We start from the raw sequence: 55,434 nt of genomic DNA, 5'->3' as shown, positions 1-55,434 counted from the left end.
GAAGAAGGCGATGAACTCATCCGCTCATCGTTCGGGCCGAACTATGCGCGTCTGGCGCGGATCAAAACCGAATGGGATCCGCACAACGTCTTCCGGCTCAACCAGAACGTGCCGCCGAGCCCGCGGCACAGATGATCCTCCTCAACCGACGCAGAAAACGGGGAGAGCGTCGGTCGAGGAGAGCTGGGTCAGCGCGCGACAGACGCCGCGAACCAGGTCGTGATCGTCGTCGGGTGCGTGATCGCGGTGCCAACGACCACAGCGAACGCTCCGGCGTCGATGCATGCGGATGCCTGGGCCGGCGTGTGCACGCGGCCCTCGGCGATCACCGGGATCGGCAGGGCGGCGGCGAGTTCCCGCAACACCTCGAGGTCTGGCCCATCGGTCTTCGGGCGCTCGCCCGTATAGCCGCAGAGGGTCGTACCGACACAGTCGGCTCCGGCCTCATAGGCGGCGATTCCGTCTGCCACTGAGCCGACATCCGCCATGACAAGTGCGGTCGTCTCCGCGTGCAGGCGGGCGATGGTCTCGGCCAGGGTCAGCCCGTCAGGTCGCGGACGGCGGGTGCCGTCGATCGCGACGATCTCCGCACCGGCGGCGACGACGGCCAGCGCATGCTCAAGCGTCGGGGTGATGAACACGGGGTCGTCCCCGTCTTTCCACAGGCCGATCTGTGGCAGCGAGACACGCTCGTGAATCAAGCGGATGTCGTCAATCCCCTGCGCGCGGATTCCCACGGCACCGCCGCGCACGGCAGCCTCCGCGATCTGCGTCATGGTCTCCGGGTGGCGCATGGGCTCATCCGGGTAGGCCTGGCACGAGACGATGAGGCCGCCTTCGAGGGCGGCGAGGTTCTGCAGAGTCATTCGGAAAGTCCATTCACGATGGTGAGGGGTGCGGCAACGACGGGGTAGGCATCCGCTGCCGTGATAAGTGAAGCGGCACCGACGATCGCCGAGTCAGCGCCCAGCGCTGTCGGCACGATGCGGCAGTCGGACAGGAGCCCCATGGCTTCGGCGCGTGCGTTGTCCACGACCACATCCCACCAGCGCGGCCCTGCGGCGGCAAGACCGCCGCCGACGATGACGACGTCGGGGTCGAGGCTGTTGATGAGGCCGCCGATCACGCGGCCCAGTGCCGTTGCCGCGATGGTGATGACATCCGCGGCCACCGCGTTGCCGGCGTCAGCCCTGGCGAAGACGTCGCGAGTGTCAGTGACAGGACCGGCAACGGTTCCGCCGCCCCGACGAATGTACGCCTCAAGGATGGCAGGGCCGGATGCGATGGCTTCGAGGTGGCCGACCCCTCCACACGAGCAGGCGATGCCGATGGCCTCTTCGGCCGGAACATGGCCGTAGTGGCCTGCCGCACCATGGCGGCCGGACTGCAACACGCCATCCACGATGAGCGCGCCGCCGATCCCGGTGCCCGCGGCGATGACGAGCACGGTGGGCTCACCGCGCCCTGCACCCAGGATCGCCTCGCCGATCGCGTGCGCATGCACGTCGTTGACGGTGGCAACCGGCATGCCAAGTCGGCGTTCGATCTCGTCTCCGAGCAGCGTGCCTGCCCAGCCGGGCAGCGAGTTCGTCGCTGCCCGCACAGAGCGGCTGACCGGGTCGATCACGCCGGCCGCACCAATTCCGCAGCCGGCGATTGCGGCGCCGGGTGCGGAATCGATGAGACTCGATGCGAGATCGACGATCGTCTGCAGCACGGCCTCAGCACCGGATGCCGCAGGCGTTGGAGCCGACACCCGACGGATGACGGTGCCGGCCATATCGACGAGTCCTGCCGCCGTCTTGGTCCCGCCGAGATCGACGCCGATTGTGAAGGTCATCGCACCAAGAGGCCCGCGCGGTCGACGATCGACTGGATGCGCTCGACGGTCTCGCCGGTGAGGGCGGGAACGGGAGGCGACATGCGGTTCGTCGAGATGATGCCCTGGTGAGCAAGGGCGGTCTTGAACGCGCCGAGGCCCGCTGCTTCGCCGCTGACGCCGGACGCCTGGAAGACGATCTCGAACAGCTCTGCCAGCTCATCCTGGATGCGACGCACGGCATCCCAGTCGCCGGCCTTCGACGCGGCGAAGAGGTCGACGTAGCGCTTCGGGTCGACGTTGCCGAGGCCGGGGACAACGCCGTCTGCGCCGAGGAGCAGAGCACCGTCAACGACGAGTTCGTGGCCGGTGAACACGACCAGCGGGCTGCCGGCTGCGCGGTTCGCCATGACGAGGCGGCGGAATCCGACGTCGTCGCCGCTGGAATCCTTGACACCCGCGATGACGCCCTCGGTGCCGAGGCGCACGAGCATCTCGTGACCGAGCTTGTTGTGCACGCGCACCGGAACGTCGTACGCGAAGATCGGCAGCACGGTCGAGGCCGCGATCAGGCGGAAGTGCGCCTCGATCTCCGCCTGGTTCGGCAGCGTGTAGAACGGAGCCGTCGCAACGATAGCGTCGACGCCGGCTTCTTCGGCCAGGCGGATCTGGCCGATGACGCGGGCGGGGGTCATGTCGTTGACGCCGGCCATGATCTTGACGCGGCCGGCGGCGATGCGCACGCTCTCGCGCATGATGACAACGCGGTCGGCGTCGGACAGGAATGCGACCTCGCCTGAGGAGCCCAGCACGAAGAGACCGTCAACGCCGCCGTCAATGAGGTGGTTGACGAGACGCTCGAAGGATACGAGATCGATGGCGCCGTCAGCCGTGAGTGGCGTGACTACGGGTGGGACGACTCCGCCGAAAGTGGGTGCAGACATGGAATTTAGCTCCTGAATTCTGTTAGTTATGGACGAGAAGGCTGGGGGCCGCACCGAGAAGCGTGCGGGTGTATGGATCGGTCGGATTCGAGAAGACCTGCTCAGCAGGGCCTTCTTCAACCACGCGACCTGACTTCATGACGACAATGCGATCAGACACGTAACGCACCGTCTGGATGTCGTGGGAGATAAAGGCCATCCCGAGGTTGAGGCTCGTCTTCAGGTCGCTCAACAGGTTGAGGATCTGGGCACGAACCGACACATCAAGCGCACTTGTCGGTTCGTCGGCGACGATGATGTCGGGGGCGAGGGTGAGCGCCCTGGCGATGGCAACGCGCTGGCGCTGTCCGCCGGACACCTGGCCGGGAAAGACCTCGCTCGTCGACGCCGGCAGCCCGACGAGGTGGAGCAGCTCCCGCACGCGGGACTCACGCTGCGCCGGCGTACCGATGCCGTGCACCTTGAGCGGGTCCATCAGCACGTCGTGCACGGTCATGCGGGCGTTCAGGGCTGTGGACGGGTCCTGGAAGATGATCGACACCGACTTGCCATACGCCGTGGCGGTTGCGTGGTCGCGCTTGACAATGTTGTTGCCCTTGAACGACACGGTTCCGCTTGTCGGCGCCTGGAGGCCAACCATCACGCGGGCGAGGGTCGACTTTCCGCAGCCGGACTCCCCCACAATGCCGATGGTCTCGCCGCGGTTCAGCGTGAGGCTCACGCTGTTGACCGCGTGCACCTTGTCGCGCTTGAACAGGGTTCCGGTGCGTGCGGTGTGGATGACGTGGATGTCGTCGAGCCGCAGGATTTCGCTGCTGGTGGTCATCGTGCGGTCTCCAGTTCTTCATCCGGTGCCAGGAGGGCATCGTCGTGGGTGGACACAAAGTGCACCGTTCCGGGGATCGCCCGAAGTTCTGGACGTTCGGCTCGCACGGCATCGCCGGACAGCGATCGAGGGGCAAACCGGTCGCCGGTGGCAAAGTCACGCGGCGACGGGACGGTGCCCGGAATCTGGTGCAGGCGGGTCGCGCCGTCTTCGATCGACAACACCGAGCCGAGCAGGCCACGCGTGTACTCGTGGCGCGGGCTCGTCAGCAGCTGTGTCGTCGGCGCGGATTCCACCACCTGGCCGGCGTACATCACCGTGATGCGGTGAGCGAGCTCAGCGACCAGCGCGAGGTCGTGGCTGACGAACACCATGGCGAAGCCGAGCTTCTCGCGAAGGTCGTTGAGCAGGTCGATGACCTGCGCCTGCACCGTCACGTCGAGGGCCGTTGTCGGCTCGTCGGCGACGATGAGCTTCGGGTCGCGGGTGAGTGCCATGGCGATCAACACGCGCTGGCGCTGTCCGCCAGACAACTCGTGCGGGTAGCTCTTCAGGGTGCGCTCCGGATCGAGGCCCACGAGTTCGAGCAGTTCGACAGCGCTGCGGGTACCGCCGCGCTTGATGAGCTGGCCGAGCTGGGTACGCACCAGCATCGACGGGTTGAGCGAGCTCAGGGCATCCTGGTAGACCATGGCCATCTCATGTCCGAGGAGTGCCTGGCGTTCCTTCTTCGGCATGGTCAGCAGGTCGCGACCCTCGAAGAGGATCTGGCCCGTGATCTCAGCCGTGTCAGGCAGCAGGCCCATGATGGCCAGGCTGGTGATGCTCTTGCCGCAGCCGGACTCGCCGACCAGCGCCATCGTTTCTTCTGGGCGAACAGAGAAGCTCACGTTGTCGACGACGGCGATGTCACCGTGTCGCTTCGGGAAGCGGATGCTGAGGTTCTTCACCTCGAGCAGCGGAGCAGCATCGCCGGTGTACACGAGGCGGTCGGTGCGGCTGAGCTCGATGGCCCGCAGCTGGGCCAGGTGCACCTCGAGCGGAACGGATGCCGCGGCGAGCTGCACCGGCGACACGATCTCGTCGGTGGCGCTGTCGGCCAGAGACACGGCGGCGACGGCCTTGGAGTTCTTCGCGGCCGGCTTCACCAGCGCGTCGGTGAGGCCCTCGGCGAGGATGTTCAGCGACAGCACCGTGAACAGGATGAGCATGCCGGGGAAGAACGTTGCCCACCAGCCACCGCTCAGCAGTAGGTTGCGGCCGGAGGAGATGATGTTGCCCCATGAGGGTGCTGGATCCTGCACGCCGGCGCCAATGAAGGAGAGGCTGGCCTCGAAGACGATCGCGTCGGCCACGAGCACCGTGACGAACACCATGATGGGGGCCGCACAGTTGCGGGCGACGTGCCAGATGAGGATGTGCGGGAGCCTGGCACCCATCACGCGCTCTGCCGAGACATAGTCTTCGCCGAACTGCGCCATGACGTTGGCCCGCACGATGCGTGCGATCTGCGGAACGTAGAGGAACGCGATCGTGCAGATGAGGATCGGCAGGTCTTTACCGAAGACGGCAACGAAGACGATCGCCAGTGCGATACCGGGGAACGACATGATGATGTCGAGGATCCGCATGATGGTTTCGCTCACCCACCGTGAGGCGGTTGCCGCGATCGAGCCGATGATCGCTCCGGCGATCAGTGCAAGCGACGTCGCGCCGAGGCCGATGGCGAGCGAGTACCTGGCTCCATACAACAAGCGGGAGAAGATGTCGCGGCCATTGCGGTCGGTTCCGAACAGGTGCTCCCACGAGGGCGGCTGGGCCGGAATCCCCGATTTGAGCGGATCGAACGGGGCGATGAGTGAGGCGAAGATCGCCACGAGGACGATGAGGCAGAAGAAGGCAAGGGCAATCTTCGAGCCGATGGGCATGGCGCCGAAGCGCTGGGCAGGGACGCTCAAGCGGTCGCTGAGTGATCGACGCATCGTTACACCGTCCGAATTCGTGGGTTGATGAGCAGGTACAGCATGTCGACGATGATGTTGACGATCACAAATGCGAGGGCAACGGTCAGGGTCACGCCCTGCACCAGGTTGATGTCGTTGTTCGTCACGCCGTTGAGGATGAGCTTGCCCATTCCAGGCAGGTCGAAGATGACCTCGATGACGACGGCGCCACCGATGAGGTAGCCGACGCGCAGGCCGAGCACCGTCACGGGGGTGATGAGCGCGTTGCGCAACACGTTGCGGCTCACGACGACGCTGCGCGGCAAGCCGCTGCCGATGGCGGTTCGCACGTAGTCGCGGTCAAGCTCTTCGACCATCGAGGTGCGCACAACACGGGTGAGGGATGCTGCGACGGGGATACCGAGAGAGATGGCCGGCAGGATCATGGTGCCGAACCATCCGCTGAACGAATCCGTGATGTTCACGTAGCCGCCGGTCGGGAACCAGCCGAGGCCCAGTGCGAAGTTCTGGATGAGCAGGATCGCGAGCCAGAAGGACGGCACGGCGATTCCGGCGATGGAGACCACGCGAATGATCTGGTCTGGCCAGCGGTCGCGGTACAGCGCTGCGGTCACACCAAGCGTGAGCGAGAGGATAACGGCGATCAGCAGACCGAGCATGGTCAGCTGCACGGTCAGCGGGAAAGCTGAGCCGATGAGGGTGGTCACCTGGCTCGCCGGCGGAACGGTGACGCCCAGGTTTCCCTGGACGAGGTTGGCCAGGAAGGTGACGTAACGAACGATGAGCGGATCGTTGAGACCCGCGTCGTCGCGATACGCCTCACGGGCGGCCTCTGATGAGCTCTCACCAAGAGCGTTGATAGCCGGATCTCCCGGCGCGAGTTGCATAACGAAAAAGACGAGGGCTGTGATGCCCAGGATCATAATCGGGAGCACGGCGATTCGTCGGGCCATGAGCCTGAGAAGGGCGGTCACAATTGTCTCCTCAAAGAAGAAAAGAGGGGGCCGGCCACACAGCCGGCCCCGTTTGGATTACTACGCCGTGCGTGCGACGTCGAGGAAGGACAGACCGGTGAACGACACCGGCGAGAAGCCGGAGACGGCGTCCTCGTTCCAGGCGGTCGGCAGCTTCCTGTGCACGAGCGGGTAGACAGGGCACTCCTCAGCGATGAGGTTGAATGCCTTGCCCCACAGCTTCTTCTGCTCGTCGGCGTCAGAGGTGGCCATCGCGTCATCGAGGTAACCGGTCAGCGTCTTGAACTCAGCTGATTCGGCCCAGCGGTAACGCTTGGACGGCCAGACCGTCGCAGCGCCGTACCACCAGCGCAGCAGCAGGTCAGCGTCGTTGCCGAACACCGACGGGTCGCCGGGAGCGACCATGACGGTGTAGTTGCCCTCGTCAACGATCTTGTACTGCGCGCCAGACTGGTTGCTGTCGATCGTGGTCGCAATGCCGGCGGCGTCAAGGTCTTCCTTGATCAGCGGCAGAACGTCCTTCACCCAGCTGGTGTCGGTCGCCAGCAGGGTGATCGACAGGCCGTCGACGCCGGCAGCGGCCAGCAGCTTCTTGGCCTTGGCCAGGTCGTACGTGTAGGTCGTCTTGGCCTTCTGGTACGACGGGTGCTCCTTCTGCAGGTAGCTGGTGGCCGCGGTGGCCTGGCCAAGCATGCCCGTGTTGATGAGCTTGTCGTAGTCGATCGCGTAGCGGAACGCCTGGCGAACGCGCTTGTCGTCGAACGGGGCCACAGAGGTGTTGAACATCATGAACAGCTGACCGAACGACTGCACTGACTCAACCTTGACGTCCTTCGACAGCGAGGCGACGTCGATGTACGGCACGTCTTCGATGGCCTGCACACGACCGGACTGCACGGCGGTGACGCGAGCAGCGGCATCCGAGAGCAGGTTCCAGGTCATTGCCGCGGCCAGTGCCGGGCGTGAGCCGGTGTAGTCGTCGAAGCGCTCGAACGTGATCTTGTCGTCCTTGACGGCCGACAGCATCTTGTACGGGCCTGTACCGGTCGGCAGGGAGTCGAAGGCGACCTTGTCGGCTTCGACCAGTGCCTTGGGTACGACCTTGACGACGGAGATGCGCTCGAGGGCCAGGGCGGTCTCCTGCTTGAGCGTGATCTCGACCGTGGTCTCGTCGACCTTGGAGATCGACTCGATGAACGGCAGGAAGGTCAGGTACAGCGATGCGTTTGCCGGGTCGAGCACGCGCTGGAAGGAGAAGACGACGTCGTCTGCCGTTACCGGAGTGCCATCGTGGAAGACCGCGCCGTCGCGCAACGTTGCGGTGACGGTCTTTCCCTTGACGGTCGGAAGCTCGCCGGCCAGTGCCGCGTAAACCTCACGCGTGACGGGGTCGAGTTCGACGAGGCCTTCGAGTACGTGCCAGTTGGCGGCCACGGCAACAGCGCCGGTGGTCGTCATCGGGTCAAAGCCGGTGGAAAGCGCGTAGGAGATACCCGCCTCAATGGTGCCGTTCTTGTCAATGCTGGTGCCGGCGTCGCTGGGCGCTGCAACGCTGTTCGTCGACGCTGGGCCACTGCAGGCGGCAAGAGTTGCCACCAAACCCATGGCGCCTGCGGCCTGAAGGAAGACGCGACGGCTAGTCTTCCCCTGAAGTGCTTCTTGGAGCATCGGATTGCCTCTCGTTAAGATTCGGAAAGCTAAATCGGACGTCAGACGTCCTACGTGCTAAATTGAAAGCTATACATACTCGAGTGAAAGGTCAAGCGGGGGTTGCCACTATGAACATCTCGAAAACAGGAGTTTTCACCTCCGAAACATCCCGGAAACGCAGCTCCGTGACCGACCAGATAAAAGACTTCATTCTGACCAAGGGTCTGAAGTCCGGCGACCTGATGCCGACAGAGGCAGAAATCTGCGCTGAACTGGGCGTAAGCCGATCGAGCGTCCGCGAGGCCATCCGGACTCTTGCCGCACTCGACATCGTGGAAGTGAAGCACGGCTACGGAACCTATGTCGGGCAGCTCTCACTCGCTCCCCTCGTCGAAGGACTCGTCTTTCGCGGCGTACTCCGTCCACAGGACGACTTCGCTGCCCTCCGTGAGGTCATCGAGGTGCGAGAGGCTCTCGACCTCGTCATGGCACCCCAGATCATCGCGGCACTGCACGGCAACTCCGACGAGGTCCTGAAGGACCTCGTGTCGACGATGGTGACCAAATCTGAGACTGGCACCAGCTTCGCCGAAGAAGACCTGGCCTTCCACACCCGCCTGCTCGATTACCTCGACAACACCCTGGTCGGACAGCTTGTGACGGCATTCTGGGAGATCAACACCGTGCTCTACCCAAAGCTCGGCATCGCGCCGGCGGCGGACATCGATGACACGGCACGCGCTCATGGCGCCATGCTCGACGCTGCGATTGCCGGCGACCTCGACGCCTACAAAGAGGCTGTCGTCGCTCACTACCAGCCGCTCCGCCGATCCCTGGAAAAAGTGGCGCGGCAAAGCGCCGGCAGCTAGCCCGCTGCGATTTCCCGACGCGCGACGTCGAGCACCAGCTGCAGGTCGTCGACCCCGCCGCCTTCATGGCCGTTGAAGGCCCAGACCGCAATCTCCTTCTGGCCCGCGTAGGCGTTGTAGGCGCCGAACACGGTTGAGGGTGGGCAGATCGGGTCCATCAGCGCCGCCGAGAGCGTCACGGGCGCCGTGGCGCGGGTGATGAAATTGACCCCGTCGAAGTACGACAGGGTGTCAAGCACGGCATCCGTCCTGTCCCTGTACCAGGACAGGTAGTTGGCGATCTCCTTGTACGGGTCCCTGTCGGTGATCATGATCGCGCGCGGGAAGTCGCAGAGAAATGGCACCAGCGCCGCGACCGCGCGGAGGCCTGGCACGAGCCCGCCGACAGCAAGCGCGAGTCCACCGCCCTGGCTGATACCGGTGACCATGGTGCGTGCCGCGTCGGTGAACGCCAGCTCTGCGACGGCGTCGACCAGACGCACTGCATCCACGATCAGGCGCCGGTAATAGTAGGTCTCCCGCGACTCGATTCCGCGGGTGAGGAACCCGGGAACCTGCGGCCCTGAGCCCGCCAGGTCTGGGGTGCTCCCCCGCGATCCGCTCCACGCCTGGCCGCGGGTGTCGAGCTCAACGTGGGCGTATCCAGCGGATGCCCAGAGCAGGTTCTCAATCGCGTCACCTCTGCCGCGGCCGTAGCCGTGGAATTGCACGATGGTGGGGATGGCATCCGTTGTGCCGGCCGGCACCCGGAGCCATGCCTTGATCCGCTCACCCTCGTAGCCAGAGAACGTGAGGTCGTAGACGTCGAGTGTCGCAAGGCCTGCGTCAACGCGGGTCAGCTCGATGTCGAGCGGGAAGCGCCTCGACGAGGCAAGAGTCTCCGCCCAGAACGCGTCGAAGTCAGACGGATCAACCTGCGCGCTGCGGTAGTCGCGCAGCTCGGATTCCGGCAGATCTAACAGCATGGCAGTGCCCTTTCGTACGTCGGTGAGTGCGGAGCGAGCGCCTAGCGAACCGTGTTGCGCAACGTGCCGATCTCGGGGATCGTGATGGCGACCGTGTCGCCAGACGTAACGACGGCTGCCGTGTTCGGCGAGCCGGTCATGACAACGTCGCCGGGCTCCAGCGTCATCCAGCGGGTGACGTACACGAGGGTCTCGACGACCCTCGACGGCAGGTTGAAGGTGCCGGAGCTGGCGACGATCTCCCCGTTGACCTCGACGATGATCTCGACGTTCTCAGGGTCGGCGATCTCTGTCTCGATCCAGGAGCCGAGCGGGGTGTAGTTGATGCCCGACTTGCTCTCGAAGTTCTTGTTGTCGATCGCGTTGCGGTCGCCGCTCGTGACGTCGTTCACGATCGTGTAGCCGAGCACGTGCTCCAGCGCGTTGTCGACGGTGAGGCGCGACGCCGTTGTCCCGATGACGACGGCCAGTTCGCCCTCGACCACCACGGTGCCGGCATCGGGCTGCAGCACGATCTCATCACCGTCGGCCCCGACGGTGCGCACCGACTTGAGCCAGGCCTGGATGGGAAGAGTGGCATCCGGGTCAGCGTTGTGGCCGATTCCGACGACGAGGCCAGGGGTGGTGGTGCGTGCGATCTTCACGAGAATGGGCCTTTCGGAACAGGGCGGTGCCCGTCGATGACGAGGTCGACAGCGAGGTCGAGAGCGAGGTCGACACGAGGACGTATGACGTCATACTACTGCACGTCTGTGACCCGAGAGGCGACGGATGCCTGAGACCTGGTCACCCGCGGTGTCGGCTGCTCGTCATCCAGCAAGGCGTCGCGAATGATGCGCCGCGGGTCGTACTGGGCCGGGTTCAGCTTCTTCCAGTCGACCTCGTCGAACTCAGGGCCCATCTCATCCCGCAGGCGCTCCTTGGCGCCACTGGCCATCTCCTTCGCCTTGCGGACGAAGCGTCCGAGCATGGCCGCGTAGTGCGGGATCCGCTCTGGACCGATCAGGAAGGCCGCGATGATCACGATGAGGATGACCTTCTCGAACGTCAATCCGAACATGGCAGTACCGCACCTTTCTTTGGCAGGCCGGTCTCTGTTGCAGTCACAGGATGCCGGCCAGTTCTGCGTCGATCCGCTCGGAGATCTTCCGCACGCGCCTGTCGTGGATCCATGCAATGAAGGCGGCGACGAAGTACAGGCAGATCATCGGGACAGCGAGCATGAACATCGACATCACGTCAGCGGCGGGAGTGGCGATGGCCGTGAAGATGATCACGACGAGGATCGCGATGCGCCAGGAACTGAGGATCGATTTCGCACTCAGTACCCCGGCGAAGTTCAGCAGCACCAGGAACACCGGCAACACAAAGGCGATACCAATGGCGACCACGAGCTTCAGCACGAAGTCGTAGTACCCCTTCGCGCTGATGATCGCGGCGGAGTCCGACGGTGCGAATGAGGTCAGCAGTGCGACCATATTGGGCAGTACGAACCAGCCGGCGGCACACCCAGCCAGGAACAGCGGTACCGCGGAGGCCACGAAGGCGATCGCGAACTGCTTCTCCCTGCGCTTCAGACCCGGCACGAAGAATGCCCAGATTTGGTAGAGCCAGATCGGTGACGAGATGACGATGCCGACGGTGATCGCGATCTGCATGCGCAGGTCGAATGCTTCAGAGATCGTGGTGAAGTTCAGCTCAGAGGTGCGGCCCTGGGCCTCAGCGATCCGCCCAATCGGCACGCGGAGCGCCTCAAGCACGAACTCGGAGGCCATCCACCCCACGACGGCGCCCAGCACGATTCCAATGGCGGCCCGTACGAGCCGCTTCCGAAACTCGATGAGATGGCTTCCGAGCGACATCTTCTTGTCGCGGTCAGCCTTCTCACGCGTCAGGGTGGCCACAGTGGGTTAGGACTGCGTGGTGGTTACGTGTGACGACACGACGGATGCCGGCGCGACGGGTGCCGGCACGACGGGCTCAGCGGCATCCGCTGCGTCGTCGTCCTTCAGCGTCTTCACTTCGCTCTTGAAGATGCGCATCGACTGGCCGACGCTGCGGGCGAGGCCGGGGAGCTTGGGTGCGCCGAACAAAAGCAGGACAATCGCCAGGATGATGACCATGTGCCATCCGGTGAGGTTTCCAAGCATGATGCGCCTCTCGTACATAGTGACTAGGGAATCGCTGTGTTCAGCTTCTGACGTTATGCGGGTGATGGTATAACGTCTGACGTCATACGCTACTGGAAATCGGCACGTTTGCAAGAGGCAGACCGGGAATGGCCTCCCCACTCCCCATTCCGCGCGTCATCTGCAATCCTCGATCAAGCGAGAATGCTGAACGGCGCCGGACGTTGACCGGTCAGATGGCAAGCGAGGGAGACATACACGTGAGTACGCCGGCTGTGACCGAAGGGCGCCAACCGCCGCGCTTTCCGCGCCTCAGGCGCATCCTTCCGTCGCGCACCGGCATCGCCAACAGCGAGAAGACCGCCGCGGCCCTGCTCCTGCTCTTCACCGTCATCGCCGTCGTGTGGGCGAATTCGGCCTGGGCTGAGACCTACCAGCAGTTCTGGAGCGCGCCGATCGACCTGCGCGTGGGAGACGTCAGCGTCGCACTCACCTTTCGCGGGCTCGTCAATGACGCGTTGATGGCGTTCTTCTTCTTCACCGTCGGACTCGAGGTGAAGCATGAGTTTGTCGTCGGCGAGCTGACCGACCGGTCGCGCGCGCTTGTCCCCGTGGTTGCAGCCATCGCAGGACTGCTCGTGCCTGCCGGCATCTTTCTGCTCATCAATCCACAGGGGGCGAATGCTCACGCCTGGGGCGTCGTCATCTCCACCGACACCGCGTTCCTCGTTGGCGCGCTGGCGATTGTCGGCCCGAAGTTCCCGGCCAGACTGCGCGTGTTCCTGCTCACGCTCGCTGTCGTCGACGACATCGGTGCCCTCAGCGCCATCGCGATCTTCTACACGGATGACCTTCGGCTCGTGCCGCTGATCGTGGCGCTCGGCCTGCTGGTGCTCATCGCGCTGGTGCGGTATCTGCCCGCTGGCGGCAGCGGACCGGCGTACACGATCCTCGCTGTCGCGCTGTGGTTCGCCCTCTACGCGGCGCACGTCCATCCAACGCTGGCCGGTGTGGCCGTCGCCCTGCTCATCCCGGTCTTCCCTCCCAGGCGCGGGGCCGTCGAACGTTCGCTGGAGCTTGCGACGGCCTTCCGGCAGTCACCGAACCCGGCTTACGCGCAGGCGGCGACGCGCAGCCTCCGCGATTCGCTTTCGATCAATGACAGGCTGCAGGCGGACTACGCGCCGTACGTCACGTTCCTGGTGCTCCCGATCTTCGCCCTCGCCAACGCCGGGGTGCGGCTCGACGGCCCAACCCTCGCCGCCGCGCTCACCTCTCCGCTGAGTTGGGGCATCGTTGCCGGGCTCGTGGTCGGCAAGTTCATCGGCATCGCCGGCGCCACAGCCGGCCTCCGCGCACTCGGGCTCGGGCAGCTGGCGCCCGGCCTGAACCTCGGTCGCATCGCTGGTGGCGCTGCCCTCTCCGGCATCGGATTCACCATCGCCCTCTTCATCGTCGACATTGCGATCGACGATCCGGAGCTGCAGGATGAGGCCCGCGTTGGTGTGCTCGCGGCATCCGTCATCGCGTTCTTCCTCGGGTGGGCGCTGTTTCGCATCGTCGATCATGTCCGCCCGCCCATGGCGATCGGCGGCACCCTGGCTCGCCCCGTCGACCCGGCCAGGGATCACATTCGTGGTCCAGCGGATGCCCCGCTCACCCTCGTGGAATACGGCGACTTCGAGTGCCCGTTCTGCAGCAGGGCAACCGGAACCATCGATGAGGTGCGTGCGCACTTCGGCGCGGAGCTGCGCTACGTGTGGCGCCACCTGCCGCTTGAACGGGTGCACCCGCACGCGACGGAATCGGCCAGGGCCAGCGAGGCTGCGGCCCTGCACGGCAAGTTCTTCGAACTGGCTCCCGTGTTGTTTGCGAACCAGGACGACCTCGAGTTCGATGACCTCGTGCGCCATGCCGCCGACGTCGGACTCGACGTCGACACGTTCATCGATGACATGCGGTCGGCACGGGTGATCAATCGCGTGCAGGACGACGTGCTGGATGCCGAGGTCATGGACCTGCACTCGACGCCAACCTTCTTCATCGGCGAGACACGTCACCACGGGCCATACGACGCTCCGGCGCTGATCAAGGCGCTCACCGAGTTGCGTGAGAATGACGGCAGCGGCGCTGGCGCCAGCACCGGCACGAGCGTCTAAGCGAACGCATTCACTCCGGTGAGTTGTGCCGCGTACTCCCAGAGCCTGGCCGCGTCATCCGTGTCAATGGCGTGGGCGTTGACGCCGGCGACCCTGGCGTCCGGACTTCCGGTCACCGTCAGCTCTGCAATGTCGCAGTCTTCGCAATAGACGCCGCCCATCCCGGCGAGCATCGGTGCGGTGGCGGCCCAGACAGAGGTCGCCGCTCCCTGCTCCGGTGATTTGAACCGTTCATTCACCGTGCCGTCTTCTGTCATCCAGCCGGCCGCGACCATCTCTTCGCGCGGCAGGTGACGCTGGAGCTCTGTCATGATCCCGCCAGGGTGCACGGCGAAGGCACGCACCCCGAACTCGGCGCCGAGCGCGTCAAGCTGCACGGCGAGCAGGCTGTCTGCGGTCTTCGCCTGGCCATAAGCGAGCCATTTGTCATAGCCCGTGGTGAACTGCGGGTCATCGAAGCGGATGCCGGACAGCTTGTGACCCGTCGACGACAGCGACACCACCCGGGCACCGGTCCCCGCGGCGAGCGCCGGCCACAGCAGGTTTGTGAGCACGTAGTGCCCAAGGAAGTTGATGGCGAACTGCGATTCCCAGCCATCCCCTACCCGCGCCTGGGGAGACGCCATAATCGCTGCATTGTTGATCAGGATGTCGAGGCTTGTGCCAGTGGCGAGGAACCGCTCCGCGAAGGCGCGCACCCCATCAAGGTCAGCGAGGTCGAGCTCATCGACGGCGACCTCAGTCAATCCGCGGGCGTCGAGGGCAGCCCTGGCCACCTCGGGGCGGCGGGCAGGCACGATGACGGTGGCGCGGGCATCCGTCAGCGCAGCGACGGTCTCGAGTCCCAAACCGGAGTAGCCGCCGGTGACGATTGCCACTTTGCCAGCGAGATCGATGCCGTCGAGCACCTCACTCGCCGTGCTGTGCGCGTCAAACCCGGACCGGATACGGTGCTGCGGAGTGTTCATTGAGCGAGTGTAATCCCAGGGGATCACACATCGCCCTAATCCGGACAGCACCGTATCCGGACAGCAGTGTGCCCCGTGTGCAATAATCTGCGTATGAATGCAGATACGCAGGCTGCGGATGTTCTCATCGACAATGAATACGTCGATCTGGCCGTCGACGTGTTCGCCATGCTTGCCGATGCCACCCGGGTTCGGCTCATCCTGGCCCTCCGCGACGACGAGATGTCGGTCAACAACCTGGCAGACATCATCGGCAAGTCACCGGCTGCCGTCTCCCAGCACCTGGCGAAGATGCGGCTGGCCCGCATCGTGACCACGCGCCAGGAGGGCACCCGCGTCTTCTACCGGCTGGCCAACGAGCACGTCAGCCAGCTCGTGGCCGATGCCATCTTCCAGGCAGAGCACTCACTGGGCGGCATCCCCCGCCACCATCACCCCGCATAGTCCTCTCAAGAGACGGATGCCGACCATGAGCACTGCACCGCACACGCATGGACACGACGGCGAACACGAGCACTCGACACATCAGCACGAGCACGAGCACGAGCACGAGCACGAGCACGAGCACGAGACACACCAGCACACTCACCCCGCCGGCATCCGCGGCTTCTTCCACGGCCTGTTCGTACCGCACAGCCACGACGCGGCAGACTCGATCGACGACGCCATGGAGTCAAGCAGTCGCGGCATCCGCGCCGTCAAGGTCAGCCTGCTCGCGCTTGGCGTCACCGCGATCCTGCAGCTGCTCATCTTCGCGGCCAGTGGCTCCGTCGCCCTCCTGGCCGACACCATCCACAATTTCTCCGACGCCCTCACCGCTATCCCCCTGTGGATCGCCTTTGTGCTCGGCAGGCGCGCGGCCTCGCGCCGCTACACCTACGGCTTCGGCCGCGCAGAAGATCTCGCCGGCCTGTTCATCGTGGCGATGATCGCCTTCTCCGCCGTGCTGGCCGGCTACGAATCCATCGTGCGCCTGTTCAACCCGCAGCCGCTCACGAATCTCGGCTGGGTGCTGGCCGCCGGAGTGATCGGGTTCGCAGGCAACGAGCTCGTCGCGATCTACCGCATCCGGGTTGGCCGCCAGATCAAGTCGGCGGCGCTGGTCGCCGATGGCATGCACGCCAGAGCGGATGGCTTCACCTCGCTGGCCGTCGTCATCGGCGTCATCGGCGTGTGGCTCGGTTTCCCGCTCGCAGACCCGATCATCGGCCTGGTGATCACCGCGGCGATCGTCGTCCTGCTGTGGGGCACAGCCCGTGACATCGGGCGACGCCTGCTCGATGGCGTCGATCCAGCCCTCGTGGATCGCGCAGAGGCGACCCTGCTCACGGTGCCGGGTGTCGCGGGAGTCAACGCTGTTCGCCTGCGCTGGAGCGGCCATCGCCTCCATCTCGCTGCCACCGTCACGACCGATAGCGCTCTCTCCGTCACCGATTTCCACGCCATCGAACATGCAGCGGCCGACGCGCTGCGTCCGACCCTGTCTGGCCTCGACTCTGTCGTGCTGAACCCCGTGCCTGTCGGGCATCCGGCCAGCGCGACGAGTTAGCAGGCCGAACTAGCCCTGCAGCCCGAGCCGAATACTCCGCGGCAGGGCGGCAACGATGATGGCGTGCGACTCTGCGATCAGCTCACGCACGTGATCGTCTGGCACAGAGCCGTCGAGCCGCACGGTCACCCAGTGCTTCTTGTTCATGTGGTAGCCAGGTTCGATCCCGTCGACGCTCAGAATGAGCCGCGGCACGTTCTCCGGCAGCGCCTTGAGGGTGATGGTTCGGTGCTCTGCCCCCGGGCTGTCGATCGAGAAGACCTTGCCGGCCACCTTGAACACGCGCGCGTCTGGGCCGAACGGATACGTCTCTTCTGCACCGTTGAGGTCGAGCAGAAAGGCGGTGAGCTGGTCGGCCGTCAACATGGCGCTCCTTTCGCTACACTCGTCGCTCCACTCAGCGGGGAGCCAGTACCAATACCCCTCATGCTATTCCGAGGCGCCGACACCGCCGCACGGCTGGTCGCGCGCGAGCCGTGGCCTGTTCGGGATAGGGTGCTTGAGGCCACCCGTGCAGCATCCGCTCTGCCGTTTGCCTGGCCGCGATCAACGGAAGCGAGTTTCATGTCGGGCATCCCCACCACCCGCGAAGCCGTTCGCGCTGTCTGGGACAACGACCGCCTCCGCTTTGACGGCGTCACCGAGAGCGCAACCGCCGGTATCGTGCTCACCCACCTCACCCTCGCGGCACTCAACGTGCTCAACTATCGCAAGCTCGCCTGGCGAGCGGATGCCATCCATCTCGTCTCCAACGACCACGCCGATTTCCTGCGCTACCAGACCTCAAACGACCACGCCGCCGACGTCGCGCTGCTGCTCTCCCAGACGCTGTCCGCCCATGCGGTGAACGGAATCGAACTCGAGTCGATCACGGGCGACTGCCCGCCGTGGAATTCGCTGCGCATCCTGATTCTCGCCACCGACGTCGATGCCACCATCAATCGCCTCGACCTCGACCCGGAGGGCGAGTGCAAGGTGTCGTGGCATGGCCCGTTCGACAGTGCCAGATTCAGTGAGATCGCGACAGGGTTCGCCGTACTCGTCACCCATCTCGTCGCGAACGTCTTCGACGACGATGATGGCAAGGAGACGTTCGAGGAGTCGTTCGACTGGGTCGTTTAGACACTGGGCCGTCTAGACCTCGGCCCCTACGGCGCGGTGTGGTCGATGTCGTACTGGTTGATGAGGCCTCGCACGATGGCATCCCAACTGGAGCCGAAGAGCAGCGGGTCGTCATCGTCTGGGGTATGACCGTTGTACACCGGAAGGTGGCTTTCGCCCATCGCGCTCTCCAGCCTGACGGTGCCATAGATGAGCCCGGATTCGTCGGTAATCTGCCACTCACCTCTGGCACTCTGCTCTACCGTGAACACGCGCCCTTTGTGTTCGATTCGTGTGCGATCCGGTAACCGCATTTCAGGGATGTCCGCGGTGTCATGGCGCTCCGTTGCTCCGTCATCCATCGCCATTACATTCGTCCCGTCGGACAGCACAGACGAGATGATCCCAAAAATGTTCCCGTCAGGGTCGAGCAGGTAGCCGACGCGGCCGACTCCCTGCATGTCTTCCGGCGGGAGCGCTTCACGCGCGCCGAGGCTGAGTCCGCGCGCGAACGTCGCGTCAACGTCGTCGACTCCCACGACGACGTTGCAGCCATTCACCGGAGCACCGATCTCTGGCCTTGGGCCGCTGCGCTGCGTGAGGCCGCCGTTGATGCCGGTGCCTGGCGCGTTCATTGCGATTGAGCCTTCACCGGTGTCGATCGACCAGTACGACATATCGCCGAACTGGCTGAACGTCCACGCCAGGAGTTCCGAATAGAAGTCAATGAGCACAGTCGGCTCAGATGCATGAATCTCAAAATGCACGACGAGGTTCGACATGATTCCTCCTTGCAGACGATGCGCTCAGGGTACGCCTCGACCCTTCGCTCGACCACCCGTTCCCCGCCCGCGACCACATCGGCGCGCAGTTACCTCGCGTCGACATCAATTTTACAATCGTCAAACAAGGTCGTATTGTTGACGTTTGCAAACTAAACCCATCGTGGAAGGCATCCGTGTCACGACTCACCGACCCGCGGTCACTGAGGTCGCGCGCTGCGCTCCTGGCCGTTGGCGCGCTGCTGCTCGACGAACCGCAGGCCGACCAATTGTCCGTGACTGAGGTGGCATCGCGAGCAGGGGTGAGTCGCCCGACGTTCTACCAGCATTTCAGCGACGTCCCCGCGCTCATTGCCGCGGCCGTGGTCGCCGAACTCGAATCATTCTTTGCTCGCAGCGACATCGAATTGCACGACCTGAACGGCATCGATTTCCTGGCCGGCACGAATCAGATGCTGCTCGAACGGCTGTACATACGGCGCGACGTGATCAAGCGTGCCATCCAAGGCTCTGGTAGCTATGCCGTCATCTCCGCCGCTGTGGGCTACATCTCGACGCGCATGAGAGACCACATTCTCGGCTCGCATGTTTCTGCCACGACGGATGGCAACCCAGACGATCGGATCACGGCGATCGCCGCAGGAGCGACCTGGCTCGTACTGCAATGGCTTGAATCCGACTTCACAGCCCAGAACTCCCCAGACGCATTCGCGAAGCGGTTGACCACGCTCACGCTCGCCCTGTCCGGCACTCCGCCGGCACCGGCGCCCCGCTCATCGCGCAACTGACACGGCGGCCGACGGCCGCCTCACATACTCATTCGAAAGTGACACCATGACCACATCTCGTCCGGCTGCCAGAGCGCGCCGCAGACTGCCGCTGCCGAAACCGTTCGCGGTCGTCGTCGTGATCGCGCTCTGCATCATCCCGCTGATTTACGCCGCCATCCTCATCTGGTCGAACGACGACCCCGTCGGCAACATCGACAACATCCCTGCGGCAATCGTGAACGTCGACACCGGCGCCACCGTCGAAGACAGCGCCGGCGTATCCAGCGAGATCCGCCTCGGCGACGACGTCGTCTCAGCCCTCGTCGATGAGAACGGCGAGAGCAAGAAGGGCTTCGACTGGACCGGCACAGATGCCGAAGACGCCAGCGCAGGCCTGGCGGATGGAACGTACCTGGCCGTCCTCACCATCCCCGCAGATTTCTCCGCGAATGCGACCTCGTCCGCGACCCTCGAGCCGGCAGAGGCCGATGCGGCCGCACAGGGGATGCTCTCCATCGCCACCAACGATGCGACGAACTTCATCACCGGCAACCTCGCCCAGTCCCTGGGCACAACGCTTGCCGAGACCCTCAGGGACTCGGTCGCCTCGACCTATCTCGAAAACGTCTACCTCGGCTTCACGACAGTGCACGACAGCATCGCCGACGCCGCAGACGGCGCAGCCACCCTCGCCGATGGCACGAGTGAGCTGTCATCGGGCACAGCGGACCTCGCTGATGGAGCAGGCACCCTTGCAGCGGGCGCGGGAGAGCTCAGCGCAGGTTTGGGCCAGATCGCCACAGCGACAACCGCGCTCCCCGCCGGTTTGTCGCAGCTCGGCAACGGCCTCGGCCAGGCGCGGGCAGGGGCGAACGACCTGAGCGCAGGGCTGCAGACGTTGCAGAGCGGAAGCTCAGCGCTCAGCGACGGTGCCGACAGCGCCCTGAGCGGCGCAACACAGCTCTCCAGCGGACTCGACTCCCTGGCGGCGCAGACTCCAGCGCTCGCCTCTGGAAGCACCACGGTCGCCAGCTCACTCGACCAGCTCGTAGCCGGGTATGGCGCCATGACCGACGCACAGCGTCGTGCCGCGCTTCAGCAGCTCGCAACCGCGGCCCACCAGGTTTCGGCCGGGTCCGTCGCACTCGACAGCGGCGCATCCGCTCTGGCAGACGGCGCACAGTCACTCGTCGGATCTGCGGATGCCGGAACCGGACTGGCTGCACTCGCGGCCGGAGCCGAGAGCCTGAGCGACGGAACCGCCTCGGCGAGCGCTGGGGCGACATCCCTCGCGTCCGGTCTTGGCACCCTCAACAGTGGGTTCAGCGACCTGACGGTGAAGCTGACCACCCTGATCGACTCCCTCGACACCGCCGCGACGGGCAGCGCCACCCTCGCCGACGGAGCCGACACCCTCGAGGCCGGGACTCTCTCAGCCGCGGACGGTGCCCGCCAGCTCGACGACGGCGCCCACACCCTCTCAGACGGTCTCGCCGACGGGGTGGAGAAGATCCCGACCTACACCGACACTCAGGCCGCACAGCTCGGCAGCGCTGCTTCCGCACCCGTCGCGATTGATGACGTGCGGGAGAATGCCGTGCAGAATTACGGTGCAGGGCTCACTCCGTACTTCCTCTCCCTCGGACTCTGGATCGGCAGCCTCGCGGTGTTCTTCATGCGCGCTCCGCTCAACCTGCGCCTGGTCGGCTCGCGGATGCCGATCTGGCTGGTCGCACTGCGGTCCTACCTGCCCAACGCGATCATCGCCGTCGTCCAGGCGACGCTTGCCGTGCTCGCCGTGCACGTCGCTGTGGGTATCGACATGGCGAACCTCGGCGGCGTCTTCGGGCTGGCCATCCTGGCATCCGTCACGTTCATGGCCATCAACCAGGCGCTCATCGCCCTTCTCGGCCCTCCTGGGCGATTCGTCGGCCTGCTGTTCATCGTGCTCCAGCTCAGCGCAGCGGGTGGTACCTATCCCATCGAAACGTCGGCGCCGTTCTTCCAGGCGCTCCACAGTCTCCTGCCTCTCACGGATGCCGTCCAGTCGTTCCGCACGCTGATTGCCGGCGGCGACCTCGGCGTCGGACCCTGGGCGTGGAGCCTTGTGATCTGGGCTGCCGGCGCGCTCGTCACAATCGGCATTGCCGCGTTCGTGACGCGACGGCGCACTGCTCGGAATGAGCTCGCTGCGGATGCCGCCGACGGGCTGATGCAGACTACCTAGAGGTCGCGCGCCGCTGCCGCTGCGCGGCGGCCGCGGATGACAGGGCCTCGGATGACACAACCGCAGACGCAAGCATCGCCAGCTTGTCCGCGTCGCTGGATCCAGCGTCCGGGTGGAACACGACGAGCATTAGTCCGTTGGCGCCGGCGATGCTCATCCGCTCTCTGTTGAGGGTCAGTTCTCCGACCTGCGGGTGATCGAAGTGCATGGTGCCTCCGGTCTGTCCTCGCACTTCGTGCCGGGCCCAGAGCTGACGGAATCGGGGGCTGGCCAGCGTGAGTTCTCCCGTGAGTTCGATGAAACGAGGGTCGTCGACGTCGTTGCCGACGGCCTGCCGGAGGTTGGCGATGAGGCATTCCGTGACGTTTGCCCAGTCTGGGTAGAGTGCCTGTTCGGCCGGGTCGAGGAACAGGTCCCGTAGCTGGTTGCTCCCGACAGTGAGGCGTGGGTCGATCGCTTGGGCCAGGGTATTGGAGGCTACGACATCGAAGTATTGGTTCTCGATGAACGCAGGCTGCGCAAGGGAGTCGAGCAACTTGAGCGCACCTGTCGGAGGCGTCTGTTTGCGCGGGCGACGTCTGCGCTGCCGGGGAACATCCGCGACCAGGGTGAGCAAGTGGGCAAGGTGATCGTCATCGAGGTTAAGGACGCGGGCGATTGATTGAAGTACCTGCGGGGACGGATTGCGGTCGCGGCCGCGTTCCAGCCGCAGGTAGTAGTCCGCGCTGATGCCGGCGAGCATTGCAACTTCCTCTCGGCGGAGCCCCGGCACACGCCGCGCCCCGCCGCCCGGGATGCCGGCCTGCTCCGGTGTCACCAGATCGCGCCTGGCTCGCAAGAAGGCCGCAAGAGCGTTGGTCGATTCGTCCATGCAGTAACTCTAAGCCGGGCACGTGATATCAACGGGGGCCCTGTCAGACCCCGGTCTCACGGGGGCTCTGGGCGAGAGAAACGGATGTTCGTAGAGTCTCAAACGGCCAGTTCGGCCAGACCGTTTGAGAGGAAAGACATGACCGTCGCATTGATCACCGGTGCCAACAAAGGCATCGGTTTCGAGACCGCGAAGCAGCTGCTGGCGCTGGGGCACACCGTCTACATCGGCGCACGTGACGTCGAACGTGGCGAGCTCGCCGCAGCAACCCTCGGAGCGCGAGCGCGATTCGTGCAGCTCGACGTCACCGACGACGCATCCGTGTCGAGCGCACTGGCCGCGATAAACGCGGCAGAGGGGCACCTCGACGTCCTCGTGCACAACGCCGGAGTCCTGGACACCGCGCTCGACGGTCCAGCGGCCCTGCGCTCGTTCGACACGAACGCCGTGGGCATCGTGCGCGTCACGGAGGCGGCCCTGCCGTTGCTCCGCCGCTCATCGAACCCCAACGTCGTCACCGTGTCGAGCAGTGCCGGCTCGTTCTGGGCGGTGAACAACCCCGAAAGGCCTGAATTCCAGCTGCCACTCGCGCTGTACTCATCGTCCAAGGCCGCAGCCACCATGCTGACCGTGCACTACGCGAAGGCGCAGCCGGGCATCACGTTCAACGCCATCGAGCCCGGTGCCACCGCCACCGACATGACCGCTGCCTTCGGCATCGGTCGATCGGTCGAGGAGAGCGCCAGAGTCGTTGTGCGGTGGGCGACCCTGAGCGTTGACGGTCCAACGGGAACCTTCCAGGACGAAGCAGGCGAGCTGCAGTGGTGACCACTGCAACTTCGTCGACCTCCAGGTAGACGCGCCATCCGCTGGCCGGAAATCCAGCGGATGGCGCCAACAGGCATGATCGGCACTACGGTAATGGGATGACGGACGCTGCCGAGTCGCGCGAGCGGGCGAGCTTGTTGGAGCAGCTCGAATCAGTCACGACAGCGCTCGAGACCACTGCACTTCCCGTGCTGCTCGAACCCCTCTTCTCCACTGAACTCACACTCCGGCAGATGAAGGTCCTGGCTATCCTCGTCAGCACCGAAGACGGTGCGACCGGGCGTGGGCTGTCAGCAACATTCGGCGTCTCAGAGGCCGCAGTCTCTGGAGTGCTCGATCGATTGGTCGCCCAGGGAGTCGCCGAGCGCACGACGGACCCGCATGACTCGCGCGTGCGGCGGGTCCGTGCGACTGCGCTCGGACGCATGGTCGCGCGGCGCCTCGTGACCGCTCGCCCAGAGTTCAACGCTGAGGTGCTCGCGCGCCTGCAGCTGGCAGACTTGCAGGCGCTCGTCCAGGGAATGCGCGCCGTGAGCGCCGAGATGGGCTGGCTGGGTCGGCAAGACCAGACGTAGCCGCGTCACGGGGTGGGGATTCCGAACGCGCCGCCCTCGATCAGGATGTACAGTCCGAGCCCGATCAACACCAGGGGGAAGACGACGTGTCCCCAGCGGTCGATGGTTTGTGCCACGGCCTCCCATCGGGTCAGGAACCGGCCGAGAGCGATGAGCAGCGCGAGCATCACCAGGAAAACCAGGCAGTAGACGAACATTCCGCTCACACCCGCTCGCTCAAAAATCGGAATGTAGAGACCGATGTTGTCCCCGCCAGTTGCGAGCGTCACCCCTGCGACCGCCCAGATCGTCGGACCGCCCTCGCGGTCGTCCGATGCAACCGTCTCTGACTCGTCCTTCTCCAGATCCTTTCGATGCCACCATGACGTGATTGCGGTTCGAATCCCCAGCACGAGGGGCACCAGCCCGAGGTAGGGCAAAAAGCCCTCCGGGAGCAGGCCGGCAGCGAGCGCGCCGACAATTGAGGCGACGAGGATGATGCCGAAGCCCAGGTATTGCCCGCTGACGACCCGCCATTCTGCGGCGCGGCGACCGGCCGTCTGGCCGAAGAAGAGCGAGAGCACGAGCAGATTGTCGATGTTGGTACCGACAAACATCGCGGCGGCCTGCCAGATGATAGCTAGATCCATTGCACGACCAGCGTCCTTCAAAGCGGGCGTTTACCGCCGCCACCGCGACGGCGGCCCGACTCCCCCAGTGTGCGAGGCCTCCGGCGCGCTGGCAAGAGCCTGTCAGTCGCTGGGCGTCATGGCGTTGTTGCGGAGGTGCTCGTAGATGACGGATGTTCGCACGTCTGCGACCTCGGCCCTCGTCGTGAGCTTGTCAACGACGAATGAGTACAGGGCCTGATTGTCGGAGACCGCGATCTGCACGAGGAAGTCTTCCGTGCCGGAGGTCACGAAGACCCCGAGGGTATCTGGTTGCGTGAAGACCCAGTCGCGGAATGCCTCAATGTTGTCCCGCGACGGCGGACGGATCTTCACTGCGATCAGCGCCTGGACCGGACGCCCCACTGCGGCCAGGTCGATGTCGAGCAGCGCTCCGCGAATGATGCCTCGCCGCCGAAGTCCGCGCGTCCGCTCAAATGCGGTCGTCGGCGATACCCCCACGGCACGAGCGACGTCTCGGTTGCTTGTGCGTGCATCTGACTGCAATTCCGCCAGAATCGCCTTGTCAAGTTCATCCATATTCACCAATCCCCCAGATTTGCCGTACAACGTACGCCCGTAGAAATTGGGCGCCTATTTTCATTCTACGATTGCCCAACCAACTGGTCACAAAGACAAATGGATCAGCCCTGAGACGAAGGAGACACGTGTGACAATCGGATTTGCTCTTGACGAGGTGGACATCGCTGCGCCGACTCGCTCCGCACGACTCAAGTGGGTCATCGTGCTCGACACGGCCCTGCCAGCGGGTCGCGCGGCCAACGCCGCCATCTGTGTGGCGGCGGCAACATCGTCAGAAGTGATCGGGCTCCTTGGACCAGATGCAGTGGATGCCGCCGGTTCTTCTCACACCGGCCTGCCCTGGGCCGGCTGCTCTGTGTTGGGCGGCACGAGCGAACAGTTGCAGACCCTTCGCTCTAACGCGCACGCCTCAGACGGTGTCTTCGTCGCCGATATGCCTGCGTCGGCGCAGCACACCCGCATCTACAGCGAGTATTTGGACTCTGTGGCATCCGCTGGTGTCCTTGACTACTACGCCGTCAGCATCGTCGGCCCGAAGAACCGTGTGGACAAGCTGACCAAGGGACTCACCCTGCTGCCCTAGTGCGAGCGTGGCACGGTGTCTGCGCCTGCGACGAGGCTGGGACGGGAGGACTGCCACATTTTTGCTCAGGTGGCAACCACTTGTTGACGAGCGCGGCGCGGCTTAACGTGGCTCACAAACCGGCTGGCCCGCGCGGACAAGTGAATTCATCATGGACGTACCCGATGGGCTGTGCCGCGTAGACAGGGCAGCACACAGAGAAAGGGTACGAAATGTCGAACGTTTACCCCCCGGTACCGCCCAGCGACGATGACCCACAGGTAGTCCCACCGCGCAACGAGGGCACTTCTGGCGGCACCAATACGGCCGACACTCTCAAGCAGCAGGGCTCTCAGCTGGGAGAGCATGCGGCTGAAGAAGGCCAGAAAATAGCCGGAGTCGCCAAAGACGAGGCCGGAAAAGTCGCGTCTGAGGTGAAGACCCAGGCCAAGGACCTGTTCGCGGAGGCGAAGGAACAGCTGAACGAGCAGGCCACTTCGCAGCAGGAACGTGCCGCCTCTGGGTTGCAGTCGATGAGCGACGAGTTGCAGCACATGGCAGACAACTCTGAAGAGCGCGGCATGGCGACCGACCTCGTGCAGCGGGCGGCGTCCAGAAGCGGCAAAGTCGCGTCCTGGCTCAATGAAAGGAACCCGGAGTCCGTCCTCGACGAGGTTCGCCGCTATGCGCGGCGGAACCCTCTCGCATTCATCGGGATTTCCGCGGCCGCTGGCCTGCTGGCGGGTCGACTCACGCGCTCCCTTGCCAGCGACCATGGCGAGCACGCGCATCCCACGAGTCACGGGACCAGGCCTCAGGCCGCCGCTCCGACCACCGTCACACCACCGCGATCCACCCCTGCTGACGCCACCACGGGGATCAATCCGGCCACGCCTATCTACGACCAGACGCGCGGTGCAGAAGGCACAACCGGCCACATTCCAGAAGGCGGCGGACTCCGATGACTGACCGACCAACGCCGTCGGAAGAACAGGCCGCGAACACGTCGCTGGGTGACCTCCTTAATGAAGTGACCCGCGATATCTCCACCCTGATGCGGCAGGAACTTGAGCTTGCCAAGTCCGAACTGCGGGAGTCAGCCACTCGCACCGGTAAGGCCGCAGGGTTCTACGGCAGCGCAGCGTATGGCGCCATCATGGCCGTGTTGTTCCTGTCGATTGCAGCGTGGTGGGGTCTCGGATATCTCATTGGAAATGCCTGGTCGGCTGTTGTCATCGCAGTGATTTGGGCGATCATCGCCCTCATCATGTTCTTGTCGGCACAGCGCAAGATGAAGACCATCCAGGGAGCGCCCCAGACGGTGGAAACCCTCAAGGAAATTCCGGAAACACTGAAAAGAAATGAGGAGAACCGATGACGAACAGCGACCCGGACCAGATTCGAGCCGACATCGAGCGCACCCGGTCCGAACTCGGAAGTGACGTGGACGCTTTGGCCGACAAGGTGACCCCATCGAAGATCGCCCATCGTCAGACGGAAAAGGTAAAGGGTGTCTTCAGCTCCTGGACCGACCGCATCATGGGAACTGCCCGAGACACAACGTCCGATGTGGGCGATGCCGTCACAGGCGCACCCCACAAAGCCGTCGAGGGTGCCAAAGGCAACCCTCTGGCCGTTGGCCTCATCGCCTTCGGCGCCGGCTGGCTCCTCGCATCACTGATCCCAGCCAGTACCAGGGAAAAGGAGATGGCTGAGTCGATCAAGGAGGCGGCCGAACCCATGCTGAAGGATGCCGCAACAGAAATGGCAGACAACCTGCGCGAACCGGCCCAGGACGCTGTCAATGCGGTGAAGGATTCTGCCACCGATGGATTCGAGGCCGTCAAGGAGGAAACGACATCCGCTTCTTCTGACCTCAAAGACCAGGTCAAGGGTGCTGCGCAGACCGCGCAGGAGAGCGCCAAGAAGGACGGTTCAACCCCATGACCCATGTGGCGCGGCCGAGGCGCCAGCGCACGCGCTAGTCGGGCGCTTCTGATTCGCTCTCGGCCGTGTCACCGCTCTCACTGTGAGCAGCGTCTGCGGGGATGTCCTCATCGCGATCCGTCGACGGAACGGTGAGAATCTCCTCCTCGGCCTTCGTGTCCGCGTTGACCGGATCGTCGTCAAAGCGTTCCGGCTTTTCTTCGTCCGGCACACCCTCCGGATACCCTCCAGTGGATGCCCCGCTGCTGTTTTCGCCCATCGAGTGGCCTTCCCGTATAGCGTTTGCCCAAGTTGTACGGCCAACGTACGGCGACTCCTCGGTTACCGCAAGGGCGCCGACGTCGAGCGGTTCGGGCTCCCTGCGTGTCGGCCTGCCTGTTGCCGGGACGGTTTCGTGAGCGGCCCCTCAGCCCTCACGAACCCTCATTATTCTCTGTCGAGGCCTTGAGTGCTTCCTCACGCAGCTGCCGCCCCCTGGCGATGTCTGCGCGTTCCTTCTCGGCGTTCTTGTCGATTTTCCGGGTGTCCCGCGGCGGAAGCTGAATCGCTTCCTCCGCGGCAATCCCGGCCTGGAGCTGCCGTGCCCGCTCCAGCTCGGCATCGAACTCGGCCCCGAACAACAGGGCGAGGTTGGCGATCCACAGCCACAGCAGGAACACCACGATGCTGGCCAATGACCCATAGGTGCGGTTGTAGTTCGAGAAGTTCGTCACATACAGGCCGAACAAGAACGAGGCGACGAGCAACGTGATCAGCGCGACCAGGGCCCCCATGCTGATCCACCGGAATTTGGGTTGCTTGGCGTTGGGTGTTGCGTAATACAGGATGGCGATAATCAGCACGGCGACTAAGGCCAGGATCGGCCACTTGACGATCGACCACACGACCTGAACTGTCTCGCCGAGCCCCAGTGCGTTGCCGACAGCGCTCGTGACAGGGCCGGACACGATCACGATCACCAGCGCAATCATGACGAGGATGATGCAGACAATCGTTACGCCCAGCTGAACGGGGCGAAGCTTCCAGAACGGACGCCCCTCTTCGATCTCGTAGATCCGGTTCATCGCCCTGGCGAACGCACCCACATAACCGGATGCCGACCAGATGGCGAGCACGATGCCGAATACGAGGGCGAACCCCGCCCCCGGCGACGAACTGAACTGTTCGAGCGGACCGCGCAGTACGTCGGAAGTGTCTCCCGGCGCGATCTCGTCGACGAGGGAGAGAATCGTATCGATCGACTTCTCACTCTGACCGAATACGCCCAGCAACGAAATCAACGCGATCAAGGCCGGGAAGAGAGACAGCACCGCGTAGTAGGTCAGTGCAGCGGCGACATCGGTGCACTGGTCGGCCGTGAACTCGCGGAATGTCTTCCGCAGTACGTACTTCCACGAGGGTTTGGTGACCTCGGTCGGCGAGTCCGGCTTGCGGGCGTCATCCGGTGCTGGCGCGTTTTCCTGCTTTTTACGATTGTCATTGCGGACCACGGGTGCCTCCTCAATAGCGCTCTATAAACCCGACGATACACGGATCGTGAACCGCGGGATGCTGCACTCCGCGCAGCTACGCTCGCTCACCAGCATCAAAAAGAATTTCGACCATGTGTCGATTTAGACTGGCGCCATTCGACCTTGGGGTGAGAAAGTCAGCAAGCGACTTTCCCCAACACAAGGAGAACGAAATGCCAAAGTACATGCTGATCATGCGGGCGACCGACGAGTCGTTTGCGAACTTCATCAACGTCGATTTTGCGGAGATCCTCGACGCAATGGGCAAATTCAATGACGAGTTGATTCGTGCCGGCGTGCTGCTGGCAGCCGAGGGCCTTGAGGACGCGAACGAGAGTGTCGTCGTCGACTTCTCCGGTGAGACACCGGTCGTCACCGACGGCCCCTACGGGGAGACGAAGGAGCTGTTCAATGGCTACTACATTCTCGATGTCGCGTCGAAAGAGGAAGCTGTCGAATGGGCCAAGCGTGCACCGCTCACCGCGGGGAGCAAGACCGAGATTCGCCGTGTGACGTCGATCGACGAGTTTCCGCAGGACAACGAGTGGATTCAGAAGGAACGCGCCTGGCGCGAGCAGACCGCCCAGCTCTGAACCGACGGCGAGGAGGCCGACGAGTAGCCAATGGTGAGCAGGTCTGAGGCGCGGGGCGCCGTCGAAGCGGTGTGGCGAATGGAATCCGCCCGCATCGTCGGCGCCCTCGCCCGCTACACCGGGGATTTCTCGCTGGCCGAGGATCTCGCTCAGGAGGCGCTGGCCGAAGCTCTCGTGTCGTGGTCGATCGACGGCGTTCCCGCCCAACCGACCGGATGGCTGCTCACCACAGGTCGTCGCCGAGCGATCGACGCCTTTCGGCGTCGATCCGCCCGCGACGAACGCTATGCCATACTCGCCCGCGATCTTGACGATCTGGAACCCGGCGTTGACGCCCTGTTCGACCCTCACGCTATCGACGACGACGTGTTGGCGCTCATGTTCATCTCCTGCCACCCGGTGCTGTCGCGGGAAGCACGGATCGCGTTGACGCTGCGGGTCGTCGGCGGCCTGACGAGCGATGAGATCGCCACGGCGTTTCTGGTTACGGTGCCGACAATCCAGGCGCGCATAACTCGGGCCAAGAAGACTCTGGCCGCCGCGCGCGTGCCGTTTGCCGTGCCAGAATCGCATGAACTGGCCGACCGTCTCGGCTCGGTGCTGCACGTCGTCTATCTCATCTTTACCGAGGGCTCCTCTGCCTCGAGCGGAGAGGAGTGGATGCGCACAGATCTGGCCGCCGAGGCACGCCGCCTGGCTCGCACACTAGTGCGACTCAGGCCCGATCCCGAGGTGTTCGGCCTGCTCGCACTGTTGGAACTCACCGCGGCCCGTTTCCCCGCACGGCTCGACGCTTCTGGGCATCCGGTGCTATTGGAAGACCAGGATCGACGGCTGTGGGACCACACGGCGATTCGACGCGGGCGCGCAGCCTTGGCACGCGCGAGCGGCGCCGGCCGCGGGCTGGGCGCCTATGGGCTCCAGGCATCCATCGCCGAGTGCCACGCAGTCGCCCGGTCCGTGGCTGACACCGATTGGCCACGGATCGTCATCCTCTACGAAGCACTCGGGCGCTTGGCCCCTTCGCCGATCATCGACCTCAACCGTGCAGTAGCCGTGGCGATGGCCTCTGGCCCGGCCGACGGCCTCGCCCTGGTCGACGTCATTGCCGCCCAAGGCGAACTTGCCAGCTCGCACCTGTTGCCGGCGGTGCGTGGCGAGATGCTCATTCGTCTCGGGCGGCGGGGCGAAGCTCGGGCCGCGCTCATCGATGCCGTTGCCCTGTGCAAAAACACAGCCGAACGCGCGGAGCTCGAGCGGAAGATTGAAACGCTCAGCGTCGGGGTTTGAGACGGCGTCGGAGTTTGAGACGGCGTCGGGGTTGGCGACGACGTCAGCCCTGGAAGTCCTCGGGATCGACGTGCTCGATGAACTCCTTGAACTCGTCGAGCGTCTGCTCGCCGTCCTCCGTCTCCTCCTCGCTACGGTCAGGTTCCACCATCGCGGCGGGAAAACCAGCCTCATCCAACACGTCGTCCGCGACGAAGAGCGGTGCCTCTGTGCGCAGCGCGAGTGCGACGGAATCCGAGGGTCTGGCATCGAGCACGACTGAACCGGATGCCGTGGTCAGAGTGATCTCGGCGAAGAAGGTCCCCTCCTCGATGCGGGTCACGTCAACCCGATCAACGTGGGCACCGACGGTGTCGAGCAGTGTCTTCATCAGATCGTGCGACAGCGGCCTCGGTGCCGTATCCCCGCCGAGGGCGATGAGCGTCGAGGTCGCTTCCTGCTCGCCGACCCAGATCGGCAGCACGTTTCCCACGGCTGGCGGCTCGCCTATCGGTTTCAGCAGGACGATGTGCTGGCCCTCTGTATCGAGGGCAACCCCGAGAACGCGTACCTGAACCATGGCGACTCCCGTCGAACTATCGGGCATGACATGACACGGCAATCGTACGTCCGTCCGTGGGGTTACGGCCTGTGAGCGGCCAACTGTCTAGCTGTCACACAAAAAATGGGCGGATGCCGAAGCATCCGCCCACCGTATTTTTCAGCCTTTAGACCAGGGCTGGGATACCCAGCGCACTCACGAGAGACTCAATCGAGGAGATGACCACACTTGCCGACTGGGTTGCCGCGTCATCGACCTGGCCTCGGAAATCGTCCTCGGCAGCTGGACCACACAGGTCTGAAATGCCACGGATGGACACGAACGGAACCCCGTGGACGTGGCAGGTTTGAGCGATCGCGGATGACTCCATGTCGGTGGCCAGCGCCCCGGAGAAATCACGCGTGATGAGCTCTGCTCGAGCAGGCGTCACGAAGCTGTAGCTGGACACGATCAGACCCTGGTGCACAACACCGACGCGGAGCGCGTGAGAGGCAAGGATCGCTTCTGCCACGTGTTCTGACGCGAGGTAGTTTGTCGGCATGCCGGGAACCTGGCCGAGTTTGTAGCCGAATGCGCGAGCGTCGGCATCCACGTTGATGTAGTCGGTTCCGACGACCACGTCGCCGACGCGAACGTCGGCGCCCAATCCGCCTGCGCTGCCGGCGCTGATGATGAGCGGCAGGACGCCTCCGTCACGCTGCGCTTCGAGGATCACCGTGGTGGCCGCTCCGGCTGCGTTGACGAGGCCGATGCCGGTGCGGACGAGTACGGCGGGGTGGCCGCCGAGGAGCGCGTCGCGAAGAACCGCGTTTCCGATCTGCCGTGCGGGGCCGACGTCTTCGGCGCGGGCGAGGAAGGGCTCAAGCTCGTCGTCCATGGCGACGAGGATGGCAAGTGCGGGTGCATGTGCAGGTGTGCTCACGCGTAGACCACGTTCCAGGAGTCGCGGCCCGCGAGGAAGCGCGCGGCTGCAGCCTGAGCGTCGGCGAGCGAGTGGTTGGCGCCCCAGCCGCACTGGACCTCGTTGGCAGCAGGTACAGAGTCAGCACTCAGAATGTCGTTCAGCGTCACCTCGATGAGCGCGGCAACCTCGTCGAAGTCTGGGGCGCCCTGCATGATCAGGTAGAAACCCGTCTGGCAACCCATCGGCGAGAAGTCGATGACCTTCTCGGAGTGGTTGCGCGAGTGCTCGGCGAACAGGTGCTCCAGCGAGTGCACGGCCTTCATCTCGAGGTGATCGACGTTGGGCTGGGTGAACCGCACGTCGAACTTCGTGATCACGTCACCGGCAGGGAGGTGCTTCGTGTCGGCGACCCGCACGTAGGGTGCCGCAACGAGACGGTGATCGAGATTGAAGGACTCGACATTCATGCGCTCTTGGTTCATTTTCATCATTCTGTTCGAGATCGATTGTCTACGGGGCAACAGAGCCGCACATAACACAGCGACCGAGAGAACAGACTATCTGGGGAGTTTGTTCAAGTACTGAATGTAGCTTCTGAAGACAGTCCCAACTGCTACGCCGTGTCGTCGTGCCTCGCGAGCCACGCCGCCAGATACGTCGCTGTGGCCCCCTCACCGCGCGTGATGCTTCTCGGCGTGCCTGACGCGACAACCTGGCCGCCTGCGTTGCCACCACCAGGACCCAAGTCGATAACCCAGTCGCAAGCGGTGATCGCAGCGAGGTCATGCTCCACGAGAACCACGGTGTTGCCGGCATCCACCAGTTGTTGCAGCTGGTCAAGCAGCAATTGGGTGTCTGCCGGGTGCAAGCCGGCGGTCGGCTCGTCGAGCAGGTAGAGCGCATGACCGCGGCGGGCTCGTTGCAGTTCGGTGGCCAGCTTGATTCGCTGTGCCTCTCCACCGCTGAGCTCGGTCGCCGGCTGGCCGAGACGGAGATAGCCGAGACCGACATCACGGAGCGTCGCGAGGCTTCGCGACGCAGTGACAACCCCAGCGAAAAAGGCTGCAGCAGCGTCGACAGTCATCGCGAGGACATCCGCGATCGTCTTGTCGCGATAGGTCACTTCCAGCGTCTCTGCGTTGTAACGCGCCCCGTGACATGTGTGGCAGGGCGCGTATGTGCCGGGCAGGAACATCAATTCGACCGAGACGAAGCCTTCGCCCTGACACGTCTCGCAGCGCCCACCGGAGACGTTGAACGAGAATCGGCTCGCGGTGTATTCCCTGGCCTTCGCTTCGTCGGTGGCCGCAAAGAGTTTGCGCACCACATCGAACATGCCGGTGTACGTAGCGAGGTTGGAGCGCGGGGTTCGGCCGATGGGGCGTTGGTCAACGACGACCAGCCGATCAAACGTCTCTACTCCGGACACACCCTCAACATCAACCTCGAGCACGGCTTCGTCCGGCTCGTCGGATGCCGTCCCCAGATGGCCGCGCACCACATGCGCGAGCACCTGGGTCACGAGGGTCGACTTTCCCGATCCCGAGACGCCGGTGACCGCGGTCATCACCCCGAGGGGAACCTCGACCGACGTGTCACGGAGATTGTGCCGAGTGATTCCATTCAGGCGCAACCAGCCCTGGGGTGTGCGGGGCTCGTGAGCTGTCGTCGCCGAGCGTGGAAAGAGGTAACGGCCGGTGATCGACTCCTCGACCTCCCGCAGCCCCTCGACAGGGCCGGAATAGATGACGTGCCCGCCTCCTTCGCCGGCACCAGGGCCGATGTCGACGACCCAGTCGGCTCGGCGCACGACATCGAGGTCGTGTTCGACGACGAACAGGGAGTTGCCCGACGCAATCAGGCGATCCAATACGTCCAGAAGTGGCTGTGCATCGGCAGGATGCAGGCCAGCGGACGGCTCGTCAAGCACGTAGACGACGCCGAAGAGCCCGGAGCGCAATTGTGTGGCGATGCGCATCCGCTGTGATTCGCCGGGCGAAAGCGTGGTCGAGCTTCGGCCGAGGCTCAGGTAGCCCAGCCCAAGGTCAAGCAACACGTCAACCCGGGCGATCACGTCGGCGGCGATTCGACTGGCAGCTTCACTGCCCTCCTCCGCAGACGCAACGGCTCCCGCCTCGACCCCGTTTCGCAATTCCGCCGCGAGGTCACCCAGCGGTACCGCGTTCATTTCGGCGATCGTGCACCCTGCGAATGTGACGGCCAGCGCCTCTGGACGCAAGCCACTGCCGCCGCAGTCCGGGCAGGAAATACTCTGCACAAAGCGGAGGGCCCGCTCGCGCATCCGCTCGCTCTGCGACTGTGCGAGCACATGCATGACGTGCTTGCGTGCGCTCCAAAACTTTCCGTAGTAGCCATGGTCGATGCGACCGTCTTCGGGTTCGACCAGCACGGATGGCTGTTCATCGGTGTACAGCAACCAGTCGCGATCAGCGCGAGGCAACGACCGCCACGGCTTTTCGATGTCGATCCCCAGACCGCGCACGATGCTGCGGAGGTTCGCCCCCTGCCATGCCCCCGGCCAGGCAGCGATCGCCCCGTCGCGAATACTCAACGTGGTGTCGGGAACGAGAAGGGCTTCGGTGACGTCGTGCACAACCCCGAGGCCCTGGCAGCGCGGGCACGCTCCGGCCGCGGTATTCGGCGAGAATGCCTCGGCGGCGAGGTGCGTCGCGCCGGGCGGGTACGTGCCAGCCCGGGAGTAGAGCATCCGGAGCAGATTGGACAGCGTGGTGATCGTGCCGACGGTCGAACGTGAACTCGGCGCCCCGCGGCGTTGCTGCAGCGCGACAGCCGGGGGCAGCCCGGTGATCTCTCCCACTTCCGGGGCACCGACCTGGTTCAGCAGGCGCCGCGCGTATGGCGCGACGGATTCGAAATAGCGCCTCTGGGCCTCGGCATACAGCGTGCCGAACGCGAGCGAGGATTTGCCCGAACCCGAGACGCCGGTAAAGGCCACCATGCAGTCTCGGGGAATGTCGATGTCGACACTCTTCAGGTTGTGTTCTCGGGCGTCGCGAACTCGAACCCAGCCATCCACGTCGTCACGTGTCATACATCCACCGTTCTCACCGCCGAAAGAGGGGATTCGATTTCGACGGCACTACTCACTAGCCGCGCTCATCGGATCGACGAGCGCCCACCATGGCCCACCGTACGCTGGCGAGTTGGGTGCCTGCCGGGCGCGATTGTAGATTCGTTTGCCCGCGCGCAGGCGTAGCGATACGGCGTCAGCGTGGCGTGAGCCGGATGACAGGAATCTCGCGGTCGGTGGTCGTCTCGTACTTGGCGTAGGCCGGGGCCTGCGTGGTGATCTGTCGCCAGGCGTCGTCTCGTTCTGCGCCGTGCAGTTGTGACGCGGTGACATCGATCCGCTGTCCGGCATACTCGATGCGAACGGCGGATGGATGCGCCGCAAGGTTGAAGTACCACGACGGGTTGCGTGCAGCCCCTGCTGCCGACGCCACAATGAGCCGGCTGTCGCCCCCGCCGGGGAACCACCCAACGGGGGTCATGCGCTCGGCTCCTGTTTTGCTCCCCACAGTCACCAGCACCAGCGTGTTGGAGCGCCCGAGGGTGCCGGTGCGACGGACGTGGCCGATCATCCGCTGGTTTGCCCAGCGCTCGATTCGGTTGTGGCCGGACTGGCGGGCCCCTCGCGTTCCATTCGGAGTGTCGAATGCCATGGTCTCGTCTCCTCACCCAATCTGGGAACCACGATTCAATCGTCCCTCTGTTTGCCCGCCGACTACAAGGAGGGTCGCGTGCCAGCGTGACGGCGCTAGTGTCGGCGGGTTCTGCCAGACTCGTGCCATGACCACGACGATCGGCACGCCGGGCGGCACACCAGAGCGGCCGGCCATCTTCTTCGCCACGCCAGAGGAGTTCCGCGCGTGGCTCGAGGTCAACCACGCCACCGCGACGGAACTCTGGATGGGCCTCAACAAGAAGCACGTGCCAGACGGCGGGCTCACCTGGGAGCAGGCCGTCCCAGAGGCGCTGTGCTTCGGCTGGATCGATTCCGTCTCCCAGCGCATCAATGAGGATGCCAGGCGCCAGCGCTGGACACCGCGCAAGCCCGTCAGCATCTGGTCGAGCGTCAACATCGCGCTGGTCGAGAAGCTCACCGCAGAGGGGCGGATGCGCGAGGCCGGCATCATTGCGTTCGAGCGTCGACGCGAAGACAGATCGGGGGTGTACTCCCACGAGAATCCCGATCAGGAGCTGCCCCCAGAGGCCGCCGCCCGGCTGGCCGCGAACCCCGCAGCCGCCGCCTTCTGGGACGCTGCATCGCCGACGTACCGCCGCCAGGTCATCCACTGGGCACTCACGGCAAAGCAGGAGGCCACCCGCGAACGACGGCTGGCCCAGCTCATCGACGACAGCGCAGCCGGCCTGCTGGTCTCCTTCCAGCGCTACGGGGAGGTTCCCAAGTGGGCTGAGCGTGCCGCAGAGGCGGCGCGCTCTGCGGCATCCGCTTCACCGTCGAGCCAGGAAAGCTGAGCGCGCCCAACAGACCCTCGGTCAGACATCCGCCTGCTCGCTTGTGGGCGACGTTGCCGCTGCTGCCGACAGCCGGGCAATTCGAGCCCTGGCGTTCTGCTCACTCGGCGACACCGGGCCGAGCATGCGCGCCCCACCCACGATGAGCATCCGCGTCAGCGTCACCGCCGGCCACCACGGGCGCCGCAGCCCGAGTAGCTCACGTTGGCGGCGATCGAGGGACGCCACCGCCCCGCCGAACAGGATTGGGTACAGCCGCCCGGTCATCCCCGGCAGCCGGGGCTTGCGTAGAAAACGCACGGCCTCAGCAACGCGCGCGTCTGGTTTTGCCTCGGCGAGGAAGGTATCCATCTCTGCGTGCAGCTCCGCGACGGTCGTCGGCGGGTTGGCCACTCCCATCAGCAAACCGGCCTGCGCCCATTCGCGCACGTAGGCGTCCGGTCCGCCGGGAATCGGACCGCCCCAAAGCGCATGGGCGCCGAGAAAGGCTTCGGTGAAGGCGTCGTGCACCCAGCGCAGCAGCTCCTCGTCGTTCGCCGCATACGCGCGTTCGACGCCGCGGGCGTCAACGTAGGTTCCTGTCACATGTTCGTGCAGCCGTGACACGAAAGCGGATGCCGCAGTCGCGCTGGCCCGATCGCCGAACGTCGTCGTGGCCACCCACCGCACGGTGCCGTCGAGCCGTCCGAGCGGATCCTCGCGGTAGCGCGACCAGTCGTGCACACCGGCCATCGCTCCCGGATTCAGGGTCTGCAGCAGCAGCGCGCGGATGCCGGCGACCAGCGTCGGCAGCGCTCCGTTGACCGCCCACACCGCGCTGCCTGGCCCGAAGAATCCGGCGTCCGTCCCGTCGGCGAGTGCGAGGGTCCAGGCCGGGGGCTCGCGGCGCCCCGAACGCCCTGGCCGCCAGCGGGTGGTGCTGGCGTCTGTGGAGCTGGCCGTGCGGCGATCGCTCATGATTCGACGCTAGCCCGAGTCGGCCCCGTACGGCTGCGGATCCGCTGCGAACGTCTGTCTCCGCTGGAACGTCTGGCTCCGCCGGGAACCTGTCAGGGCGGCGTATTTCCGTGGTGTTAGGCTGTGGACGACAGTCGTACCGACACTACTGTCAGTAAGGTTGAAACGTGTTCGTTGCATGGCGTGACCTCGGCTTCGCCCGGGGCAGATTCGCTCTCATCGCCTCCGTGGTGCTCCTCATCACACTTCTGGTTGGCTTTCTCGGCGGTTTGACGCAGGGTCTCGCCAACGCCAACATCTCTGCGGTGACCCCGTTCAAGGCCGACAAAGTCGTGCTCTCGGAGCCGGCAGAGGGCAAGACACTCAGCTTCTCCGACTCCACGATCAGTGCCGAGTCCGCAGCCATCTGGTCGGCCGCCGAAGGCGTGGACACAGTCGAGCCGCTGGGCATTCTGACCAGCAGGGTCACGGCAGCCGGCGACCGCGAACAGACCGCCTCGCTCTTCGGAGTCGACAGCTCGTTCGCCCGCATCTCACCGAACCAGATGATTCCAACGGAGCCGGGCACCGTCATCCTCTCGGAGCGTTCGCACGAAGCGCTGCTGGCCGACGTCGGGGACGAAATCTCCATCTTCGGCGACACGTTCACGGTGGCCGGGGTGTCACAGGATTCCGAGTACAGCCACACCGGCGTGATCTGGACCACCATCGACGACTGGCGCACCACCGTGGCCAAGCAGACTGCGGGAGAGGCCCCGTTCGCAACGGCGCTCATCGTGCAGGGAGCCCCGACGGATGCCGCCCTCGTCGATGCCGACGCAGCAACCGTCTCAACCTCGCTGCTCATGTCGCTGATGTCAATCGAGGTCTTCAAGAGCGAGATCGGCTCGCTGGCACTCATGCTTGGCCTGCTGCTCGGCATCTCAGCGCTGGTGATCGGCGCCTTCTTCACCGTATGGACCATCCAGCGCAGCAGGGACATCGCCGTGTTGAAGGCGCTCGGCGCCTCAACCGGCAGCCTGGTGAGGGATGCACTCGGCCAGGCATTCGTGGTGCTGCTCGTCGGGGTGGGACTTGGAATCGGGCTCACCATTGCAGCCGGCGCCGCCCTGCCCGCTGCCGTTCCATTCGTGATCAGCCCGCTCACCACCGTGGTTCCCGGCATCGCGATGGTCGGCCTCGGCCTGGTGGGTGCGGCCTTTGCACTCAGCAGCGTCGTCAAGGCCGACCCGCTTTCCGCCCTCAACGCCCAGAACAGCTAGGAGCAGACCATGATCGAACTTCGCGATGTCACCCTCACCTACCCCGACGGCGACGGCGTCATCACCGCGATCAACGCGGCCAGCCTCACCGTCATGCCCGGCGAGATCACGGCGATCACCGGCCCCAGCGGCTCGGGCAAGTCGAGCGTCCTGGCCGTGGCCTCCACGTTGATCTCCCCGCAGCAGGGCTCGGTGCTGATCAACGGCACCGCCGCTGCCGGCCTCTCGCGCAGTGAGACTGCCGCACTGCGCCGCGACCAGATCGGGATCGTCTTCCAGCAGGCGAACCTGCTGGCCTCGCTCACCGCACTTGAGCAGCTTGAGCTGATGAGCCACCTCGGCTCGACCGCCACCAAGCGATCGAAGGCCGAGACCAGGGCGAAGGCACTCGAACTCCTCGCCGCCGTCGGCCTGGAGAAGAAGGCGCACAAGCGCCCGCACGCACTCTCCGGCGGTGAGCGGCAGCGGGTGAACATCGCGCGCGCGTTCATGAACGACCCGTCTGTTCTGGTGGTCGACGAGCCGACCAGCGCACTGGACCAGGAACGCGGCGCAGCCATCATCGCGCTCATCATCGAGCTGACCCGCACGCGCAACGTCGCCACCCTGCTGGTGACCCACGACCGCACGCACCTGCCCCTGATGGACAGCGTGCTGGTCATGGTCGACGGCAACCTGAGCGTGCACGAAGCAGCAGAGGCCGTGGCCGCCTAACGTCGAGGCCTTCGTCTAGGAGCGCAGCGACCCGGCCGGCTGCACCGCGGCATGGACCAGCGCGATGGTCGTGCGGGTGACAGCATCCGCATCTGAACCCGACTCGATGGCACCCATGGCCGATTCGAGCACCCCGCCAAGCAGGCGCGCGGTGATCATCAGCTCTGGAACGCCCAGTTGCTGCAGTGCCCCCATGAACGGCGCGATTTGCTCATGGTGCAGCTCGGCCAGCCGGGCCCGGCACGCGTCGGGCAACTGCGCTGCAGACAGTGCGGCGGCGGGTCGGTGCGCTCCCTCGGCGGCCTGGCGCAGCGTCTCGCGCACGTAGGCGTCCATCACCTCAAGCGGCTCGGAGAGCCCGTCGAGGGCGACGGCAAGCTGGGCGTTCGAGCGCGGAAACGAGTCCTCGATGATGGCCGCCAGGATGCCGGCGGCCGAGTCGAAGTACTGGTAGACGCTGGGGCGGGCAAGTCCTGCCGCAGCCCCCACGGCCGCCGGGGTGACGGCAGAAACGCCGCCCTGAACGAGCAGCTCGGTGGCGGCCGTCAGGAGCGCCTCGCGCTGGCGCCTGCGGTGTTCTGCCACGGTCGGCGCGGAAATCTTCGGCATGCCCCTGATGCTCCTCACCCTGCGATTGCTCCGCCAGTCTATCGAGCGGTCTCGGTCTGGCTGGCTAAAGTCGGCGTCGCCTCCTGGTCGCAACACGCGTGCCGGGGGAGCATCTTCCCGGACTTTCGCGTCCTCCGTTTTATGCCTCCAATCGGCGGGACGCTTGACTTCAAAGGTGGGAGCATGAGATCGATGCGACACTGCCCACCCCACAGAGACGGAAACCTCAATGATCACGATCCACCTTCGCCATGAGATCGACGCCGACAAACTCGACGATTTTCGCACTTACGGCCAAGAGTGGATCCGGCTCGTCAACAGGCTCGGCGGCACACATCACGGGTACTTTCTGCCCAGCGAAGGCGACAGCGACGAAGCATTCGCGCTCTTCACCTTCGACTCGCTCGCTGCCTACGAGCAGTACCGCACGGCGGCATCCACCGACCCAGAGTGCATCGCTGCAATCGAGTTCGCTAGGCGTACGCAGTGCATTCGCCGCTACGAACGTCGTTTTCTCTCACCAGTATTCGAATAGCAGGGATGTTGCGATGACGGATGCCGCGGCATCCGCCATCGCAACAGGCCGATTCCTCGGGGCATCGTCGCCTTCGCAGGTTCATGTCGATCGTCGATGGGCGGTAGCTCAGTCCTGGAGACAGCTACAAGAAGGGCGGATGCCGAAGCATCCGCCCTTTCAATGGTGATTCAGGAGACCTAGAAGTCCCAGTCCTCGTCTTCGGTGTTCACTGCCTTGCCGATGACATACGACGAGCCAGAACCAGAGAAGAAGTCGTGGTTCTCGTCGGAGTTCGGCGAGAGCGCCGACAGGATCGCCGGGTTCACGTCGGTGACCGTCTTCGGGAACATCGGCTCGTAGCCCAGGTTCATCAGCGCCTTGTTGGCGTTGTAGTGCAGGAACTTCTTGACGTCTTCGGTCAGACCGACCTCGTCATACAGGTCCTGCGTGTACTGCACCTCGTTCTCGTAGAGCTCGAACATGAGGTTGAACGTGTAGTCCTTGATCTCATCGCGACGCTCCTGGGTCTCGTTCTCGAGACCCTTCTGGAACTTGTACCCGATGTAGTACCCGTGCACAGCCTCATCACGAATGATCAGACGGATCATGTCTGCCGTGTTCGTGAGCTTGGCGTGGCTCGACCAGTACATCGGCAGGTAGAAGCCGGAGTAGAAGAGGAACGACTCAAGCAGGGTGGATGCGACCTTGCGCTTGAGGGGGTCGTCACCCTGGTAGTACTCCATCACGATCGCAGCCTTCTTCTGAAGGTTCTGGTTCTCGGTCGACCAGCGGAACGCCTCGTCGATCTCCTTCGTGGAGCAGAGCGTCGAGAAGATCGACGAGTAGCTCTTGGCGTGCACCGACTCCATGAACGCGATGTTCGTGTAGACGGCCTCTTCGTGAGGAGTGATGGCATCCGGAATCAGTGAGACGGCACCGACGGTGCCCTGGATGGTGTCGAGCAGGGTCAGCCCGGTGAACACGCGCATGGTGAGCTGCTGCTCTGCCGGAGTGAGCGTGTTCCACGACTGGATGTCGTTCGACAGCGGGATCTTCTCGGGCAGCCAGAAGTTGTTGACGAGGCGGTTCCAGACCTCGACATCCTTCTCGTCTTCGATCTTGTTCCAGTTGATGGCGTCAACGTGGGAGACGAGCTTCAGCTTGTCAATCATGAGTGTGTTCCTTTTATCCAGAGATTCGAGTGGGCAGCAGATCTAGAGCATGCAGCTGACGCAGCCGTCAACCTCGGTGCCCTCGAGCGCGAGCTGGCGCAGACGAATGTAGTAGATCGTCTTGATGCCCTTGCGCCAGGCGTAGATCTGAGCCTTGTTGATGTCACGAGTGGTGGCGGTGTCCTTGAAGAACAAGGTCAGCGACAGGCCCTGGTCGACGTGCTGGGTAGCCGCCGCGTAGGTGTCGATGATCTTCTCTGCACCGATTTCGTAGGCATCCTGGTAGTAGTCCAGGTTCTCGTTCGTCATGAACGGCGCCGGGTAGTACACGCGGCCGAGCTTGCCTTCCTTGCGGATCTCGATCTTCGACGCGATCGGGTGAATCGACGACGTCGAGTTGTTGATGTACGAGATCGAGCCAGTCGGCGGTACAGCCTGCAGGTTCTGGTTGTAGATACCGTGCTCAATGACGGATGCCTTCAGCGCTGCCCAGTCGGCCTGCGTCGGGATGGTGACCCCAGAGGTCGCGAACAGCTCTGCGACGCGCGCCGTTGCCGGCTCCCACACCTGGTCGGTGTACTTGTCGAAGAACGCACCGGATGCGTAGGTCGAGTCTTCGAAGCCTTCGAAGGCACGGCCACGCTCGATGGCGAGCTTGTTCGAGGCACGCAGCGCGTGGAACAGCACCGTGTAGAAGTAGATGTTCGTGAAGTCGATGCCCTCGTCGCTGCCGTAGTACACGTGCTCGCGGGACAGGTATCCGTGCAGGTTCATCTGGCCGAGGCCGATGGCGTGCGACTTGTCGTTGCCGTCTTCGATCGACCGAACGGATGAGATGTGGCTCTGCTCAGAGACCGAGTTGAGGCCGCGAATGGCGGTTTCAACGGTCAAACCAAAGTCGGGCGAGTCCATCGCCAGGGCGATGTTCATCGAGCCGAGGTTGCAGGAGATGTCCTTGCCGATCTCGTTGTACGAGAGGTCCTCGTTGTACGTGGTCGGCGTGTTGACCTGAAGGATTTCAGAGCACAGGTTCGACATGTTGATGCGGCCCTTGATCGGGTTCGCAGCGTTGACGGTGTCTTCGTACACGATGTACGGGTAGCCGGACTCGAACTGGATCTCCGCGAGGGTCTGGAAGAAGTCACGGGCCTTCATCTTCGACTTCTTGATGCGGGGGTTGTCGACCATTTCCTGGTACTTCTCCGAGACGGAGATGTCGCCGAACGGAACGCCGTACACCTTCTCGACGTCGTATGGGGAGAACAGGTACATGTCCTCACCCTTCTTCGCCAGTTCGAAGGTGATGTCAGGGATGACCACGCCGAGTGACAGCGTCTTGATGCGGATCTTCTCGTCGGCGTTCTCACGCTTGGTGTCGAGGAAGCGCATGATGTCGGGGTGGTGCGCGTGCAGGTACACGGCACCGGCACCCTGGCGGGCGCCGAGCTGGTTGGCGTAGCTGAAGGAGTCTTCGAGCAGCTTCATCACGGGGATGATGCCACTGGACTGGTTCTCGATCTGCTTGATCGGTGCGCCGGCCTCACGGATGTTGGAGAGCAGCAGGGCGACGCCGCCACCACGCTTCGAGAGCTGCAGCGACGAGTTGATGCCGCGGGAGATCGACTCCATGTTGTCTTCGATGCGCAGCAGGAAGCAGGAGACGAGCTCGCCGCGCTGTGCCTTGCCGGAGTTCAGGAAGGTCGGGGTGGCCGGCTGGAAACGACCGGCGATGATCTCTTCGACCAGGTTGACGGCGAGCGCCTCGTCACCGGCAGCGAGGCCGAGTGCAGTCATGACGACGCGGTCTTCGAAGCGCTCGAGGTAACGCTTTCCGTCGAACGTCTTGAGCGTGTACGAGGTGTAGTACTTGAATGCACCGAGGAAGGTCTGGAAGCGGAATTTCTTCGAGTAGGCCAGGTCGTTGAGCTTCGTGATGAACTCGAACGAGTACTGGTCGAGCACTGCCTGCTCGTAGTACTCCTTCTCCACCAGGTAGTCGAGACGTTCCTTGAGGCTGTGGAAGAACACCGTGTTCTGGTTCACGTGCTGCAGGAAGTACTCGCGCGCAGCCTCGCGGTCCTTGTCGAACTGGATCTCGCCGTTCGGGCCGTAGAGGTTGAGCATCGCGTTCAGGGAGTGGTAATCCATTCCGAGACCGCTTGGTGCGTCAATCACAGTTGCTTCCAAAATGAATCCAATCCTTCGTGAACGATGCGCACATCATCCGGGGTTCCAAATACTTCGAATCGGTAGAGGCAGGGCACCTTGCACTTGGCGGCAATGATGTCCCCGGCGATGCCGTATGCCTCACCGAAATTTGTGTTTCCGGCGCCGATGACGCCGCGAATCAGTGATCGGTTGATCGGGTCGTTGAGAAACCGGATTACCTGTTTGGGCACTGCCCCTGCACCGTTGCCGCCACCGTAGGTGGGAAGGCACAGCACGTATGGCTCTTTAACGCGCAGAGGTTCTTCACGCGCGTAGAGCGGAATGCGTGTAGCGGGACGACCGAGTTTCTCTATGAACCGGTGCGTGTTTCCCGAAACGCTCGAAAAGTAAACTAACTCGGCCATAGAACACCCCCTCGCGTGCCGATGTGATGCGAGTACTGCTTGCGCTTGTACTTGTACTGCTTGTGGTGGTGCTGCTGAATAGGCGCTTACGCCAGACGTGCAGCGAGCTCGTTGATCTTGTCGGGGCGGAAGCCTGACCAGTGGTCCTCGTCGGTGATGACGACGGGAGCCTGCAGGTAGCCGAGAGCCTTAACGGCTTCGAGGGCACCCTCGTCGGCCGACAGGTCGAGGATGTTGTATTCGATGCCCTTGTTGTCGAGAGCCCGGTACGTCGCGGTGCACTGCACACAGGATGGCTTCGTGTAGACCGTGATTGCCATGGCGCTGGCCCTCTCTTCTGAGCTGATTTCTTAGCTGAACCAGCAGTTCAATAGTGGAGTCAAGCGACCGGAATTCAAGACATTCACGATGTCGCCGACTGGACTTCTAATACTACATCTAGTGATCGCAGATAGGAACGGGCACAACATGCAGTAATTACAAATATGTAGTTATCCACGGGTTGTCCACCGGTTGTCAACAGCTCACGTCCTCGAGAGAGGCCATTTTCCGCGGCTCGTTGCGAAGTTATCCACAGGTAGACGATTTCAAACTATTTTGCTTGTGGATAACACGTCGGCGTGTCGGTAAACCACTACATGTTGTGTTGCTGGAGACAGTCTTGCACTAGCCACCGACATTCCAGCGGATGCCGCGCGCGGGTAATTTTCGTGCCGAAACCGCGCTCGACCTGCGCTAAACCCGAGGCGGTGCGGTGGACTCGCGAATGATCAGCTCTGGTGCAACGGTGGGCGGATCAGGAGACTCCTCGTCCTGCAGGATCGCCAGCAGCGACGCCATGATGTCGCGTCCGAGCGCGCTGAAATCCTGTCGCATGGTGCTCAGCGGCGGGGTGAAATGTTCGGCTTCCGGGATGTCGTCAAAGCCCATCACGCTGACGTCGCGCGGCACCAGGAAGCCCCGCTGGGTGAGGGCGTGCATGAATCCGAGGGCCATCTGGTCGTTGCCGGCCAGAACGGCGGTGAACCCGGCGCTGTCGGGAGCGGTGACAGAGTCCGCGAGGATCGCGCCGAACCGGTATCCGCTGGCCGGTGTCCAGTCGCCCCACATCGCCTCGCGTGCGATGAGGCCGCGCTCATTCAGCTCGTCGCGCCAGCCGCGAACTCGCTCGGTGGCATCCATTGAATCTGCCGGCCCTGCCAGATGCAGGATGCTCGTGTGCCCGAGCTCTGCCAGGTACCCAACGGCCGTTCGCGCACCGTGATACTGGTCGATGCCCACGCTGTGGAATCCGCTGCGCCCACTCGACTCGACGACGACCAGCGGCACCCCGAGTTCCACTCCCCTGACGGCGTCGAGCGCTCCCCGGTGTGCGGCGATCAGCACGATGGCTTCGACGTTCTGGCGCAGCAACAGCTCGACGGCCGAGCGCAGTGACTCTGGGTCAGACTCCAGCATGCTGGCCATGCTCACGGCGTACCGCGCCTGCCTGGCAGCCTCGTTGAACCGAAGCACCGTGCTCGACGGCCCGTAGTCAGGACCGCCCGTCGTAATCAGTCCGATGGTGCGGGAGCGCCGGGTAACGAGGGCCCTGGCTGCGGGCGACGGCCGGTAGCGCAGCTGCGTGATGGCCTGTTCGACGCGGAGACGTGTGGCCGGGCGCACATTGGGCAGGTCGTTGAGCACGCGAGATACCGTCTGGTGAGACACTCCCGCCAGCCGCGCCACGTCGAAGATGTTCGCAACGCGTACCCGTTCGCCGTCCGTACTCACCTGACTCATTGGCTCCTGCCGTGGCGCATGACACTACACATTGATGGCCTATTCTCCCGTGTCCGGCGCCCGACTCCGTGCCATTTCACTACTGATGCCACGTCGCAACCAGCATCGCGACCGGCAATATCGCACCCGACCACGTCGCATCCGCTATCGCCGCCTTTTCGTCAGCACTTTCTGCAGGATGATGAACACCAGCAGCAGCACGCCAATGAAGATGCGGGTCCACCATGAGCTCAGCGTTCCTTCGAAGGTGATGATGGTCTGGATGGTGCCGAGCACCAGCACGCCGAGCACTGAGCCGAGTACGAATCCGTAGCCGCCGGTGAGCAGGGTGCCGCCGATCACGACGGCCGCGATGGCATCCAACTCGGTGCCGACGGCGGTGAGGCTGTAGCCGGAGAGCGTATAGAAGGTGAAGAGCACCCCCGCAAGGCCAGAGCAGAAGCCACTGATCACGTAGACCAGCACCTTCGTGCGGGCGACGGGCAAGCCCATCAGCATGCCGGACTGCTCTCCCCCGCCGATCGCATAGACGGTGCGGCCGAGGCGCGTGTAGTGCAACACATAGAAGGCGACGGCCACGACGACCAGCGCGATGATGACGCTGGCGTTGATGCTCATCCTCGGCCCGACAGGAATCCGGGTCTGTGCGAGAGCGACGAAGAACGGGTTGTCGATGGTGATCGAGTTGTTGCTGATCACGTAGCAGAGACCCCTGGCCAGGAACATGGCCGCCAGGGTGGCGATGAATGGTTGGATCTTGAACACGTGCACCATGAGCCCGACCAAAAATCCGAGCGTCGACGTGGTGACGAGGATGAGCGGGATCACGACGCCCGCCTCCCACCCCGCTTGCAACAGGCTGGCCGCGATCATGGTCGACAGCGCGACGACAGCGCCCACGGAGAGATCGATACCGCCGGTGAGGATGACGAAGGTCATCCCGACGGCGAGCACGATCAAGTACGCGTTGTCGACGAAGAGGTTGAGGATGACCGGCCCCGACAGGAAGCCACGGTAGCGACTGCCACCGAGCGCGAAGATCAGGATGAGCAGCACCAGGGTGACGAGCACGGGACCGTACTTCGGACTGGTGAACAGGCCTCGCACCGCGCTGAGGAATCGGCTGACGGGACTTGCGGTTGCCCGAGGCGGTCTCGGAGCCGGGCCCTGGGCCGGAGTGGGTGTCTGGGTCAGGGTGCTCATGAGGTGGCCGTCTCCTTCCGGGAGGACGTCAGGGCATGGCGCCATCGCGCGAACGCTGCGTTGGTGGTCGGCGACTGCAGCAGGCAGACGATGGTGACCACCGCTGCCTTGAACACCATGGTCGCGATGGGCGGGATGCCGACGGTGTACACCGTGGTGACCAGCGTCTGGATGACGAGGGCTCCCACCAGTGTGCCGACCAGCGAGTAGCGGCCGCCGGCCAGGGAAGTTCCGCCGATGACGACGGCGAGGATGGCGTCGAGCTCGATGAACAGGCCGGTGTTGTTGGCATCCGCTGCTGTCTGGTTTGAGGTGAGGATGAGGCCGGCGATCGCCGCGCACAGGGCGCTGAAGGTGTAGACGGTGAACACAAGGCCGCGCGAGCGCACACCGGCCTGGCGGCTGGCCTCCGGGTTGATGCCGACCGATTCGATCAGCATCCCGAGCGCTGTACGCCGGGTGAGGAGGGCGGCGAGGGCGAAGATCACGGCGGCGATGACCGCGGCGATCGGCAGGCCGAGCACAAAGCCGGTGCCGAGCACCTTGAACGGCGGACTGTTCACCGTGAGGATCTGGCCCTCTGTGATGAGCATCGCAACGCCACGGCCGGCCGTCATCAGGATGAGGGTCGCGATGATGGGTTGGATGCCGAGCACGGCCACCAGGAATCCGTTCCACATGCCGAGCACGAGCGAGATCAGGATGGCGACGGTCACCGCGACGATGACGGTCGTGATGCTGCCTGGATTGTCGGACCCCAGGATGATCGAGCACGCCACCGCGCCGGCAATGGCGCAGATGGCGCCGACGGAGAGGTCGATGCCGCGGGTCGCGATGACGAGCGTCATGCCGACAGCGATGATCAGCGTCGGCGCCCCGTTGCGCACGATGTCGACGAGGCTGCCGAACAGGTGGCCGTCCTTGACCGTGATGTTGAAGAAGCCGGGGAACGCAATGAGGTTGATGGCGAACAGCACCAGCAGCATCACGACGGGCCAGAACAGGCGGCTGGCGAATACCTTGCTCACGTTGTTGCTCCTGTCAGAGAGGAATTGTCAGACCCGTTGGTCGATGCTCGTGGTGCTTCGTCGGCGACGGAGCCGTCAGCGATGATGGCGAGCAGGCTGTCAACGCTCACATCGTCGTTGTTGATGTCGGCCACGAGGCGCCGGTCGCGCAGAATGCCGATGCGGTGGCTGAGGCGGAGCACCTCCTCGAGCTCGGCGGAGATGAAGATCACGGACATGCCGTTCTCTGCGAGGTTCACGACGAGCTTCTGGATCTCTGCCTTGGCACCGACGTCGATACCGCGGGTGGGTTCGTCGAGGATCAGCAGCCGGGGCGCGACAGCAAGCCACCTGGCCAGCAGCACCTTCTGCTGGTTGCCGCCGGAGAGATTCTTCACGAGGGCGTCGGGGTTGGCCGGGCGGATGTTCAACGCCTGGATGTAGCTGGCCGCGAGTTCATCCTGCCGCTTCTTCGGAATCGGGCGGAACCAGCCGCGGTCAGCCTGCAGGGCGAGAACGATGTTGTCGCGCACCGTGAGGTCCTCGACCACACCCTCTGCCTTCCGGTTCTCGGAGGAATATGCGACACCGCGGGCCAGAGCCGAACGGGGTGTGCGGAACTTGCTCTGTCGGCCGCCGACGGCGAGGCTGCCGGCATCCGGTCGATCAATGCCCGCGAGGATGCGGGCCAGCTCGGTGCGCCCCGATCCAAGCAGACCGGCAAGGCCGACGACCTCGCCCTCGTAAATACGGAGGTCGAACGGCTCGATGGCGCCTTTGCGCCCGAACCCGATCGCCTGCATGAATGGCACTTCGCCCTCGTCGTCGGCAACACTCTGGTCGTGCGTCTTCTTCTGCAGGTCGTCGAGGAGGGCGATTTCCTTGCCGATCATCTTCTGCACGAGGTCGATGCGCAGGATCTCGTCGGTGAGGTATTCGCCGACGAGCTTGCCGTTGCGAAACACCGTGAGCCGGTCGGAGATCTCGTAGACCTGGTCGAGAAAGTGCGACACGAAGAGGATTGCCACTCCTTCTTCTTTCAGCGAGCGGATGACGCGGAATAGCTCAGTGACCTCGTCGGCATCAAGGCTCGATGTCGGCTCGTCGAGCACGAGCACCTTGGCCTGCACGTCGAGGGCACGGGCGATGGCGACGAGCTGTTGCACCGCGAGCGAGTGCGAGCCGAGCAGTGACCCTGGGTCGATGTCGAGGTGGAGTCGCGTGAGCAGCTCAGCCGCGCGCTTGCGGGTGGCACGCCAGTCGATGCCGCCGAAGCGTCGGGGCTCGCGGCCGAGCATGATGTTCTCGGCAACGCTGAGATTCGTGAGGAGGTTGACCTCCTGGTAGACCGTGCTGATGCCGGCCTCTTGCGCCTGCGCCGGTCCGGCGAATGACACGGACGTCCCGTCGAGCAGGATGGTGCCGCTGTCGACGGAGTACACGCCGGTCAGCGCCTTGATGAGCGTCGACTTGCCGGCGCCGTTCTCCCCCATCAGCGAGTGCACCTCGCCGGGGAACATTCGGAAACTCACCTCGTCGAGCGCCTTCACGCCAGGGAACGAGATCGAGATGTTGGTCATGTCGACAACGGGTGTCTCTACGGTCATACCGGTTCTGCTTTCTTCAGTGAAAACGGATGCGGCCGAGTGGAACGGATGCGGCGATAACGGGTTCCGCGGGCCGGATGGTCGTGGTTCGACCACTCGGCCCGCGATCTGCGCTTTGCGCCTAGTACTGGCGGTCTGGGAGCGCCTCGATGGCCTGCTCCTGGGTGAATGTCGTCTCTTCGGTGATGATGCGCTTCTCCGGGGTTTCGCCGGCAACGACCTGCTTGACGATATCGACCAGCTGCTTGCCGAGGAGCGGTGAGCACTCAACGATGAAGTTGATCTTGCCGTCGGCCAGGGCCTGCATGCCATCCTTCACGGCATCAACGGTGATGATCTTGATGTCCTGGCCAGGAACAAGTCCGGCCGCTTCAATCGCTTCGATCGCGCCGAGTCCCATGTCGTCGTTGTGTGCGTAGATCACGTCAACGTCGGGGTTCGACTTCAGGAGTGCTTCCGTCACCTGCTTGCCACCGGCACGCGTGAAGTCACCGGTCTGCGATGCCACAACCTCGAACTTCGGGTCTGCCGAAATCACGTCGGCGAACCCTTCTGCGCGGTCGATGGCCGGGGCGGCGCCCGTTGTGCCCTCGAGCTGGATGATCTTCACCGGGTCGGTCTGGTCCTTGTACTCAGCGACCAGCCAGTCGCCGGCCTTCTTGCCCTCTGCGATGAAGTCGGATCCGAGGAAGCTCACATACAGCGAGTCATCCTTTGAGTCGACAGCGCGGTCGGTGAGGACCACCGGGATCTCGGCATCCTGTGCTTCCTTGAGCACGGCATCCCAACCGGTTTCGACGACGGGCGAGAACGCGATGACGTCAACGCCCTGGGTGATGTAGGAGCGGATCGCCTTGATCTGGTTCTCCTGCTTCTGCTGGGCGTCCGAGAACTTGAGTTCCATGCCGGACTCAGCGAATGCGTCCTGGATGTCCTTCGTGTTGGCGGTGCGCCATCCGCTTTCTGCGCCGACCTGGGCGAACCCGACCACGATTTCGCTCGGGTCTTTGGCTTCACCTGTCGAGCCGGCGTCTGTGCCTGAGCAGCCCGCGAGGGCGATGATCATGGCACTGGCGGCAACCGCAGTGATGAGTCTCTTCATCTGACTAAACCTCCTTGTTCAGCGTTCCCGGCGAAGACTGATGCTGCGATGACCTGGGGCCGGGCGGGCAGTTCATTCTGACCGTGATGGCATGCTAGCGCCGAATTGTGAGCGCTCACAATGGGGGGATCACATTTTGCGCCACATTCGTTACCTGTTCGTTGCATAGCGGATGCCGGCGCATTGTGAGCGCTCATAAAACGGCAGCGGATGCCGCGCGCGGCCTGCCTGCGCCGTCGACCTCCCGAGCCGGGCTCGTCGGGGCGGGCGGGCGGGGCGCGCGCAAGTCTGGGCGCGCGAAATCCCGGCAGGCGCGCGATAAACCGAGCGCCCAGCGGAAAACCGCGCGCCAGGATGTCTGCACCCAGCGCCTCATCGCGCGCGCGGCACCCCATGCGCAACGAGGAAGGCGTGAAAGCGACGCGGGGAGATCACCGTGTCCCAATCCCACCTGTCAAAGCTGTCGCAACCTGGGTCATGGCGCAGCGCATCCTCTCGTGCCTTTTCGGCCAAAAGAACCTCAGCAGGGTCGCGGTCGCCAAGCACCGCACCGCGCGTGTACTTGTGCGTGCCGTCGAACTCGCCAATCTTACGAATGCGCCGCCAGTAGTAGTCGACCCAGTAGGTATGCCCGCCGACGTTCGCGAAGCACACCTGCAGTTCGGGCACCTCGAACCCCAGCTCATACATGCGAACTCGACCAAGTGTCTCCCCGGGATTCGCAGACAAATCCGTTGCGAAGCCGATGGCCCGTTCTGCTTTCGCGCGCCGTGCGACGGAAAGGCCCGGCGCCAGCTCGGCATACAGGTCGGCCTTCGTCAGGGTCACCGGTGCGCGGATGCCGCGCTTCTGCGCGGCATCCACTCTTTCTCTCTCACTGCGGAGCGCGTGGTCAATCATGGTGACGGCGACAAGGAAACTTGCCGTTATCGCTACATCAACGAGGGTTCGCGCCAGTGACGTGACGGCGATCGCGCCGATCTGCACGGTGTCAGGCGCAGACACTCTGCGGTGCCTGGTGATGAACCGGGCGTTGCTCCCGCCCGATGCCGTCGAGTCGATCACATGAACTGTCTTCGGCCAGGCGCCGATTGTTGGCAGCCCATGCAACACTGCCGCGGATTCGTGCGACACGACGACGGGTCGCTGTGCAAGGTGGTGCGTCGCACCCACGAACAGTCGGTAGCGCTCGTCGGCTTTCGCTGATGCCCAGCGCTCTCCATCGACGTAGACCCCCTGCCTGACCCGCACCAGTTCTCCCCGCTCAACAAGCGACTTCACCGTGTGCGTCGAGACGCCCAATCGCTTCAATGAGGCGGCGGGAATCAGTTCCGCGTTTTTGGCGGCTGCAGTCTCAAGAAAATCAGGCATGCCTCACGGTGCACTCGCTGCACCATGCCGAGCGCTCGCAGCGCACGATCTGTGGACAGATCGCATCGGCATCCGCTGTGCAGGACTCTGCGTTACCTCGGCGCGAAGGCTGGGCGCGCGAAAACGCGGTGGGCGCGCGATAAAGCGCGCGCCCACCGGGAAACCGCGCGCCAGGATTGCACGAGCCACGCCGGGCACAGGCATGGGCACGGGCTGACCCGCGCATCGTCCGCATGGCTGCTCCACTGACAGCGCATGACCGCCACAGACACACAGAAGCCCCGCGGCCCAAAGGCGGCGGGGCTTCTGACGCGAACGATTCCCCCGAATCGCCCGCGGTCTGTGGCGGGGCTTAGCGACCGCCTGCGCGACGCTTGTTGTAGACGTCGAACGCGACGGCCAGCAGCAGCACGAGGCCCTTGACGGCCTGCTGCCACTCGATGCCGATACCCATGATCGACATACCGTTGTTCAGCACACCGATGATCAGGCCACCGATGATGGCGCCGCCGATGGTGCCGACACCACCCGTTACTGCAGCGCCACCGATGAAGGCCGCTGAGATGGCCTCGAGTTCGAAGCCGTCACCGGCCTTCGGGCCAGCCAGGTTCAGGCGAGCGGTGAAGATGAGGCCGGCCAGAGCGGCCAGCACACCCATGTTGACGAACAGCCAGAAGGTGACGTTGCGGGTCTTGATGCCAGAGAGCTCAGCGGCGTGCAGGTTGCCACCGATGGCGTAGATGTGACGACCGAAGACGCTGCGGTTCATGATGATGCCGTAAACGAGAACCAGCACGGCGAGCACGATCAGTGTGACGGGGATGCCCTTGTACGAGGCAAGTGCCCAGCCGAACAGGCCGATGGCCACGGCGATCAGAACGAGCTTGGCGACGAACCACACGAGGGGTTCGACGTCCTGGCCGTACTTGGCACGTCCGGCACGGGTTCGTGCCTGCTGAACGACAAGCGCGATGATCGCGATCACGGCAATACCGAGGGTCAGCGGATCGAGTTCGAACTCACCGAAGACGTTGTTCAGGAAGCCGTTGCCGAGTGCACGGTACTGCTCGGGGAATGAACCGATGTTGGCGTTTCCGAGTACCGCGAGCGCAAGGCCACGGAAGATCAGCATGCCGGCCAGCGTCACGATGAACGCCGGGATGCCGACATACGCGATCCAGAAGCCCTGCCAGACACCCACGAGGGCACCGACGAGCAGCGACAGGATGATTGACAGCCACCATGGCAGTCCCCAGCTCACCGCGAACACACCAGACACGGCACCGACGAAGGCGGCAACCGATCCAACGGAGAGGTCGATGTGGCCGGCGATGATCACCATGACCATACCGATCGCCAGCACGAGGATGTACCCGTTCTGCACGATCAGGTTGGAGATGTTCTGCGGGCGCAGCAGGATGCCGTCGGTCAGGAACGTGAACAGTACGACGACGACGATGAGGGCAATGAAGATGCCGTTCTTGCCGAGGTCACTGACCACGTGGCTGAACCACGATCCGACTTTTGAGGCACTCGGGTTGACGAGGGCACCCGCGGCCGTCTCAACAGCCGGCTTGTTCTCGAGATCACTCATTGGTGTTTTCTCCTTATGTCTCACTAGCCGCGGGCTAGCGAGCCTTTTCCATGGTCATGTGCTTGATGAGGGTTTCCGGCGTCGCCGTCTCGATCGGGAACTCGCCCGTGATCGCACCCTCTGAGATTGTGTAGACGCGGTCGCTGATTCCGAGCAGCTCAGGCAGCTCAGACGAGATGACGATGATGCCCTTGCCCTGCGCCGCGAGCTGGTTGATGATCGCGTAGATTTCGTACTTCGCGCCCACGTCGATGCCGCGCGTTGGCTCATCCAGGATGAGGACATCCGGGTCTGAGTAGATCCACTTCGACAGCACAACCTTCTGTTGGTTGCCGCCGGAGAGCTTGCCGGTCTTGGCGAGTACAGAGGGAGCCTTGATGTTCATGCTCTTGCGGTACTCGTTGGCAACCTTGAACTCTTCGTTGCTGTCGACCAGGCCGCCGCGACTGAGCTTGCCGAGCGACGCCATCGAGATGTTGCGCTGGATGTCTTCGATCAGGTTGAGCCCGTACTGCTTGCGGTCTTCCGTGGCGTACGCCAGCCCGTTGTCGATGGCCTCAGCTACCGAACGGGTTTTGATCTCGACACCGTTCTTGTAGACGCGCCCTGAGATCCGGGTGCCGTACGAGCGACCGAAGAGGCTCATGGCGAACTCGGTGCGACCTGCACCCATGAGGCCGGCGATGCCGACGATCTCACCCTTGCGCACGTTCAGGCTGACGTTGTCGACCACGACGCGCGTGACATCCTGCGGGTGGTGGGCCGTCCATTCCTCAACGCGCAGGATCTCGTCGCCGATGTTCGGCGTGTGATCCGGGTAGCGGTGCTCGAGGTCGCGCCCGACCATGTCCTTGATGATGCGGTCTTCGGTGACGTCCTGCTTGGCGATCGTCTCGATCGTCTTGCCGTCACGGATGACGGTGACGGAGTCGGCG

59 protein-coding genes (2 of these 59 running past the window's edge) are annotated in these 55,434 nt (G+C 64.0%); 20 read left to right on the top strand and 39 right to left on the bottom strand.

The features are described 5' to 3' along the window. Window positions 1-135: the end of an FAD-binding oxidoreductase gene (locus tag AC25Z0_RS11250; RefSeq protein WP_488133273.1), read on the top strand. Its footprint begins 1,263 nt before the window's first position; the window shows 135 of its 1,398 coding nt (coding positions 1,264-1,398); its start codon lies off the left edge, out of view; the stop codon is at window positions 133-135. A 53-nt stretch (window positions 136-188) separates the two neighbouring features. On the opposite strand, the gene AC25Z0_RS11245 is transcribed toward AC25Z0_RS11250, so the two are convergent. From AC25Z0_RS11245 to AC25Z0_RS11215, 7 genes are read right to left on the bottom strand one after another with little or no spacing between them, the layout of a single operon-like run. Continuing rightward, window positions 189-866, bottom strand: coding sequence for an N-acetylmannosamine-6-phosphate 2-epimerase (locus AC25Z0_RS11245; protein WP_488119739.1), 678 nt, complete (start codon window positions 864-866; stop codon window positions 189-191). Then, window positions 863-1,840, bottom strand: a complete 978-nt coding sequence (locus AC25Z0_RS11240) for an ROK family protein (RefSeq protein ID WP_488133272.1) — start codon at window positions 1,838-1,840, stop codon at window positions 863-865. The genes AC25Z0_RS11245 and AC25Z0_RS11240 overlap by 4 nt, the downstream gene beginning before the upstream one ends. Beyond that, window positions 1,837-2,763 (bottom strand): dihydrodipicolinate synthase family protein, encoded by a 927-nt coding sequence (locus AC25Z0_RS11235; protein WP_488119737.1) that lies wholly within the window; start codon window positions 2,761-2,763, stop codon window positions 1,837-1,839. Before AC25Z0_RS11235 ends, AC25Z0_RS11240 begins: the two co-directional genes overlap by 4 nt. A 22-nt stretch (window positions 2,764-2,785) precedes the next feature. Beyond that, window positions 2,786-3,589, bottom strand: coding sequence for an ABC transporter ATP-binding protein (locus AC25Z0_RS11230; RefSeq protein WP_488133271.1), 804 nt, complete (start codon window positions 3,587-3,589; stop codon window positions 2,786-2,788). Next, window positions 3,586-5,571, bottom strand: a complete 1,986-nt coding sequence (locus AC25Z0_RS11225) for a dipeptide/oligopeptide/nickel ABC transporter permease/ATP-binding protein (protein WP_488133270.1) — start codon at window positions 5,569-5,571, stop codon at window positions 3,586-3,588. The genes AC25Z0_RS11230 and AC25Z0_RS11225 overlap by 4 nt, the downstream gene beginning before the upstream one ends. Before the next feature lie 2 nt (window positions 5,572-5,573). After that, the gene (locus tag AC25Z0_RS11220; protein ID WP_488133269.1) at window positions 5,574-6,527 is read right to left on the bottom strand and encodes an ABC transporter permease; all 954 of its coding nucleotides are present in this window, start codon (window positions 6,525-6,527) and stop codon (window positions 5,574-5,576) included. Between the two features lie 60 nt (window positions 6,528-6,587). Continuing rightward, on the bottom strand, window positions 6,588-8,195 hold the full coding sequence (locus AC25Z0_RS11215) for an ABC transporter substrate-binding protein (RefSeq protein WP_488133268.1): 1,608 nt from the start codon (window positions 8,193-8,195) through the stop codon (window positions 6,588-6,590). Between the two features lie 167 nt (window positions 8,196-8,362). Between AC25Z0_RS11215 and AC25Z0_RS11210 the strand changes: the two genes are divergently transcribed. After that, window positions 8,363-9,046, top strand: a complete 684-nt coding sequence (locus AC25Z0_RS11210) for a FadR/GntR family transcriptional regulator (protein ID WP_488119733.1) — start codon at window positions 8,363-8,365, stop codon at window positions 9,044-9,046. Here AC25Z0_RS11210 and AC25Z0_RS11205 read toward each other — a convergent pair. From AC25Z0_RS11205 to tatA, 5 genes are all read right to left on the bottom strand, one after another. Continuing rightward, a complete protein-coding gene (locus tag AC25Z0_RS11205; protein WP_488119732.1) occupies window positions 9,043-10,011 on the bottom strand; it encodes an acetylxylan esterase in 969 nt (322 codons plus the stop codon). The two genes, AC25Z0_RS11210 and AC25Z0_RS11205, sit on opposite strands and share 4 nt — an antisense overlap. A 41-nt stretch (window positions 10,012-10,052) precedes the next feature. Further along, the gene (locus AC25Z0_RS11200; protein ID WP_488119731.1) at window positions 10,053-10,655 is read right to left on the bottom strand and encodes a fumarylacetoacetate hydrolase family protein; all 603 of its coding nucleotides are present in this window, start codon (window positions 10,653-10,655) and stop codon (window positions 10,053-10,055) included. A 95-nt stretch (window positions 10,656-10,750) separates the two neighbouring features. Further along, complete coding sequence (locus tag AC25Z0_RS11195; protein WP_488133267.1) at window positions 10,751-11,071, bottom strand: twin-arginine translocase TatA/TatE family subunit; 321 nt, start codon at window positions 11,069-11,071, stop codon at window positions 10,751-10,753. A gap of 43 nt (window positions 11,072-11,114) precedes the next feature. After that, window positions 11,115-11,873, bottom strand: coding sequence for a twin-arginine translocase subunit TatC (gene tatC, locus AC25Z0_RS11190; RefSeq protein WP_488133629.1), 759 nt, complete (start codon window positions 11,871-11,873; stop codon window positions 11,115-11,117). Between the two features lie 48 nt (window positions 11,874-11,921). Continuing rightward, on the bottom strand, window positions 11,922-12,161 hold the full coding sequence (gene tatA / locus AC25Z0_RS11185) for a Sec-independent protein translocase subunit TatA (RefSeq protein WP_488119729.1): 240 nt from the start codon (window positions 12,159-12,161) through the stop codon (window positions 11,922-11,924). Between the two features lie 239 nt (window positions 12,162-12,400). Between tatA and nhaA the strand changes: the two genes are divergently transcribed. Next, complete coding sequence (gene nhaA / locus AC25Z0_RS11180) at window positions 12,401-14,299, top strand: Na+/H+ antiporter NhaA (RefSeq protein ID WP_488133266.1); 1,899 nt, start codon at window positions 12,401-12,403, stop codon at window positions 14,297-14,299. On the opposite strand, the gene AC25Z0_RS11175 is transcribed toward nhaA, so the two are convergent. Then, window positions 14,296-15,267 carry an SDR family NAD(P)-dependent oxidoreductase gene (locus tag AC25Z0_RS11175; RefSeq protein ID WP_488133265.1) on the bottom strand — a complete coding sequence of 324 codons (972 nt, stop codon included), beginning with the start codon at window positions 15,265-15,267 and terminating at the stop codon, window positions 14,296-14,298. The genes nhaA and AC25Z0_RS11175 overlap by 4 nt on opposite strands. 93 nt (window positions 15,268-15,360) lie before the next feature. On the opposite strand from AC25Z0_RS11175, the gene AC25Z0_RS11170 reads away from it, so the two are divergent. Further along, entirely contained in the window at window positions 15,361-15,711 is a 351-nt protein-coding gene (locus AC25Z0_RS11170; protein WP_488119726.1) for an ArsR/SmtB family transcription factor, read from the top strand. A gap of 25 nt (window positions 15,712-15,736) precedes the next feature. Beyond that, window positions 15,737-16,816: a cation diffusion facilitator family transporter gene (locus tag AC25Z0_RS11165; protein WP_488133264.1), complete on the top strand. Its 1,080-nt coding sequence runs from the start codon at window positions 15,737-15,739 to the stop codon at window positions 16,814-16,816. A 9-nt stretch (window positions 16,817-16,825) separates the two neighbouring features. Here AC25Z0_RS11165 and AC25Z0_RS11160 read toward each other — a convergent pair whose 3' ends face one another. Further along, entirely contained in the window at window positions 16,826-17,182 is a 357-nt protein-coding gene (locus AC25Z0_RS11160) for an MmcQ/YjbR family DNA-binding protein (RefSeq protein WP_488133263.1), read from the bottom strand. A gap of 60 nt (window positions 17,183-17,242) precedes the next feature. Here AC25Z0_RS11160 and AC25Z0_RS11155 point away from each other — a divergent pair, with 60 nt between their 5' ends. Next, on the top strand, window positions 17,243-17,938 hold the full coding sequence (locus tag AC25Z0_RS11155; RefSeq protein WP_488133262.1) for a hypothetical protein: 696 nt from the start codon (window positions 17,243-17,245) through the stop codon (window positions 17,936-17,938). 26 nt (window positions 17,939-17,964) lie between these two features. Here the strand turns inward: AC25Z0_RS11155 and AC25Z0_RS11150 are convergent, their stop codons facing one another. Then, the gene (locus tag AC25Z0_RS11150; protein ID WP_488119722.1) at window positions 17,965-18,699 is read right to left on the bottom strand and encodes a VOC family protein; all 735 of its coding nucleotides are present in this window, start codon (window positions 18,697-18,699) and stop codon (window positions 17,965-17,967) included. A gap of 176 nt (window positions 18,700-18,875) precedes the next feature. On the opposite strand from AC25Z0_RS11150, the gene AC25Z0_RS11145 reads away from it, so the two are divergent. After that, entirely contained in the window at window positions 18,876-19,487 is a 612-nt protein-coding gene (locus AC25Z0_RS11145) for a TetR/AcrR family transcriptional regulator (RefSeq protein WP_488119721.1), read from the top strand. Window positions 19,488-19,533: 46 nt separating this feature from the next. Then, on the top strand, window positions 19,534-21,696 hold the full coding sequence (locus AC25Z0_RS11140; protein WP_488119720.1) for a YhgE/Pip domain-containing protein: 2,163 nt from the start codon (window positions 19,534-19,536) through the stop codon (window positions 21,694-21,696). On the opposite strand, the gene AC25Z0_RS11135 is transcribed toward AC25Z0_RS11140, so the two are convergent. Then, on the bottom strand, window positions 21,689-22,567 hold the full coding sequence (locus tag AC25Z0_RS11135; protein ID WP_488119719.1) for a helix-turn-helix domain-containing protein: 879 nt from the start codon (window positions 22,565-22,567) through the stop codon (window positions 21,689-21,691). The two genes, AC25Z0_RS11140 and AC25Z0_RS11135, sit on opposite strands and share 8 nt — an antisense overlap. A 138-nt stretch (window positions 22,568-22,705) precedes the next feature. Here AC25Z0_RS11135 and AC25Z0_RS11130 point away from each other — a divergent pair, with 138 nt between their 5' ends. Both AC25Z0_RS11130 and AC25Z0_RS11125 read left to right on the top strand, forming a co-directional pair. After that, a complete protein-coding gene (locus AC25Z0_RS11130) occupies window positions 22,706-23,395 on the top strand; it encodes an SDR family NAD(P)-dependent oxidoreductase (protein WP_488119718.1) in 690 nt (229 codons plus the stop codon). A gap of 98 nt (window positions 23,396-23,493) precedes the next feature. Then, window positions 23,494-23,970: a MarR family winged helix-turn-helix transcriptional regulator gene (locus tag AC25Z0_RS11125; protein ID WP_488119717.1), complete on the top strand. Its 477-nt coding sequence runs from the start codon at window positions 23,494-23,496 to the stop codon at window positions 23,968-23,970. A 5-nt stretch (window positions 23,971-23,975) separates the two neighbouring features. Here the strand turns inward: AC25Z0_RS11125 and AC25Z0_RS11120 are convergent, their stop codons facing one another. Beyond that, window positions 23,976-24,599 carry a cadmium resistance transporter gene (locus AC25Z0_RS11120; RefSeq protein WP_488119716.1) on the bottom strand — a complete coding sequence of 208 codons (624 nt, stop codon included), beginning with the start codon at window positions 24,597-24,599 and terminating at the stop codon, window positions 23,976-23,978. 102 nt (window positions 24,600-24,701) lie between these two features. Then, the gene (locus AC25Z0_RS11115) at window positions 24,702-25,157 is read right to left on the bottom strand and encodes an Lrp/AsnC family transcriptional regulator (RefSeq protein WP_488119715.1); all 456 of its coding nucleotides are present in this window, start codon (window positions 25,155-25,157) and stop codon (window positions 24,702-24,704) included. A 130-nt stretch (window positions 25,158-25,287) separates the two neighbouring features. Here AC25Z0_RS11115 and AC25Z0_RS11110 point away from each other — a divergent pair, with 130 nt between their 5' ends. The 4 genes from AC25Z0_RS11110 (at window position 25,288) to AC25Z0_RS11095 (ending at window position 27,669) form a co-directional block, all read left to right on the top strand. Beyond that, window positions 25,288-25,743, top strand: a complete 456-nt coding sequence (locus AC25Z0_RS11110) for a DUF2000 domain-containing protein (protein WP_488133261.1) — start codon at window positions 25,288-25,290, stop codon at window positions 25,741-25,743. A 212-nt stretch (window positions 25,744-25,955) separates the two neighbouring features. After that, window positions 25,956-26,687: a hypothetical protein gene (locus AC25Z0_RS11105; protein ID WP_488119713.1), complete on the top strand. Its 732-nt coding sequence runs from the start codon at window positions 25,956-25,958 to the stop codon at window positions 26,685-26,687. Beyond that, on the top strand, window positions 26,684-27,100 hold the full coding sequence (locus AC25Z0_RS11100) for a phage holin family protein (protein ID WP_488119712.1): 417 nt from the start codon (window positions 26,684-26,686) through the stop codon (window positions 27,098-27,100). The genes AC25Z0_RS11105 and AC25Z0_RS11100 overlap by 4 nt, the downstream gene beginning before the upstream one ends. Next, on the top strand, window positions 27,097-27,669 hold the full coding sequence (locus tag AC25Z0_RS11095) for a DUF3618 domain-containing protein (protein ID WP_488119711.1): 573 nt from the start codon (window positions 27,097-27,099) through the stop codon (window positions 27,667-27,669). Before AC25Z0_RS11100 ends, AC25Z0_RS11095 begins: the two co-directional genes overlap by 4 nt. A 34-nt stretch (window positions 27,670-27,703) precedes the next feature. Here AC25Z0_RS11095 and AC25Z0_RS11090 read toward each other — a convergent pair whose 3' ends face one another. Both AC25Z0_RS11090 and AC25Z0_RS11085 read right to left on the bottom strand, forming a co-directional pair. Continuing rightward, window positions 27,704-27,928 carry a hypothetical protein gene (locus AC25Z0_RS11090; RefSeq protein WP_488119710.1) on the bottom strand — a complete coding sequence of 75 codons (225 nt, stop codon included), beginning with the start codon at window positions 27,926-27,928 and terminating at the stop codon, window positions 27,704-27,706. A 154-nt stretch (window positions 27,929-28,082) separates the two neighbouring features. Further along, entirely contained in the window at window positions 28,083-29,159 is a 1,077-nt protein-coding gene (locus AC25Z0_RS11085; RefSeq protein WP_488119709.1) for a YihY/virulence factor BrkB family protein, read from the bottom strand. Between the two features lie 194 nt (window positions 29,160-29,353). Between AC25Z0_RS11085 and AC25Z0_RS11080 the strand changes: the two genes are divergently transcribed. Further along, window positions 29,354-29,773: a YciI family protein gene (locus AC25Z0_RS11080; RefSeq protein ID WP_488119708.1), complete on the top strand. Its 420-nt coding sequence runs from the start codon at window positions 29,354-29,356 to the stop codon at window positions 29,771-29,773. Window positions 29,774-29,803: 30 nt separating this feature from the next. Beyond that, on the top strand, window positions 29,804-31,063 hold the full coding sequence (locus AC25Z0_RS11075) for an RNA polymerase sigma factor (protein ID WP_488133260.1): 1,260 nt from the start codon (window positions 29,804-29,806) through the stop codon (window positions 31,061-31,063). Window positions 31,064-31,106: 43 nt separating this feature from the next. On the opposite strand, the gene AC25Z0_RS11070 is transcribed toward AC25Z0_RS11075, so the two are convergent. The 5 genes from AC25Z0_RS11070 to AC25Z0_RS11050 all read right to left on the bottom strand — a co-directional run bounded on the left by AC25Z0_RS11070 (window position 31,107) and on the right by AC25Z0_RS11050 (window position 36,212). Then, the gene (locus tag AC25Z0_RS11070) at window positions 31,107-31,649 is read right to left on the bottom strand and encodes a bifunctional nuclease family protein (RefSeq protein ID WP_488133259.1); all 543 of its coding nucleotides are present in this window, start codon (window positions 31,647-31,649) and stop codon (window positions 31,107-31,109) included. 121 nt (window positions 31,650-31,770) lie between these two features. Then, window positions 31,771-32,526 (bottom strand): 5'-methylthioadenosine/S-adenosylhomocysteine nucleosidase, encoded by a 756-nt coding sequence (gene mtnN, locus AC25Z0_RS11065; RefSeq protein ID WP_488133258.1) that lies wholly within the window; start codon window positions 32,524-32,526, stop codon window positions 31,771-31,773. Next, complete coding sequence (locus AC25Z0_RS11060) at window positions 32,523-32,990, bottom strand: S-ribosylhomocysteine lyase (RefSeq protein ID WP_488133257.1); 468 nt, start codon at window positions 32,988-32,990, stop codon at window positions 32,523-32,525. The genes mtnN and AC25Z0_RS11060 overlap by 4 nt, the downstream gene beginning before the upstream one ends. A 131-nt stretch (window positions 32,991-33,121) precedes the next feature. Further along, window positions 33,122-35,581, bottom strand: a complete 2,460-nt coding sequence (uvrA, locus tag AC25Z0_RS11055; protein ID WP_488133256.1) for an excinuclease ABC subunit UvrA — start codon at window positions 35,579-35,581, stop codon at window positions 33,122-33,124. Window positions 35,582-35,756: 175 nt separating this feature from the next. Then, window positions 35,757-36,212, bottom strand: coding sequence for a nitroreductase/quinone reductase family protein (locus AC25Z0_RS11050; RefSeq protein ID WP_488133255.1), 456 nt, complete (start codon window positions 36,210-36,212; stop codon window positions 35,757-35,759). Window positions 36,213-36,339: 127 nt separating this feature from the next. Here AC25Z0_RS11050 and AC25Z0_RS11045 point away from each other — a divergent pair, with 127 nt between their 5' ends. Further along, window positions 36,340-37,029, top strand: a complete 690-nt coding sequence (locus AC25Z0_RS11045) for a YdeI/OmpD-associated family protein (protein ID WP_488133254.1) — start codon at window positions 36,340-36,342, stop codon at window positions 37,027-37,029. Window positions 37,030-37,050: 21 nt separating this feature from the next. Here AC25Z0_RS11045 and AC25Z0_RS11040 read toward each other — a convergent pair whose 3' ends face one another. Next, entirely contained in the window at window positions 37,051-37,986 is a 936-nt protein-coding gene (locus AC25Z0_RS11040; protein WP_488133253.1) for an oxygenase MpaB family protein, read from the bottom strand. 167 nt (window positions 37,987-38,153) lie between these two features. On the opposite strand from AC25Z0_RS11040, the gene AC25Z0_RS11035 reads away from it, so the two are divergent. Both AC25Z0_RS11035 and AC25Z0_RS11030 read left to right on the top strand, forming a co-directional pair. Then, the gene (locus AC25Z0_RS11035) at window positions 38,154-39,248 is read left to right on the top strand and encodes an ABC transporter permease (RefSeq protein WP_488133252.1); all 1,095 of its coding nucleotides are present in this window, start codon (window positions 38,154-38,156) and stop codon (window positions 39,246-39,248) included. Between the two features lie 9 nt (window positions 39,249-39,257). Then, window positions 39,258-39,962, top strand: coding sequence for an ABC transporter ATP-binding protein (locus AC25Z0_RS11030; protein WP_488133251.1), 705 nt, complete (start codon window positions 39,258-39,260; stop codon window positions 39,960-39,962). A 15-nt stretch (window positions 39,963-39,977) separates the two neighbouring features. Here AC25Z0_RS11030 and AC25Z0_RS11025 read toward each other — a convergent pair whose 3' ends face one another. Further along, window positions 39,978-40,571: a TetR/AcrR family transcriptional regulator gene (locus AC25Z0_RS11025; protein WP_488133250.1), complete on the bottom strand. Its 594-nt coding sequence runs from the start codon at window positions 40,569-40,571 to the stop codon at window positions 39,978-39,980. A 229-nt stretch (window positions 40,572-40,800) separates the two neighbouring features. Here AC25Z0_RS11025 and AC25Z0_RS11020 point away from each other — a divergent pair, with 229 nt between their 5' ends. Then, a complete protein-coding gene (locus AC25Z0_RS11020) occupies window positions 40,801-41,106 on the top strand; it encodes an NIPSNAP family protein (RefSeq protein WP_488133249.1) in 306 nt (101 codons plus the stop codon). Window positions 41,107-41,285: 179 nt separating this feature from the next. On the opposite strand, the gene nrdF is transcribed toward AC25Z0_RS11020, so the two are convergent. The 12 genes from nrdF to mmsA all read right to left on the bottom strand — a co-directional run. Continuing rightward, entirely contained in the window at window positions 41,286-42,260 is a 975-nt protein-coding gene (gene nrdF, locus AC25Z0_RS11015) for a class 1b ribonucleoside-diphosphate reductase subunit beta (RefSeq protein ID WP_488119695.1), read from the bottom strand. A 42-nt stretch (window positions 42,261-42,302) separates the two neighbouring features. Beyond that, window positions 42,303-44,408, bottom strand: a complete 2,106-nt coding sequence (gene nrdE / locus AC25Z0_RS11010) for a class 1b ribonucleoside-diphosphate reductase subunit alpha (RefSeq protein ID WP_488133628.1) — start codon at window positions 44,406-44,408, stop codon at window positions 42,303-42,305. A gap of 23 nt (window positions 44,409-44,431) precedes the next feature. Further along, window positions 44,432-44,833 (bottom strand): class Ib ribonucleoside-diphosphate reductase assembly flavoprotein NrdI, encoded by a 402-nt coding sequence (gene nrdI / locus AC25Z0_RS11005; protein WP_488119694.1) that lies wholly within the window; start codon window positions 44,831-44,833, stop codon window positions 44,432-44,434. A gap of 86 nt (window positions 44,834-44,919) precedes the next feature. Next, complete coding sequence (gene nrdH, locus AC25Z0_RS11000) at window positions 44,920-45,153, bottom strand: glutaredoxin-like protein NrdH (RefSeq protein ID WP_488133248.1); 234 nt, start codon at window positions 45,151-45,153, stop codon at window positions 44,920-44,922. 415 nt (window positions 45,154-45,568) lie between these two features. Further along, a complete protein-coding gene (locus tag AC25Z0_RS10995) occupies window positions 45,569-46,606 on the bottom strand; it encodes a LacI family DNA-binding transcriptional regulator (RefSeq protein ID WP_488133247.1) in 1,038 nt (345 codons plus the stop codon). 153 nt (window positions 46,607-46,759) lie between these two features. Then, window positions 46,760-47,818, bottom strand: coding sequence for a galactofuranose ABC transporter, permease protein YjfF (yjfF, locus tag AC25Z0_RS10990; protein WP_488133246.1), 1,059 nt, complete (start codon window positions 47,816-47,818; stop codon window positions 46,760-46,762). Next, complete coding sequence (locus AC25Z0_RS10985) at window positions 47,815-48,846, bottom strand: ABC transporter permease (protein ID WP_488119690.1); 1,032 nt, start codon at window positions 48,844-48,846, stop codon at window positions 47,815-47,817. The genes yjfF and AC25Z0_RS10985 overlap by 4 nt, the downstream gene beginning before the upstream one ends. Continuing rightward, entirely contained in the window at window positions 48,843-50,432 is a 1,590-nt protein-coding gene (locus AC25Z0_RS10980) for a sugar ABC transporter ATP-binding protein (RefSeq protein WP_488119689.1), read from the bottom strand. Before AC25Z0_RS10980 ends, AC25Z0_RS10985 begins: the two co-directional genes overlap by 4 nt. Before the next feature lie 121 nt (window positions 50,433-50,553). Next, window positions 50,554-51,534 (bottom strand): ABC transporter substrate-binding protein, encoded by a 981-nt coding sequence (locus tag AC25Z0_RS10975; RefSeq protein ID WP_488119688.1) that lies wholly within the window; start codon window positions 51,532-51,534, stop codon window positions 50,554-50,556. Window positions 51,535-51,906: 372 nt separating this feature from the next. Continuing rightward, window positions 51,907-52,905 carry a type IV toxin-antitoxin system AbiEi family antitoxin domain-containing protein gene (locus tag AC25Z0_RS10970; protein WP_488133245.1) on the bottom strand — a complete coding sequence of 333 codons (999 nt, stop codon included), beginning with the start codon at window positions 52,903-52,905 and terminating at the stop codon, window positions 51,907-51,909. A gap of 352 nt (window positions 52,906-53,257) precedes the next feature. Further along, window positions 53,258-54,499 (bottom strand): multiple monosaccharide ABC transporter permease, encoded by a 1,242-nt coding sequence (gene mmsB / locus AC25Z0_RS10965; protein WP_488119686.1) that lies wholly within the window; start codon window positions 54,497-54,499, stop codon window positions 53,258-53,260. Between the two features lie 34 nt (window positions 54,500-54,533). Next, window positions 54,534-55,434, bottom strand: the 3' portion of a protein-coding gene (mmsA, locus tag AC25Z0_RS10960) for a multiple monosaccharide ABC transporter ATP-binding protein (RefSeq protein ID WP_488119685.1). 629 nt of this gene lie beyond the right edge of the window; 901 of the gene's 1,530 nt are visible here — the last part of the coding sequence; its start codon lies off the right edge, out of view; it ends in the stop codon at window positions 54,534-54,536.

It is taken from the genome of Leifsonia sp. Y862 (assembly GCF_057669585.1).
Note: the sequence above shows the minus strand (reverse complement) of the source record. Positions and strands in the feature narration are given on the sequence as shown.

Bases quoted from the DNA above. Each gene is read 5' to 3' on its own strand.
- AC25Z0_RS11115 (WP_488119715.1), bottom strand. From the start codon at position 25,157: ATGGATGAACTTGACAAGGCGATTCTGGCGGAATTGCAGTCAGATGCA.
- AC25Z0_RS11105 (WP_488119713.1), top strand. From the start codon at position 25,956: ATGTCGAACGTTTACCCCCCGGTACCGCCCAGCGACGATGACCCACAG.
- AC25Z0_RS11175 (WP_488133265.1), bottom strand. From the start codon at position 15,267: ATGAACACTCCGCAGCACCGTATCCGGTCCGGGTTTGACGCGCACAGC.
- AC25Z0_RS11160 (WP_488133263.1), bottom strand. From the start codon at position 17,182: ATGTTGACGGCCGACCAGCTCACCGCCTTTCTGCTCGACCTCAACGGT.
- AC25Z0_RS11020 (WP_488133249.1), top strand. From the start codon at position 40,801: ATGATCACGATCCACCTTCGCCATGAGATCGACGCCGACAAACTCGAC.
- AC25Z0_RS11135 (WP_488119719.1), bottom strand. From the start codon at position 22,567: ATGGACGAATCGACCAACGCTCTTGCGGCCTTCTTGCGAGCCAGGCGC.
- AC25Z0_RS11140 (WP_488119720.1), top strand. From the start codon at position 19,534: ATGACCACATCTCGTCCGGCTGCCAGAGCGCGCCGCAGACTGCCGCTG.
- AC25Z0_RS11095 (WP_488119711.1), top strand. From the start codon at position 27,097: ATGACGAACAGCGACCCGGACCAGATTCGAGCCGACATCGAGCGCACC.
- AC25Z0_RS11060 (WP_488133257.1), bottom strand. From the start codon at position 32,990: ATGAACCAAGAGCGCATGAATGTCGAGTCCTTCAATCTCGATCACCGT.
- AC25Z0_RS11170 (WP_488119726.1), top strand. From the start codon at position 15,361: ATGAATGCAGATACGCAGGCTGCGGATGTTCTCATCGACAATGAATAC.
- AC25Z0_RS11090 (WP_488119710.1), bottom strand. From the start codon at position 27,928: ATGGGCGAAAACAGCAGCGGGGCATCCACTGGAGGGTATCCGGAGGGT.
- AC25Z0_RS11195 (WP_488133267.1), bottom strand. From the start codon at position 11,071: ATGTTCGGATTGACGTTCGAGAAGGTCATCCTCATCGTGATCATCGCG.
- tatA (WP_488119729.1), bottom strand. From the start codon at position 12,161: ATGCTTGGAAACCTCACCGGATGGCACATGGTCATCATCCTGGCGATT.
- AC25Z0_RS11075 (WP_488133260.1), top strand. From the start codon at position 29,804: ATGGTGAGCAGGTCTGAGGCGCGGGGCGCCGTCGAAGCGGTGTGGCGA.
- AC25Z0_RS11155 (WP_488133262.1), top strand. From the start codon at position 17,243: ATGCTATTCCGAGGCGCCGACACCGCCGCACGGCTGGTCGCGCGCGAG.
- AC25Z0_RS11130 (WP_488119718.1), top strand. From the start codon at position 22,706: ATGACCGTCGCATTGATCACCGGTGCCAACAAAGGCATCGGTTTCGAG.
- nrdE (WP_488133628.1), bottom strand. From the start codon at position 44,408: ATGGATTACCACTCCCTGAACGCGATGCTCAACCTCTACGGCCCGAAC.
- AC25Z0_RS11120 (WP_488119716.1), bottom strand. From the start codon at position 24,599: ATGGATCTAGCTATCATCTGGCAGGCCGCCGCGATGTTTGTCGGTACC.
- AC25Z0_RS11100 (WP_488119712.1), top strand. From the start codon at position 26,684: ATGACTGACCGACCAACGCCGTCGGAAGAACAGGCCGCGAACACGTCG.
- AC25Z0_RS11025 (WP_488133250.1), bottom strand. From the start codon at position 40,571: ATGCCGAAGATTTCCGCGCCGACCGTGGCAGAACACCGCAGGCGCCAG.
- AC25Z0_RS11125 (WP_488119717.1), top strand. From the start codon at position 23,494: ATGACGGACGCTGCCGAGTCGCGCGAGCGGGCGAGCTTGTTGGAGCAG.
- AC25Z0_RS11240 (WP_488133272.1), bottom strand. From the start codon at position 1,840: ATGACCTTCACAATCGGCGTCGATCTCGGCGGGACCAAGACGGCGGCA.
- AC25Z0_RS11070 (WP_488133259.1), bottom strand. From the start codon at position 31,649: ATGCCCGATAGTTCGACGGGAGTCGCCATGGTTCAGGTACGCGTTCTC.
- nrdI (WP_488119694.1), bottom strand. From the start codon at position 44,833: ATGGCCGAGTTAGTTTACTTTTCGAGCGTTTCGGGAAACACGCACCGG.
- AC25Z0_RS11205 (WP_488119732.1), bottom strand. From the start codon at position 10,011: ATGCTGTTAGATCTGCCGGAATCCGAGCTGCGCGACTACCGCAGCGCG.
- AC25Z0_RS11080 (WP_488119708.1), top strand. From the start codon at position 29,354: ATGCCAAAGTACATGCTGATCATGCGGGCGACCGACGAGTCGTTTGCG.
- tatC (WP_488133629.1), bottom strand. From the start codon at position 11,873: ATGTCGCTCGGAAGCCATCTCATCGAGTTTCGGAAGCGGCTCGTACGG.
- AC25Z0_RS11150 (WP_488119722.1), bottom strand. From the start codon at position 18,699: ATGTCGAACCTCGTCGTGCATTTTGAGATTCATGCATCTGAGCCGACT.
- AC25Z0_RS11045 (WP_488133254.1), top strand. From the start codon at position 36,340: ATGACCACGACGATCGGCACGCCGGGCGGCACACCAGAGCGGCCGGCC.
- AC25Z0_RS11050 (WP_488133255.1), bottom strand. From the start codon at position 36,212: ATGGCATTCGACACTCCGAATGGAACGCGAGGGGCCCGCCAGTCCGGC.
- AC25Z0_RS11215 (WP_488133268.1), bottom strand. From the start codon at position 8,195: ATGCTCCAAGAAGCACTTCAGGGGAAGACTAGCCGTCGCGTCTTCCTT.
- AC25Z0_RS10980 (WP_488119689.1), bottom strand. From the start codon at position 50,432: ATGACCGTAGAGACACCCGTTGTCGACATGACCAACATCTCGATCTCG.
- mmsB (WP_488119686.1), bottom strand. From the start codon at position 54,499: ATGAGTGATCTCGAGAACAAGCCGGCTGTTGAGACGGCCGCGGGTGCC.
- AC25Z0_RS11040 (WP_488133253.1), bottom strand. From the start codon at position 37,986: ATGAGCGATCGCCGCACGGCCAGCTCCACAGACGCCAGCACCACCCGC.
- AC25Z0_RS11030 (WP_488133251.1), top strand. From the start codon at position 39,258: ATGATCGAACTTCGCGATGTCACCCTCACCTACCCCGACGGCGACGGC.
- AC25Z0_RS10975 (WP_488119688.1), bottom strand. From the start codon at position 51,534: ATGAAGAGACTCATCACTGCGGTTGCCGCCAGTGCCATGATCATCGCC.
- AC25Z0_RS10970 (WP_488133245.1), bottom strand. From the start codon at position 52,905: ATGCCTGATTTTCTTGAGACTGCAGCCGCCAAAAACGCGGAACTGATT.
- AC25Z0_RS11165 (WP_488133264.1), top strand. From the start codon at position 15,737: ATGAGCACTGCACCGCACACGCATGGACACGACGGCGAACACGAGCAC.
- yjfF (WP_488133246.1), bottom strand. From the start codon at position 47,818: ATGAGCACCCTGACCCAGACACCCACTCCGGCCCAGGGCCCGGCTCCG.
- nrdH (WP_488133248.1), bottom strand. From the start codon at position 45,153: ATGGCAATCACGGTCTACACGAAGCCATCCTGTGTGCAGTGCACCGCG.
- AC25Z0_RS11225 (WP_488133270.1), bottom strand. From the start codon at position 5,571: ATGCGTCGATCACTCAGCGACCGCTTGAGCGTCCCTGCCCAGCGCTTC.
- AC25Z0_RS11245 (WP_488119739.1), bottom strand. From the start codon at position 866: ATGACTCTGCAGAACCTCGCCGCCCTCGAAGGCGGCCTCATCGTCTCG.
- AC25Z0_RS11230 (WP_488133271.1), bottom strand. From the start codon at position 3,589: ATGACCACCAGCAGCGAAATCCTGCGGCTCGACGACATCCACGTCATC.
- nrdF (WP_488119695.1), bottom strand. From the start codon at position 42,260: ATGATTGACAAGCTGAAGCTCGTCTCCCACGTTGACGCCATCAACTGG.
- uvrA (WP_488133256.1), bottom strand. From the start codon at position 35,581: ATGACACGTGACGACGTGGATGGCTGGGTTCGAGTTCGCGACGCCCGA.
- AC25Z0_RS11235 (WP_488119737.1), bottom strand. From the start codon at position 2,763: ATGTCTGCACCCACTTTCGGCGGAGTCGTCCCACCCGTAGTCACGCCA.